At 74.0% G+C, this 47,403-nt stretch carries 46 protein-coding genes, 2 pseudogenes and 1 riboswitch (1 of these 49 running past the window's edge); of the genes and pseudogenes, 21 read left to right on the top strand and 27 right to left on the bottom strand.

Annotated elements, in window-relative coordinates; all coding sequences use genetic code 11:
• The 3 genes from pheA to amrb99_RS01730 form a co-directional block, all read right to left on the bottom strand.
• Window positions 1-498, bottom strand: the 5' portion of a protein-coding gene (gene pheA / locus amrb99_RS01720) for a prephenate dehydratase (protein WP_347256488.1). Its footprint begins 441 nt before the window's first position; 498 of the gene's 939 nt are visible here — the first part of the coding sequence; it begins with the start codon at window positions 496-498; its stop codon lies off the left edge, out of view.
• A 224-nt stretch (window positions 499-722) separates the two neighbouring features.
• The gene (locus amrb99_RS01725) at window positions 723-1,175 is read right to left on the bottom strand and encodes a DUF4446 family protein (RefSeq protein WP_190851383.1); all 453 of its coding nucleotides are present in this window, start codon (window positions 1,173-1,175) and stop codon (window positions 723-725) included.
• The gene (locus amrb99_RS01730; protein WP_190851195.1) at window positions 1,175-2,566 is read right to left on the bottom strand and encodes a glycosyltransferase 87 family protein; all 1,392 of its coding nucleotides are present in this window, start codon (window positions 2,564-2,566) and stop codon (window positions 1,175-1,177) included. The genes amrb99_RS01725 and amrb99_RS01730 overlap by 1 nt, the downstream gene beginning before the upstream one ends.
• 163 nt (window positions 2,567-2,729) lie before the next feature.
• Here amrb99_RS01730 and amrb99_RS50505 point away from each other — a divergent pair, with 163 nt between their 5' ends.
• On the top strand, window positions 2,730-5,054 hold the full coding sequence (locus amrb99_RS50505) for a hypothetical protein (RefSeq protein ID WP_241755117.1): 2,325 nt from the start codon (window positions 2,730-2,732) through the stop codon (window positions 5,052-5,054).
• Between the two features lie 514 nt (window positions 5,055-5,568).
• On the opposite strand, the pseudogene mptB reads toward amrb99_RS50505, so the two are convergent.
• The 3 genes and pseudogenes from mptB to amrb99_RS01745 all read right to left on the bottom strand — a co-directional run.
• Window positions 5,569-6,345: pseudogene (gene mptB, locus amrb99_RS50510) on the bottom strand (polyprenol phosphomannose-dependent alpha 1,6 mannosyltransferase MptB); the annotation flags it as partial.
• A gap of 110 nt (window positions 6,346-6,455) precedes the next feature.
• Entirely contained in the window at window positions 6,456-7,202 is a 747-nt protein-coding gene (locus amrb99_RS01740; RefSeq protein ID WP_190851200.1) for a glycosyltransferase family 2 protein, read from the bottom strand.
• Window positions 7,203-7,274: 72 nt separating this feature from the next.
• Entirely contained in the window at window positions 7,275-7,607 is a 333-nt protein-coding gene (locus tag amrb99_RS01745; protein ID WP_190851203.1) for an STAS domain-containing protein, read from the bottom strand.
• Window positions 7,608-7,895: 288 nt separating this feature from the next.
• On the opposite strand from amrb99_RS01745, the gene amrb99_RS01750 reads away from it, so the two are divergent.
• Window positions 7,896-8,267: a hypothetical protein gene (locus tag amrb99_RS01750; RefSeq protein ID WP_190851206.1), complete on the top strand. Its 372-nt coding sequence runs from the start codon at window positions 7,896-7,898 to the stop codon at window positions 8,265-8,267.
• A gap of 68 nt (window positions 8,268-8,335) precedes the next feature.
• Here the strand turns inward: amrb99_RS01750 and amrb99_RS01755 are convergent, their stop codons facing one another.
• Both amrb99_RS01755 and amrb99_RS01760 read right to left on the bottom strand, forming a co-directional pair.
• Window positions 8,336-9,451, bottom strand: a complete 1,116-nt coding sequence (locus tag amrb99_RS01755; RefSeq protein ID WP_347256489.1) for a HAMP domain-containing sensor histidine kinase — start codon at window positions 9,449-9,451, stop codon at window positions 8,336-8,338.
• Window positions 9,448-10,215 (bottom strand): response regulator transcription factor, encoded by a 768-nt coding sequence (locus amrb99_RS01760; RefSeq protein ID WP_190851389.1) that lies wholly within the window; start codon window positions 10,213-10,215, stop codon window positions 9,448-9,450. Before amrb99_RS01760 ends, amrb99_RS01755 begins: the two co-directional genes overlap by 4 nt.
• Before the next feature lie 102 nt (window positions 10,216-10,317).
• Here amrb99_RS01760 and amrb99_RS01765 point away from each other — a divergent pair, with 102 nt between their 5' ends.
• The 4 genes from amrb99_RS01765 to amrb99_RS01780 all read left to right on the top strand — a co-directional run bounded on the left by amrb99_RS01765 (window position 10,318) and on the right by amrb99_RS01780 (window position 13,781).
• Window positions 10,318-11,073: a hypothetical protein gene (locus tag amrb99_RS01765; RefSeq protein ID WP_190851209.1), complete on the top strand. Its 756-nt coding sequence runs from the start codon at window positions 10,318-10,320 to the stop codon at window positions 11,071-11,073.
• A 120-nt stretch (window positions 11,074-11,193) separates the two neighbouring features.
• A complete protein-coding gene (locus tag amrb99_RS01770; protein WP_173097526.1) occupies window positions 11,194-11,364 on the top strand; it encodes a hypothetical protein in 171 nt (56 codons plus the stop codon).
• 80 nt (window positions 11,365-11,444) lie between these two features.
• Entirely contained in the window at window positions 11,445-13,001 is a 1,557-nt protein-coding gene (locus tag amrb99_RS01775; protein ID WP_190851211.1) for a long-chain-fatty-acid--CoA ligase, read from the top strand.
• A 111-nt stretch (window positions 13,002-13,112) separates the two neighbouring features.
• Window positions 13,113-13,781, top strand: a complete 669-nt coding sequence (locus amrb99_RS01780; protein ID WP_190851213.1) for a hypothetical protein — start codon at window positions 13,113-13,115, stop codon at window positions 13,779-13,781.
• Window positions 13,782-13,803: 22 nt separating this feature from the next.
• On the opposite strand, the gene amrb99_RS01785 is transcribed toward amrb99_RS01780, so the two are convergent.
• A complete protein-coding gene (locus tag amrb99_RS01785; RefSeq protein ID WP_190851215.1) occupies window positions 13,804-14,706 on the bottom strand; it encodes an endonuclease/exonuclease/phosphatase family protein in 903 nt (300 codons plus the stop codon).
• A gap of 214 nt (window positions 14,707-14,920) precedes the next feature.
• The gene (gene tuf, locus amrb99_RS01790) at window positions 14,921-16,105 is read right to left on the bottom strand and encodes an elongation factor Tu (protein ID WP_190851217.1); all 1,185 of its coding nucleotides are present in this window, start codon (window positions 16,103-16,105) and stop codon (window positions 14,921-14,923) included.
• 350 nt (window positions 16,106-16,455) lie between these two features.
• Between tuf and amrb99_RS01795 the strand changes: the two genes are divergently transcribed.
• Window positions 16,456-17,358, top strand: a complete 903-nt coding sequence (locus amrb99_RS01795) for a haloalkane dehalogenase (protein ID WP_277819785.1) — start codon at window positions 16,456-16,458, stop codon at window positions 17,356-17,358.
• 7 nt (window positions 17,359-17,365) lie between these two features.
• Here the strand turns inward: amrb99_RS01795 and amrb99_RS01800 are convergent, their stop codons facing one another.
• Both amrb99_RS01800 and amrb99_RS01805 read right to left on the bottom strand, forming a co-directional pair.
• Window positions 17,366-18,235, bottom strand: a complete 870-nt coding sequence (locus amrb99_RS01800) for an LLM class flavin-dependent oxidoreductase (protein ID WP_190851221.1) — start codon at window positions 18,233-18,235, stop codon at window positions 17,366-17,368.
• A gap of 33 nt (window positions 18,236-18,268) precedes the next feature.
• Window positions 18,269-19,162 carry a chlorophyllase gene (locus amrb99_RS01805; protein WP_241755118.1) on the bottom strand — a complete coding sequence of 298 codons (894 nt, stop codon included), beginning with the start codon at window positions 19,160-19,162 and terminating at the stop codon, window positions 18,269-18,271.
• Window positions 19,163-19,348: 186 nt separating this feature from the next.
• On the opposite strand from amrb99_RS01805, the gene amrb99_RS01810 reads away from it, so the two are divergent.
• Window positions 19,349-19,930 carry a TetR/AcrR family transcriptional regulator gene (locus amrb99_RS01810; RefSeq protein ID WP_190851225.1) on the top strand — a complete coding sequence of 194 codons (582 nt, stop codon included), beginning with the start codon at window positions 19,349-19,351 and terminating at the stop codon, window positions 19,928-19,930.
• Between the two features lie 99 nt (window positions 19,931-20,029).
• On the opposite strand, the gene amrb99_RS01815 is transcribed toward amrb99_RS01810, so the two are convergent.
• Window positions 20,030-21,022: a sigma-70 family RNA polymerase sigma factor gene (locus tag amrb99_RS01815; protein WP_206699741.1), complete on the bottom strand. Its 993-nt coding sequence runs from the start codon at window positions 21,020-21,022 to the stop codon at window positions 20,030-20,032.
• 167 nt (window positions 21,023-21,189) lie between these two features.
• Here amrb99_RS01815 and amrb99_RS01820 point away from each other — a divergent pair, with 167 nt between their 5' ends.
• Window positions 21,190-21,774: a dihydrofolate reductase family protein gene (locus amrb99_RS01820; protein WP_190851228.1), complete on the top strand. Its 585-nt coding sequence runs from the start codon at window positions 21,190-21,192 to the stop codon at window positions 21,772-21,774.
• Between the two features lie 36 nt (window positions 21,775-21,810).
• Here amrb99_RS01820 and amrb99_RS01825 read toward each other — a convergent pair whose 3' ends face one another.
• From amrb99_RS01825 to amrb99_RS01835, 3 genes are read right to left on the bottom strand one after another with little or no spacing between them, the layout of a single operon-like run.
• Window positions 21,811-22,326 (bottom strand): SRPBCC family protein, encoded by a 516-nt coding sequence (locus amrb99_RS01825; RefSeq protein ID WP_190851230.1) that lies wholly within the window; start codon window positions 22,324-22,326, stop codon window positions 21,811-21,813.
• Window positions 22,323-22,703: a metalloregulator ArsR/SmtB family transcription factor gene (locus amrb99_RS01830; RefSeq protein WP_190851232.1), complete on the bottom strand. Its 381-nt coding sequence runs from the start codon at window positions 22,701-22,703 to the stop codon at window positions 22,323-22,325. Before amrb99_RS01830 ends, amrb99_RS01825 begins: the two co-directional genes overlap by 4 nt.
• Before the next feature lie 33 nt (window positions 22,704-22,736).
• Window positions 22,737-24,065 carry an MFS transporter gene (locus tag amrb99_RS01835; RefSeq protein ID WP_190851234.1) on the bottom strand — a complete coding sequence of 443 codons (1,329 nt, stop codon included), beginning with the start codon at window positions 24,063-24,065 and terminating at the stop codon, window positions 22,737-22,739.
• A 65-nt stretch (window positions 24,066-24,130) separates the two neighbouring features.
• On the opposite strand from amrb99_RS01835, the gene amrb99_RS01840 reads away from it, so the two are divergent.
• A complete protein-coding gene (locus amrb99_RS01840; RefSeq protein ID WP_347256490.1) occupies window positions 24,131-25,354 on the top strand; it encodes an arginine deiminase in 1,224 nt (407 codons plus the stop codon).
• Between the two features lie 153 nt (window positions 25,355-25,507).
• Here amrb99_RS01840 and amrb99_RS01845 read toward each other — a convergent pair whose 3' ends face one another.
• From amrb99_RS01845 to amrb99_RS01860, 4 genes are all read right to left on the bottom strand, one after another.
• Entirely contained in the window at window positions 25,508-26,053 is a 546-nt protein-coding gene (locus amrb99_RS01845; RefSeq protein WP_347256491.1) for an ATP-binding protein, read from the bottom strand.
• Window positions 26,054-26,451: 398 nt separating this feature from the next.
• Window positions 26,452-28,335, bottom strand: a complete 1,884-nt coding sequence (locus amrb99_RS01850) for a PAS domain-containing protein (protein ID WP_190851237.1) — start codon at window positions 28,333-28,335, stop codon at window positions 26,452-26,454.
• Window positions 28,336-28,511: 176 nt separating this feature from the next.
• On the bottom strand, window positions 28,512-29,882 hold the full coding sequence (locus amrb99_RS01855) for a cytosine permease (protein ID WP_190851249.1): 1,371 nt from the start codon (window positions 29,880-29,882) through the stop codon (window positions 28,512-28,514).
• Window positions 29,875-29,992, bottom strand: a riboswitch (TPP riboswitch). (Overlaps the previous gene by 8 nt.)
• 61 nt (window positions 29,993-30,053) lie before the next feature.
• Complete coding sequence (locus amrb99_RS01860; RefSeq protein WP_190851396.1) at window positions 30,054-30,389, bottom strand: rhodanese-like domain-containing protein; 336 nt, start codon at window positions 30,387-30,389, stop codon at window positions 30,054-30,056.
• A 46-nt stretch (window positions 30,390-30,435) separates the two neighbouring features.
• Between amrb99_RS01860 and amrb99_RS01865 the strand changes: the two genes are divergently transcribed.
• Window positions 30,436-30,897: an SSI family serine proteinase inhibitor gene (locus amrb99_RS01865; RefSeq protein WP_190851252.1), complete on the top strand. Its 462-nt coding sequence runs from the start codon at window positions 30,436-30,438 to the stop codon at window positions 30,895-30,897.
• Between the two features lie 75 nt (window positions 30,898-30,972).
• Here amrb99_RS01865 and amrb99_RS01870 read toward each other — a convergent pair whose 3' ends face one another.
• On the bottom strand, window positions 30,973-31,836 hold the full coding sequence (locus amrb99_RS01870) for a DNA-formamidopyrimidine glycosylase family protein (protein WP_190851254.1): 864 nt from the start codon (window positions 31,834-31,836) through the stop codon (window positions 30,973-30,975).
• 428 nt (window positions 31,837-32,264) lie between these two features.
• Here amrb99_RS01870 and amrb99_RS01875 point away from each other — a divergent pair, with 428 nt between their 5' ends.
• The 4 genes from amrb99_RS01875 (at window position 32,265) to amrb99_RS01890 (ending at window position 36,226) form a co-directional block, all read left to right on the top strand.
• The gene (locus amrb99_RS01875) at window positions 32,265-32,471 is read left to right on the top strand and encodes a heavy-metal-associated domain-containing protein (protein ID WP_190851256.1); all 207 of its coding nucleotides are present in this window, start codon (window positions 32,265-32,267) and stop codon (window positions 32,469-32,471) included.
• 48 nt (window positions 32,472-32,519) lie between these two features.
• On the top strand, window positions 32,520-33,464 hold the full coding sequence (locus amrb99_RS01880) for a hypothetical protein (RefSeq protein WP_190851260.1): 945 nt from the start codon (window positions 32,520-32,522) through the stop codon (window positions 33,462-33,464).
• 31 nt (window positions 33,465-33,495) lie between these two features.
• Complete coding sequence (locus amrb99_RS01885) at window positions 33,496-35,817, top strand: heavy metal translocating P-type ATPase (RefSeq protein ID WP_190851264.1); 2,322 nt, start codon at window positions 33,496-33,498, stop codon at window positions 35,815-35,817.
• A gap of 172 nt (window positions 35,818-35,989) precedes the next feature.
• On the top strand, window positions 35,990-36,226 hold the full coding sequence (locus tag amrb99_RS01890) for a hypothetical protein (RefSeq protein WP_190851268.1): 237 nt from the start codon (window positions 35,990-35,992) through the stop codon (window positions 36,224-36,226).
• Between the two features lie 6 nt (window positions 36,227-36,232).
• Here the strand turns inward: amrb99_RS01890 and amrb99_RS01895 are convergent, their stop codons facing one another.
• From amrb99_RS01895 to amrb99_RS01905, 3 genes are all read right to left on the bottom strand, one after another.
• Window positions 36,233-36,802, bottom strand: a complete 570-nt coding sequence (locus amrb99_RS01895; protein ID WP_206699742.1) for a TetR/AcrR family transcriptional regulator — start codon at window positions 36,800-36,802, stop codon at window positions 36,233-36,235.
• Window positions 36,803-37,020: 218 nt separating this feature from the next.
• On the bottom strand, window positions 37,021-37,659 hold the full coding sequence (locus tag amrb99_RS01900) for a response regulator transcription factor (RefSeq protein WP_347256492.1): 639 nt from the start codon (window positions 37,657-37,659) through the stop codon (window positions 37,021-37,023).
• An 8-nt stretch (window positions 37,660-37,667) separates the two neighbouring features.
• The gene (locus tag amrb99_RS01905; RefSeq protein ID WP_190851275.1) at window positions 37,668-38,972 is read right to left on the bottom strand and encodes a histidine kinase; all 1,305 of its coding nucleotides are present in this window, start codon (window positions 38,970-38,972) and stop codon (window positions 37,668-37,670) included.
• A gap of 110 nt (window positions 38,973-39,082) precedes the next feature.
• Here amrb99_RS01905 and amrb99_RS01910 point away from each other — a divergent pair, with 110 nt between their 5' ends.
• From amrb99_RS01910 to amrb99_RS01925, 4 genes are read left to right on the top strand one after another with little or no spacing between them, the layout of a single operon-like run.
• Window positions 39,083-39,640 carry a hypothetical protein gene (locus amrb99_RS01910; RefSeq protein WP_190851277.1) on the top strand — a complete coding sequence of 186 codons (558 nt, stop codon included), beginning with the start codon at window positions 39,083-39,085 and terminating at the stop codon, window positions 39,638-39,640.
• Complete coding sequence (locus tag amrb99_RS01915; protein WP_190851279.1) at window positions 39,637-40,716, top strand: peptidoglycan-binding domain-containing protein; 1,080 nt, start codon at window positions 39,637-39,639, stop codon at window positions 40,714-40,716. The genes amrb99_RS01910 and amrb99_RS01915 overlap by 4 nt, the downstream gene beginning before the upstream one ends.
• Complete coding sequence (locus amrb99_RS01920; protein WP_190851281.1) at window positions 40,713-41,408, top strand: ABC transporter ATP-binding protein; 696 nt, start codon at window positions 40,713-40,715, stop codon at window positions 41,406-41,408. Before amrb99_RS01915 ends, amrb99_RS01920 begins: the two co-directional genes overlap by 4 nt.
• Window positions 41,405-42,592, top strand: coding sequence for an ABC transporter permease (locus amrb99_RS01925; protein WP_190851283.1), 1,188 nt, complete (start codon window positions 41,405-41,407; stop codon window positions 42,590-42,592). The genes amrb99_RS01920 and amrb99_RS01925 overlap by 4 nt, the downstream gene beginning before the upstream one ends.
• A gap of 77 nt (window positions 42,593-42,669) precedes the next feature.
• On the opposite strand, the gene amrb99_RS01930 is transcribed toward amrb99_RS01925, so the two are convergent.
• The 3 genes from amrb99_RS01930 to amrb99_RS01940 form a co-directional block, all read right to left on the bottom strand.
• The gene (locus tag amrb99_RS01930; protein WP_190851285.1) at window positions 42,670-43,278 is read right to left on the bottom strand and encodes a transcriptional regulator; all 609 of its coding nucleotides are present in this window, start codon (window positions 43,276-43,278) and stop codon (window positions 42,670-42,672) included.
• Between the two features lie 266 nt (window positions 43,279-43,544).
• Window positions 43,545-45,701 carry a bifunctional polysaccharide deacetylase/glycosyltransferase family 2 protein gene (locus amrb99_RS01935; protein ID WP_190851287.1) on the bottom strand — a complete coding sequence of 719 codons (2,157 nt, stop codon included), beginning with the start codon at window positions 45,699-45,701 and terminating at the stop codon, window positions 43,545-43,547.
• A 2-nt stretch (window positions 45,702-45,703) separates the two neighbouring features.
• Window positions 45,704-46,336 carry a hypothetical protein gene (locus amrb99_RS01940; protein ID WP_190851289.1) on the bottom strand — a complete coding sequence of 211 codons (633 nt, stop codon included), beginning with the start codon at window positions 46,334-46,336 and terminating at the stop codon, window positions 45,704-45,706.
• A gap of 127 nt (window positions 46,337-46,463) precedes the next feature.
• Between amrb99_RS01940 and amrb99_RS01945 the strand changes: the two genes are divergently transcribed.
• The gene (locus tag amrb99_RS01945) at window positions 46,464-47,132 is read left to right on the top strand and encodes an RNA polymerase sigma factor (RefSeq protein ID WP_347256493.1); all 669 of its coding nucleotides are present in this window, start codon (window positions 46,464-46,466) and stop codon (window positions 47,130-47,132) included.
• Window positions 47,129-47,403 (top strand): annotated as a pseudogene (locus amrb99_RS49785) (ABC transporter ATP-binding protein); the annotation flags it as partial. The gene amrb99_RS01945 and the pseudogene amrb99_RS49785, both read left to right, overlap by 4 nt.

Below are 47,403 nucleotides of genomic sequence, written 5' to 3' on the forward strand. Positions count from 1 at the left end.
GGCGAGGCCGTAGCGGGCGGCGGCGAACGAGCCGGCGAGCGCGGCGTCGTAGTGGCCGTCGGCGACGTGCTGGGCGGCCTCGGCGTTGGACGTGGCGGCGCGCCACTCGGCGTCCGGGACGTTCTCGGCGAGCCAGCGGCGGCACTGCGGCTGCGCGATCGGGTGCGACGCGACGGTCTTGATGTCGGCGAGCGCGGTGCCGGGCCGCACCAGCAGCGCGAACGAGACCGGCAGGTGGACCTCGGCGACGATCTGGAGGGGCTCTCCGGTGGCCAGCTCGTCCAGCGTGGTGGGGACGGAGCCCTCGACGGAGTTCTCCAGCGCGACCACGGCGGAGTCGGCCTCGCCGCGGCGCAGCGCGTCCAGGACGGCGGGGACGGTGGCGAGCGGGAGCTGCTCGGCGGTGGCCGCGCCCGGCAGGGACATGAGCGCGGCCTCGGTGAACGTGCCCCGCGGACCCAGGTAGGCATAGCGTTCGGGCCTGGTTTCTGCGGTCACGAAGATCCCCCGAGGGCGCGGTTCTGCGGGGCACCTGCTTCTGCGGTGCCGAGAGAGACGAGTGTACTTGCCGCCGCGTAAAGTCCCGGCCGGGGCGGCGGGCACGGGCGGTGCCGCGCCGCCGGACCGGCCCGGGAGCGGGCTCGCGCGCCAAGAGGGCGCGGGAGCGGGTCCCGCAGCCGGTCAGGGCGCGGGCGGTAGAGGTGCGGGCGGTGGCGGCCCGGTCAGGCGCGGGCGGTGGAGGCGCGGTCGCCGAAGTCGGGCAGCGGGTCGTCCATCGACACGATGGGCCCCTTGCCCAGGCGGGCGGCGCGCAGCACCTGGTTCTCCTCGGGGGAGAGCATCTCGACCGGATGCCCTCCCTGGACGGCCTTGGCGTAGGTCCTGGTCTCGGTGCGCCCGTTGATCGAGCTGAGCACGACGCCGTCCCCGACGGCGTTGAGCACGGCGAGCGAGAAGGACCGGTGCCCCGACATCTCCTTGAGCGCGTCGTAATGCACGATGGCGAGGTCGCGCAGCGCGCGTTCGTCCACCTCGCCGGAGGCCACCTGGAGTTGGCGCCTCAGCATTTCCCCGCACTCTTCGACGACCTGGTTCACCCGATTGTGGGCCACCACCGCGATGGAGAGCCCGGCCACACCGGCGACCAGGCCGGCGACGGCCACCGCGACAAGCATCACGTGGCGAGCGTACCCACCTCGACCTGCCGTTGCGAAGGATCTTCGCGACTCGCCCGCCGGGTGACGCGGTTCGTGAGCCAGTTTCCCAGCAGGAGGATGGCGACGATCGCCGCGAGGCCGAACGAATCACGCTCCAGACTGCCCCAGAAACGGGCGATCGGAGGGTGTCCGGTGGTGGACAGGTGCGACCCCCACCACGGCAGCGGGAACAGAAAGAAGATCCAGAACGCCAGGCCGAACAGACATCTTCGCGTGTCTCGCCCGTCGCCCACCAGAGCCCCGATGACCGGGATGATCCACACAAGGTGGTGAATCCACCCGACGGGGGACAGAAGCACGGACAGCAGCCCCGTGATCGCGACCCCGGCGAGCAGCAGGCCGTACGCGCCCGGACCGGACGCCGGGTCGGCGGCGGCGAAGTGGTCGGTCCCGGCCGGCCCGGTGACGACCGGCCGGCCGCCGACCAGGGCGTCCGCCGCGTACGTCGCCCGGCGCGCCAGCTTGAAGCCCGCGTACGCCATGGCCAGCGCGAGGACGAGCCACACCGCCGTCCGGGCCGGGCCCTGGTCGAGGACCCGCGCGACGATCCCGTTGATCGCCTGGTTGGTCGTCCCGTCGACGGCGCCGGTGCGGTCGCCGCCCTGCAGCAGCGCGCCGAACCAGTAGGCGGCCGAGGCGTGCGGCAGCACCGCGAACCCGCCGAGCGTCGCCACCACCGCGGTGGCCAGCGCGTTCACGAACGCGTCCCGGCGCCCGGTGATCAGGAAGTAGAGCAGGAAGACGCCCGGCACCAGCTTGATCGCCAGCGCCAGCCCGACCAGCAGCCCGCGCGGCCAGCGCGGCGAGCGGGTGCAGCAGTCGGCCAGGCACATCGCCAGCAGGAACACCCCGACCTGGCCGAACCGGATCTGGTCGCGGACCGGGTCGAGCCAGGCCGCCCCGGCGACCAGCACCCCCATGGTCAGCGGCGCCCACCGCCCGGTGCGGCGGATCAGGTCGCGGAACGCGTACCAGACGGCCACCGCCAGCGCGGCGTAGATCAGCAGCGTCCACGCCCACTGCGCGGCCCGCCACGACAGCAGCGTGAACGGGACGGCGAGGAGCGCCGCGAACGGCGGGTAGGTGAACGGCAGCAGCTGCGGCGGCTGGGTCAGGAAGTCGTACAGCGCCGCGCCGCGCAGCACCGCCAGCCCGCCCTCGCGGTAGACCTCCAGGTCGACGAGCCGCTGGTCGGGCTGGTTGTAGAGCCACTCGGAGACGATCGGTGTGACGGCGGCCACCACGACGGCGACGCCGGCCAGCGCGATCAGCGCGTCCAGCGGCGACCGCCGGGCCCGCGCGCGTCCGGGCCCGGCGGTCGCCTCGCGCGTCCCGCTGACTGCTCGCATCCCCACATCCTGGCGTAATCGGGCCCACCGGGCCGGGGCCCGATCGGTGGCCCAGCCCGAAGGATATGCACCCGGGAAGCGCGCCGCGCGCGGCGTCCCGGAGCGCTCCTGCCCTGCGCGGAGGCCCGGCGCGCCATGGTGAAGCTCTTGTAACCTGAGCGCCATGACGCAGCGGGGGGCGAACATCGGGATTCTCGTCGCCGCCGTGGCCCTCTTGACCGCCGTGCTCGCCCCGTCGGCGGCGAGCGCCGCGACGGCGCCGGCCGCCGCCTCCGCCTCCGTCTCCGCCTCGGCCCCCGCCCCCGCCTCCGCCGCGCGGGCCGCCGCGATCAGCGGACGCGTCGTGATCATCGGGATTCCGGGCCTGATGTGGAGCGACGTCACCGCGGAGACGACCCCGGCGCTGTGGGGCCTGACCCGCGACGGCTCGGCGGGCGGGCTCAGCGTCCGCACGACGCGGACCAGCACCTGCCCCACCGACGGCTGGCTGACGCTGTCGGCGGGCCAGCGGTCCCGGCTCGCGCACGGCGACTGCGCGCTCCCCCCGAACCCGATCCTGCCGGGACAGCCGTCCCCCGCAGGCACGCCGCCCGCCGGCGGCGCGGTCGCGCCCGGCTGGCCGGCGATCAAGAGCGACAACGCGGGCACCGGCTACCACGCGCAGATCGGCCTGCTCGGCGACGCCGTCCACGCGGCGGGCGGCTGCACCCTCGCCGTCGGCCCCGGCGCGGTGTTCGCCGCGGGCGACGGCGGCGGCCGCGTCGACCGCTACGTCCCGTCCACCGACAAGGCGACCTCCGCCGACTGGGCGCGCTGCCCGCTCGCCGCCGTCGACGTGGACGAGGTGTTCCGCGCCTACCTCAACGCGGGCGTCGACCCGCACGGCGACCAGGTCCCCGTGCCCGACCGGAAGCGCGCCGCCGCCGCGTCCGCCGCCGACCGGCGCGTCGCGCAGGTGGTGAGCCAGGTCCCGGCGGGGACGACGATCCTGGTGGCGGGCCTGTCCGACACCGGCGTCAACCCGCACCTGCGGGTCGCCGTGGCCAAGGGCGGCGGCTACGGGCCCGGCCTCCTCACCTCCAGCGCGACCCGGCAGGACGGCCTGGTCACGCTCACCGACCTGACGTCCACGGTGCTCCAGCAGCTCGGGCTCAAGGAGCCGCAGCAGGCCGTCGGGTCCGCGTGGCGGTCCCAGCACTCCGGCGACTCCACGGCGACGCGCGTCGAGGACCTGGAGGACGAGGACGTCGCCGCGCAGGCCATCCGCGCCGTCCAGACCAACTTCTACTGGGTGCTGTTCGCGACGCAGCTCGTCCTCTACGGGATCGCGGCGCTGGCGCTGCGGCGGCTCGGCAACGACCCGCGCTCGCGGGCCCGGATCCTCGGCGGCACGCGGGTGATCGCGCTGCTCGGCGGAGCGGCGCCCGGCGCGTCGTTCCTGGCCGGGCTGATGCCGTGGTGGCAGGCCGCGCACCCGACGCCGGTGCTGATCTGCACGGTGCTCGGCTTCGCGGGGCTGCTGACGGGCGTCGCGCTGGCCGGCCCGTGGCGCCGGTCGACGTTCCTGCCCGGACTGGTGATCACCGCGGTCACCGCGGTGGTGCTCGCGCTGGACGTGATGACCGGCTCGTCGCTCCAGCTCAACACGCTGATGGGGTACACGGCGCTGGTCGCCGGGCGGTTCTACGGGTTCGGGAACCAGGCGTTCTCGCTGTTCGCGGTGGCCGCGATCCTGACGGCCGCGTGGGTGTGCGAGTTCCCGCTGCGCCGCCACCGCGCCGAACCGGATCCGGGCGGTCCGGCCGGGGCGACCCGCCGCGCGAAGGCCGTCTCGGTGGGGATCGTCGCGGCGGTCGGGCTGCTCACCGTCGCGGTCGACGGCCTGCCGGCCTGGGGCAGCGACTTCGGCGGCGTCATCGCGATCACCCCGGCGTTCGCGATGCTCGGGATGATGATCACCGGCAAGCGGGTGTCGCCGGTGAAGCTCGGCGCGTTCTGCGTGGCCGGGATCGCGCTGGTGCTGGCGATCTCCTGGTGGAACTCGCGGAGCGCCAACCCGACCCACATGGGCCGGTTCTGGCGCGACCTGATGGACGGCAACGCCTGGGACGTCGTCACCCGCAAGTTCGACGCGATGCTGAACAGCCTCGGGTACTGGCCGTTCACGCTGGCGCTGGCCGCCGCGCTGGTGTTCCTGCTCTTCGTGCTGGCGCGGCCGACGCGGTGGCGGGCGGTGTCCCTGCTGCACCGCGCCTACCAGCACACCCTCACGATGCGTCCGGCGCTGATCTGCGCGCTCGCCGTCGGCATCATCGGGACGCTGGTGAACGACTCGGGCGTGGTGATCCTGTCGGTGGCGTTCAGCCTGGCGACCCCGCTGATGCTGGCGGCCGGGGTGCGCTCGCTGGAGATCGACCTGGACGCAGGCACTGAACAGCCAAGGCCGCAAGAACCGCGAGCAGCGTCCACGGAATCACCGTCGGCCTGACGACGGTGAACAGCCACGACAGATCGTGCGGCATCCCGATGCGCTGCGGCGCGCGCGCGGGAAGGTAGGCGAGGCTGAGCGCGGCGGTGTGGGCCAGCAGGATCCAGTCGATGCGCGACAGGGGCAGCAGCGCCAGCAGCGCCCAGCCGAACCCGTCGTACCAGGGGAGCACGTAGGGCGCGGCCAGCAGCCACGCCATGACGAACGCCGTGGCCATCCGCCGGTTGGCGACCTGCCCCGGATGCTCCGCCAGCGGGTCGTCCTTCGGCAGGCCGCGCGCCAGCAGCAGGAACAGGACGATCCCGAGCAGCAGCGAGCCGGTCTTGATCACGTCGCGCTGCGAGCCGCGGCCCAGCATCCGGTCGAGCAGGTGCCAGGGGGTGGCGAACGACACCATGTTGCTCGCCTCCCGTACCTGGTCGAGGGCGTGCGGGCCGGCCAGCGCGTACGCGGTCGCGGCCGTCGCGGCGGCGCCGCCGGCCAGCGCGGCGAGCCCGCCGAGGGCCCGCCACCGGCGGCCCTTCCAGCCCTCGCGCACCAGCGCCCACGCCGGGCCGCCGCCCGCGAGCGCCGCGGGCATCTTGATCGCCCCGCCGACGCCCGTGAGGACCCCGGCCGCCAGCGCGCGCCCCCACATCCGCCACCGTCCGCCGGTCGCGTACGTGTCGAACACCGTCAGCGCCGCCACCATCGGCGCGATCGCCAGGACGTCGTTGTGCGCGCCGGAGATCAGGTGGAACAGCAGGAGCGGGTTGCACGTCCACAGCAGCGCGGTCCGCAGCCGCCGGTCCTCGTCGCGGGACGTCCGGTAGAGGATCAGCGCGGTCACCGCGAACGCCAGGACGTTGAACACCGACAGCACGAACACCGTCAGCCGCACCGAGCCGCCGCCGATCCACGACGCGACCGCCTGCTCCCCCGTCGCGATCGGCCCGTACACCGACGGCGTCGACCGCCACTCCTCGGGCGCCCCGGCCACCGGGTCCTTCGGCAGGTCCACCGCGCGGGTCTCGTACGGGTCGTGCCCGGTCGCCGCCATCCGCCCGTACGACGCGTAGTTCAGATGGTCGGTCGACCCGACCGGCGGCATGAACATGAACGCGACCGCCGCCAGCAGCCCCGCCGCGACCAGCGGGAACGCCCGGACGCGCCAGCCGCGCCGGACGGCGGTGAAGCACAGCGCGAGGCCCGCCGTCCCGGCCGCGACCCCCGCCACGACGAGCCCCAGCACCAGGTACGGCGACGGGTGCACGTCCAGCGAGTACGGCGGCTCCCCGAACCGCGCGTCCATCGCGGGCTGGAAGGCGGACGGCCCGAGCAGCGCGGTGGCGAGGAAGCAGGAGAGGGAGGCCCCGATGGCCCACAGCCCGGCGGTCCCCGGCCGCGCGGGACCGGGGCTGGTCACGTGCGGTGGCCGCGCAGGCGGGCGAGCCGTCCGGCCACGACGGGCTCCCGCACGGCCAGCGCCCTGGCCACGTCGCGGAACTGCCGGCCGCGGTGCAGCTGCGCGCGCCAGTCGGTGCCGGTCGCGCGGTGCGCCAGCGGCACCTCCACCTCCGCCACCCGGAAGCCCTTGCGCAGCAGGTCGATGGTGAGGCCGGTCTCCACGCCGAACCCGGCGGCGAGCGGCAGCGCGGCGTCGAACGCGGCGCGGGTCAGGCAGCGCTGGCCGTTCAGCGGCTGCGTCGCCTCCCAGCCGGTGGCGCGGCGGATGCCCTCGCGGGACAGCCGGACGACGAACCCGTGCCCGCCGAGCTTCACCGTCGAGGAGAACGCGGCGATCGTCATGTCGGCCTCGCCGGCCAGCACCGGCGCGACGAGCGGTGCCGCCTCGGCGGCCGTCTCGGCCAGGTCGGCGTCCAGGAACAGCAGGTGGCGGGGCTGGTCACGGCCGTCGTCGAGGAGCCGGACGGCCTCCGCGCCGGTCTCCATCGCGGCGCCCTTGCCCCGGTTGCGGGCGTGCCGCACGACCCGGGCCCCCGCCTGCGCGGCCACCGGCCCGGTTCGGTCGGACGAACCGTCGTCGACGACCACGATCAGGTCGGCCCCGGGCAGCTCCTGCGCGGCCTTGACGGTGGCCGCGATGCGGTCGGCCTCGTCCTTGGCCGGGATGATCACCGCTACACCCTGCGTATCCGCCTCCTGCATATCCGCGATCGTAGTCGGCGTGCGGGCATGGCGCCGTGAACAACCGGCGACGGCGGGACGACCGGCGGCCGATCAGTCCAGGGCGGGCGCCGCGTCGTCGGTCACGGTGAACACGGTGTCGAGCCCGGTGACCTGCAGGATCCGCTTCACGGCCGGGCGCGGCGCGGCGAGCTCCAGCGAGCCGCCCTGCTCCTTGATCCGCTTCATGGCCGAGAGCAGCACGTTCATGCCGGTCGAGTCGCAGAACTCGACGCCGGCCAGGTCGACCACGATCCGGTCGACATCGCCGCGCAGCAGCCCCGCGAGGGCCGCCTGCAGCCTGGGCGCGGTGTACAGGTCCAGCTCGCCGGTCGCTGTGACGACGGCGTGACCTCCCTGAGACGCGGTCGAGACATTTAGCTCCACGTCCGGCACACTATCTCGACTCCGCTCCATGAGCCAGACAGTTCGCCAAGTCGCGTGTGGCGCGGGCGTGTCCCTGGCGCGGCGCCGTCCCGTCCACCCCGTACGCTTTGAGTACTACGCACCGTGATGTCGTGATTTCGGGCTCGGACGGGGCCCGTCACCGGTTCGCGAGCGGCCCCTGAGCCGTCCCGGCGCGGTCCCAGGGGAACTCCCCGTTCCCCCTTCGCGGACGTCCCGAGTAGGGAAGGCTGGCCCCGTGCAACAGCGGCATTGGGGGGTGCGCGGCACGTGAAGGCCGACCGAACGACCGACCCGAGGCACGCGCGGCTGCGCGAGCGCCTGGACGCGATCCGCGCGCGCTCCGCGAAGTCCACCTCGTGGCGCACGTCCACGCAGTACCTGTCCCGGCTGGTGAACCGGGACGGCTTCGTCCCGGTCAAGACCCGGCTGACCCGCGAGGACCTCGCGTTCCTCACCGGCGCCCGCGAAGAGGTGATCGCGCTCGCCGAGCTGGGCACGCGGATCCTCGACCTGCACCGGCCGCAGGAGGCCGGCGGCATCACCAGCGACCCCGACAGCCCCATCCGCCGCTGCCGCGCCTGCATGTGGCGCTGGCCCTGCCCCACCTTCCGCGCGATCGACGACTCCCTTGACCGTTGAGCTGCGGCGTGTCGCCGTCATGACGCGCTCATGACGGCGACAGGCCGCAGCTCAACAGCGATGGGAGATCAGGTGGGGAGGGGGAGGCGGACCTCGAAGCGGCAGCCGGCACCGGCGTTCGCGACGCCGATCTCGCCCGCGTGGGCCTCGACGATGCCGCGCGCGATGGCGAGGCCGAGCCCGGCGCCGCCGCCCGGCGTGCGGGCCGTCTCGCCGCGGAACGCCACGTCGAACACGCGCGGCAGGTCGGCCTCCGGGATGCCGCCGCAGGCGTCCGCGACGGTCACGCGGGCCTCGCCGCCGAGCACCTCCCCGGTGATCTCGACGGCGCCGTCGCTCGGGGTGTGCCGGATCGCGTTCACCACCAGGTTCCGCAGCGCCCGCCCCAGCTCGCCCGCGTCCACGTGGACGGGCAGCCCCGCGCGGACGTCCCCGCTGATCCGCACGCCCTTGGCCCGGGCGAGCGCCTCCGCGCCCGCGACCGCCTCGGCGACCAGGTCGGCGAGGCCGACGCGCTCCCGCGACAGCCGCAGCGCGCCCGCGTGGATCCGCGACAGCTCGAACAGGTCGTCCACCATCTCGGCGAGCCGCTCGACCTCCACCCGGATGCGGCCGTGGTAGCGGCGGACGGTGCCGCCGTCGGCGACGACGCCGTCCTCCAGCGCCTCCGCCATCGCGCGCAGCCCGGCGAGCGGGGTGCGCAGGTCGTGGCTGACCCACGCGACCAGCTCGCGGCGGCTCGCCTCCAGCGCCTGCTCCCGCTCGTGCGCCGCGGCGAGCCGGTCGTAGGCGGCCTCCAGCTCCCGCGACAGCTCCGCCAGCTCGGCGGGCAGCGGGCCGGCGGGCCTCCGGAACCGGTCCGCGCGGACGGCCTCGACCAGCACCCGGTTCGCGGCCACGAGCCGCCGCCCGAGCAGCACGGACACCACCGTCGCGACCAGCCCGGCCGACACGACGACCGTCAGCACGACCGACCGGTCATGGTCGTTGATCAGCATCAGGACGGAGATCACCAGGATGCCGGAGACGGTCGCCAGCACGGTCGCCGCGGCGACGACGGCCAGCTGGATCGCCACCGACCGGGCGCGCAGCAGGCGCAGCAGGCCGAGCGCGACCGCCGTGATCACCAGCGCGGCGAGGGCCGCGGAGAAGACGACCAGGAGCAGGTCCGGGAACGGGATCACCGGCCCGCCTCTCCGGCCTCGGCCCCGGTTCCGGCCTCGGCCCTGGGCTCGGCTCCGGCCTCTGCGGGCTCGTACCGGTAGCCGACGCCCCAGACGGTGACGATCCGGCGCGGCGCCGTCGGGTCGTCCTCGATCTTCTCGCGCAGCCGCCGGACGTGCACGGTCACCGTCGAGGAGTCCCCGAACGACCAGTCCCACACGCGTTCCAGCAGCTCGTCGCGGGTGAACGCGCGGCGCGGGTGGCGCATCAGGAACGCCAGCAGGTCGAACTCGCGGGACGTCAGCGCGAGCGGCGCGCCGCGCAGCCCCGCCTCGTGCGCGCCGACGTCGACGACCAGCTCGCCGTCGCGCAGCGGGCCCGCGGGGACGGTCGGGACGAGCGCGCCGCGCGCGCGCCGCAGCACCGACCGCACGCGCAATGCCAGCTCGCGCGGGCTGAACGGCTTGGTCACGTAGTCGTCCGCGCCCGTCTCCAGGCCCACGAGCCGGTCGGTCTCCGCGCCGAGCGCGGTCAGCATGACGATCGGGACCGCGGAGGTCTCGCGCAGCCGCCGGCACACCTCCAGGCCGTCCATCCCGGGCAGCATCAGGTCCAGGACGACCAGGTCCGGCGCCTTCTCGCGGGCGCGGCGCAGCGCGGTGGGGCCGTCCGCGACGCACTCCACGTCGTGGCCGTCGCGGGCCAGGTAGCGGGCGACGACATCGGCGACGGTCGGATCGTCGTCGACCACCAGCACGCGGCCGGCGTGGTCTTTCGGCGGCATCATCCGTTCACGTTACGGGCACTCGCGCCGGGTCCACTCCAACTGTCACCACTCCGTAAGGCTTCGCCTGCGGCTGCGAACGATGACCGCTTTAATGGGCGAATGTCCCAGTCTCGTCCCGCGACGTCCACGGGCGGCGCGATCGCCATGGTCCTGGTGGGCGGTGCCGTCGCCACCGGGCTCGTCACCCTGCTGGCCGCGTTCGCCTCCTACCCGTCCCCGGAGATGCTGAGCTTCCGCGCCTCGACGGGGTTCTACCTGGTCAACTGCGCGCTCTGCGGGCTCGTCACCGCGCTCGGGCTGCTGCTGTGCCGGCCGCGCGGCCCCCTCCCGCCGATCCTCGCGGCGGTCTCCGCGTTCGTGGCGTTCGAGGTCGGCAAGCGCATCGGCGCCACGCTGGCCCTGATGATCGGGCTGGAGCGCATGCCGGACGGCATGGTGAGCGCGATCATGAAGCCGCACTTCAACAAGTACCTCGCGTACGAGCTGCTGGCCGTGGTCATCGCGGGCGGGATCGCCGCGCTGCGGGTCGGGGCGAGCGGCGGCTTCGGGCCGGGCGGGCAGCGTCCGCCCGCGTGGACGGGACCGCAGCCGGCGGTCGGCTTCGGCCAGCCGCAACCGGGCCAGCCCATGCCAGGGCAGCCGGGGCAGCCGGGGCAGCCGGGGCAGCCGCCCATGGCCTACCCCGGACAGCCTCCGACGGCGCCTCCCGGCCGGCCGTACGGCGCGCCCGCCGGGCAGCCGTCCTTCGCGCCCCCGCCCGGTGGCGCGCCCGCACCCGGCAGCCAGCCTCCGCCGCCGTCAGGGCGGCCGCTCGACGCGCCGCCGCCCGCCGACCAGCCGCCGCCCCCGAGATGACCCCGGGTGGTCCCTGGCCGGCTCTCAGGGTCGGCCTCCGCCGAACGTCCAGAGGTAGCGGGGGCGGCTTCGTACCGGAGGGTGATGCCCTGCCCGCCATGACCGCATACGGTGAGGGGCATGGGTAAGACAATCCTGACCATTGTCGGCGTGGTCCTCGCGATCTGGCTGCTGATGACGGTGATCGGCGCGATCATCTCGATGCTGAAGTTCTTCTTCTTCATCGGGTTCGTCGCGGTCATCGTCGTCCTCGCGGTGACCCTCGTGTCCAAGATGGCCCGAAGCAGGTAGCGCTTCCCCCCTTGCGGGGCTTCGCCGATGACCGCATGATGCCGGGACAACCAGGCGGTCATCGGCGAAAGGGACCTACCGTGCCGGGTCTGACGGAGATGCTGCGCGAACGGGCGCTCGCGCAGCCGGACCGCGTCGCCTACATCGCGGGCGAGACGAGCCTCACCTACCGCGAGTTCGACCGGCGCGCCGACCGGGCCGCCGCCGCCCTCGCCGCCGCCGGCGTCGCGCATGGTGACCGCGTCGCGATCCTCGACAAGAACTCGCTCGAATACGTCGAGCAGCTGTTCGGCGCGGCGCGGATCGGCGCCGTCCAGGTGCCCGTGAACTACCGGCTCGCCGCCGACGAGGTCGCCTACATCGTCAACAACGCGCAGGCGAAGGTCTTCATCGTCGGGCCCGAGTTCCTTCCGGTGCTGGACGCGATCGCCGGGAAGCTGGAGCACACCACCCACACCGTCGTCATCGGCGGCGAAGGGCACGCCCACCTCGACTACGCCGCCTGGATGGACGCCGCCGACGCCGACCCGCCCGCCTACGAGGGCGCGACGTCGGACGTCTTCGTGCAGCTCTACTCGTCGGGCACCACGGGCCTGCCCAAGGGCGTGATGCTCACCCACGACAACTTCCTCGCCGCGCTCGAGGTCACCAACGACGCCTGGGACGTCGACGACGCGACCGTCCTGATGGTCGCGATGCCGATGTACCACGTGGCCGGCAACGTGCTGACGATCTCGGTCGTCTACAACGGCATCACCGGCGTGATCAGCCGGGAGCCGGATCCGACGGAGATCGCGCGGGCGATCGAGCGGAACCGCGTCACGCACATCTTCCTGGTCCCGGTGCTGCTGCAGTTCATGCCGCTGATCCCCGAGGTGACGGCGTGCGACCTGTCGAGCCTCGAGCTGATGCTGTACGGGGCGTCGCCGATCAGCGAGGACGTGCTGCGGGGCGCGATGCGGATGCTGCCCGGCACCGACTTCATGCAGGTGTACGGGCTGACGGAGGTCACCGGCGCGATCACGATGCTGCCCGCGGAGGACCACGACCCGGACGGCCCGAACGCGCACCGGCTGCGCAGCGCCGGGCTGCCGAACGCGGGCTGCGAGCTGCGCATCGTCGATCCGGCGACGGGCGAGGACGTGCCGACCGGGCAGGTCGGCGAGATCGTCTGCCGGACCGCGCAGAACATGAAGGGCTACTGGGGGATGGCGGAGGCGACGGCGTCGGCGCTGTCGGCCGACAACTGGTTCCGCACGGGCGACGCGGGCTACCTCGACGAGGACGGCTACCTCTACATCCACGACCGGGTCAAGGACATGATCATCTCCGGGGGCGAGAACATCTACCCCGCCGAGGTCGAGAACGTCCTGATGGGGCATCCCGCCGTCACCGACTGCGCGGTCGTCGGCGTGCCCGACGAGCGGTGGGGCGAGACGCCGAAGGCCCTGGTGGTGCTCTCCGAGGACGTCCCCGAGCAGCAGATCATCGACTACTGCCGCGAGCGCCTCGCGCACTTCAAGTGCCCGACGTCGGTGGAGCGCCGCGACGAGATCCCGCGCAACCCCACCGGCAAGATCCTCAAGCGGGAGCTCCGTGCCCCCTACTGGCAGGGCCGCGACCGGGGCGTCCATTAGCGCTCTCCAAGCGCGGACGGGATCGCGGCAGCAGGATCCGACTTTACTCCCGACAATCACGGACCGTGTCAACACGGTGACAATCGGTTCCGCCGCCGCGAGACTGGCTGTGTGACGGACTGGTACGCCAACGGCATCTCGATCGCCTCCCTCGGGACGACGATCGTTCTGGGGGTGCTCCAGCTCCGCAAGGGCGGCGAGCGGCGTGCCGCCCCTCCGGAATGGCCGGACGATCCGGGCGGCCCGCTGCCGGAGGTGCCTCCCGCCGGGGGCGGGAGGCCGTTCCCGAGAGGCGGCGCCGCCTTCCCGCCCGATCGGCCGCCGCCCGGGCACGGGCCGTTCCCGTTCCCGCCTTCGCCGCCGGAGCCGCCGGGCCCGGACTCCGCCCCCTCACCGCCGCCGCCTCCGCCGCGTTCCCCCAGGTGGCCGGCCTCACCGCGGAGGGCGTTCCGCTACGCGATGAGCACCACCGCGGTGGCCGTCGCGCTGTTCCAGTTCCTGTCGATCAGCCCCGCCGTCCAGTCCGCGGTCGCGATCGGCCTGCTCGCCGCCGTGCTGGCCGTCTGGCCCGCGCGCAGGTCGCGCGGCGGGACGTCCGACCGGCTCACGGGGCTTCTCCTGCTCCTCGTCGGCCTCGCGAGCAGCATGGCGGTCCTCGCCGTGCCGCTGGACCCGATCCTGCGCCTGCCGCAGGTCGTGGTCGCGCTGATCGTTCCGTGGTTCCTGCTGAGCCGTCTCACGGACCGGGGCCCGGCGTGGCCGCCGGACGAGCGGGACTAGCGGCGGGGTCGGTGCGGCGGGGTCAGCGGAAGCGGATCATCGCCGAGACGGGACGGTGGTCGGACGACTTGTCGGCGCCGGCCGGCACCGTGCACGACACGGTGGCCGACCTGGTCATGAACAGGTAGTCGTCCTTCTCCACGGCCGTGCCCTGCCAGTTCTGCAGGGTCTTCGCGCCGGTGCGGGACGTCCCCGACTGGTCGCACTCGGCGTAGGCGCGGTACAGCGGGTCGAGCGCCGCGTTTTCGGGCGGTTCGGCGAGGTCGCCGCCCGCGACGACGCGGGTGCCGGTCCCCGCGAGCGAGGCGAAGGCGCGCCCCTGCTTGCGGCGCCACTCGCCCTGCGGGTCCTCGGCGGGCGAGCTGAACTGGGTGACGCACAGGCGCGTCCGCCACGCCCCGGCCTCACCGCACAGGGCGATGCGCGGACGGCCGGACGGCGACGGCAGCCGCGTCTGCTGGACTCCGCTGACCGCCACGCGCGCGCCGAGCGCGATCCCGAGCTTCCCTTGGCCGCCCACGCAGGACGGCCCGTCCGGGTACGCGGCGAACTGCCAGCTCCACGAGGCGAACCAGGACGCCTTCTTCAGCGCCTGCACCTGCCCCGAGCAGATCTCCTGGAGGAACGCGGCGTTCGCGTGGACCTTCCGCCCGCCGACCTCGGTGACGTGCAGCTGCGCGGCGACGCGCTTCGCGAGCTCGGCGGGCCGGGCGCCGAGCGGGCAGCCGGCCTCCGGGGCACCGCAGACGTTCCAGTCCACCGCCGTGATCGCCGCTTTGGGCGGCGGTTTGCGGACGGCGCCGTCGGCATGCGCCGGGCCGCCGCCCGGGAGTCCGTCGATGTCGGCGCCGACGCCCGCGGCCGTGACGACGGCGGCGGCTCCGCAGACCGAGAGCAGGGGAATCAGAGCGCGGGGGGCTCGCACACGTTCTCCATGAGGGGGGAAATCAGCGGGGATGTTGGGAGAGATCCCACCACATCGCGATCTTGTCCGCCAGCGATTCGCGACCGTCCGGTCATGCATGCGGCGCCCCTTTTCGGACCGCCCCGAACTCCGAACGCGACAAAGAACGATAAGTCGATAAATAGACGGGGTCCGGCGGGCCGTCACCGGCCCGCCGGACCCCTCCTCCGCCGCCCTAGCCGAGCAGCTCGACCACCGTTCCGGCGCCGACCGTCCGGCCGCCCTCCCGGATCGCGAACCCGAGCCCCTCGCTCATCGCGACGGGCCGGCCGAGCTCGACGGCCATCTCGACGGAGTCGCCCGGCATCGCCATGCCGCCCTCACCGCCGAGGTCCACGCCGCCGACCACGTCCGTCGTCCGGAAATGGAACTGCGGCCGGTACCCGTGGAAGAACGGCCTGCTCCGGCCGCCCTCCGCCGCCGTCAGCACCCGGACCCGCGCGCGGAACCGGGTGTGCGGCCGGATCGCGCCCGGCGCCGCGACCACCTGGCCGCGCCGCACCTGGTCGCGCCGCACGCCGCGGAGCAGCATCGCGGTGTTGTCGCCCGCCTCGGCGTGGTCCATCGACTGGCCGAACGTCTCCAGCCCCGTCGCGACCGAGCCGAACGACGCGCCGAGCCCGACGACCTCCACCGCGTTCCCGACCCGGACCGAGCCCTGCGCCACCACGCCGGTCACGACGGTGCCGCGCCCGGTGATGGTGAGCACGCTCTCCACCGGCATGAGGAACGGCCTGTCGAGCACCCGGTCCGGCACCGGCACGTACGCGTCGATCGCGTCGAGCAGGTCGCCGATCCGGGCCGTCCAGTACGGGTCGCCCTCCAGCGCCTTCAGCCCGGACACCCGGACCACGGGCACCTCCTCGCCGGGGAACCCGTACTCGGTGAGCAGCTCGCGCACCTCCAGCTCGACGAGGTCGAGCAGCTCGGTGTCCTCGACCATGTCGGCCTTGTTGAGCGCGACGACGATGTGCCGCACGCCGACCTGGCGCGCCAGCACGATGTGCTCGCGCGTCTGCGGCATCGCGCCGTCCTGCGCCGAGACGACCAGCACCGCCCCGTCCACCTGCGCCGCACCGGTGATCATGTTCTTCACGTAGTCGGCGTGACCGGGCATGTCGACGTGGGCGTAGTGCCGGGTCGCGGTGGAGTACTGGACGTGGGCGACGTTGATGGTGATGCCGCGGTCGCGCTCCTCGGGGGCGCGGTCGATGCCCTCGAACGGCACGGCGGACGCCAGCCCGCGCTCGGCCAGCACCTTCGTGATCGCCGCGGTGAGCGTCGTCTTGCCGTGGTCGACGTGGCCCATCGTGCCGATGTTCAGGTGCGGCTTGTCCCGCTCGTACAGCTTCTTCGCCATGTTCTCTTCGTCCTCACGATGATCCGAACGTGAGAACCCGCGCGCGCCCCTGCGGGCGCGCAGCGTTCGCTTGGCCAACCCCCCTCCGCTGGTTCTCCGGAGGCGGGACGGAGAGGGGTCAGCGTCGGACGCCGTCGTCGGCGATCGCCGCTGCCGCTGCCACGAGGAAGGCAGCCGGCACCGCGCTCAGCAGGCAGTCGCCTGCGAGCGTCCGGGTGCCGGCTGCGAAGAACATGCTCCGCACACTACGAAGCGCTCCGGAAGAAGTCGATCGATTTTTCGCGGGGAGGCGTTGCGTTGGTTCGACCAACAATGTAACTTCATTGGTGACGCCAACGTTGGCGCCACCAATGAAACGGGAGGCTTCCATGCCGATGATCGACGTGCTCGACTCGACGATGTACTACGAGGAGACCGGGGACGGCGCGCCCGTCGTCTTCCTGCACGGGAACCCCGGCTCGTCGCGCCTGTGGCGGCGGGTGCTGCCCGCGATGGGCGGAGCCGGGCGGCTGCTCGCCCCCGACCTCATCGGCATGGGCCGCTCGGGCAAGCCGGACGTCCCCTACCGCTTCGACGACCACGCCCGCTACCTGGACGCCTGGTTCGACGCGCTGGGCCTGGAGGACGTCGTGCTGGTCGGCCACGACTGGGGCGGCTCGCTGGCCTTCGACTGGGCGGCCCGCCACCCGGGGCGGGCGCGCGGCGTCGCGTTCTTCGAGACGATCGTCAAGCCCGTGTCCTGGGACGAGCTGGGCGACGCGCCGCGCGCCCGCGCCGAGATGATCCGCGGCCCCGAGGGCGAGAAGCTGGTCCTCGGGACGAACTTCTTCGTGGAGACGGCGTTCACCGGCGGCGTCCTCACCCCGCTGGGCGAGGAGGAGCTCCGCCCGTACCTGGAGCCCTACCCGACGCCGGAGAGCCGCCGCCCGATCCTGCAGTGGGCGCGCTCGCTGCCGATCGACGGCGAGCCCGCCGACGTGCACGCGCGGGTCGAGCGGTACGACGCGTGGCTGGCCGCCAGCCGCGACGTCCCCAAGCTGCTGATCACCTTCGACGGTTCGCCCACCCTGGCGATCACCCCGGAGATCGCCGCGTGGTGCGCGGAGCACATCGCGAACCTGGAGATCGAGCACGGCGGCGCGTCCGGCCACCACGCCGCCGAGGACCGCCCGGACACCATCGCCGCCGCGGTCACCGCCTGGGGGCACCGCCACGGCCTGCTCGCCGCCCGGCCCGCGGAGGCCGCCCGGTGAGGTCCGGTCAGCCGGACGGCTTGATCACTTCGTCGGCGAGCCACCGCGCGGCGCCGTCCGGGTAGGGCGCGGGCAGAGAGAGGACGAAATGCCGGAAACCGGCGTCGAGCGCCTCACCGATCGCGGCCCTGGCGGCGCCGGGCTCGTCGTAGGAGACGGGCAGGTGGATGGAGCGGGTGATCGAGGCGGGGTCGCGGCCGATATCGGCGCAGTAGCGGTCGAGCAGCGCGCTGCGGGCGGTGACGTCCGCGATGTCCCCGCCGGGGATGTTCCACAGGTCGGCGTGTTCGGCGACCACACGCAGCGTCGCGGACGAGCGGCCGCCGATGAGGATCGGCGGGTGCGGGCGCTGCACGGGCTTGGGGTTGCCGAACGCGCCGGTCAGCCGATGGTGGGCGCCGGCGAAGTCGAACGGCTCAGGCTCCGTCCACAGCCGCCGGATGATCGTGCACGCCTCGGCGAGGCTCTCCACGGAGTGCTCGAAGCCGTGGAAGGGCAGGCCGTGCGCCTCGTACTCCCGGCGGGCGAGCGGGTGGCCGGGGCGCGAGCCCGCACCGATGCCGAAGTCGAGCCGCCCGCCGGAGACGATGTCGACGGTGGTGGCGATCTTGGCGAGCATCGCGGGCGGGCGGAACCGGTTGCTGGTCACCAGCAGGCCGAGGCGCAGCCGCCGGGTCCGCGCCGCGAGCGCGGACAGCAGCGTCCAGCCCTCGAAGGCCGGGCCGTCCGGGTCGCCGCCGATCGGCATGAGGTGGTCGAACAGCCAGGCGTGGCCGATCTCGGGGATCGCGTCGGCCTCGCGCCAGACCCGCAGGATGTCGTCGTAGCCGACCTGCATCGGCGCGGTCATGATCCCGAAACCGGGTGATCGCGGCATGGGCCGTGGCTCCTTTCGATGGACGGGATTCGCCTACTTGCTTTCGAGGCGTCCGAGCGGGCGGGGGTCGTTCTCCAGCGCGGAGCGCGCCTCCTGCCAGGCGGTGCCGTCCGGGTGGAGGACGCCGCGCAGGTAGGCGGTGGTGAGCCGCTGGACGAGGGCGACGCGTTCGGGGTTCTCGTCCGTCGTCTCCGCGACCTCGTATCCCGCGACCCCGCCGAGCGAGTGCTCCGCTCCGAACAGCGTGAGCAGGGTCTTGTCCTTCGGGCTGAGGACGTAGGGGTCGGTGAACCAGTCCGGCCCCCGGGTGGTCAGGGGCGACCGGTCGTGGTCGCCCGCGACGATGAGCGCGGGCGCGGTCATGCCGTCGAACGACGGGTTCATGAAGGGGAAGTGCTCGGCGGCGAACGCCGACAGGTCCGTTCCGCCCCGGCCGGTCAGGGCGAGCAGCACGCCCGCCTTCACGCGGGGGTCGGACAGGTCCTCACCGGGGACGCCGCCGGAGTCCAGGACACGCGCGCCCAGCAGCATGCTGGCCGTCTGCGCTCCCCAGGAGTGCCCGGCCACCGCGATGCGGTCGCGGTCGAGCCGTCCGGCGAGGCCGGGAACGGCGGCCTCCAGGGCGTCGAGCCCGTCGATCACGCGCTTCAGGTCGTCGACGCGCAGGCGCCAGATCCGCGGCGTGCGGGGGTCGTCGGCCGGGAGGCCGAGCCGCCTGGAGTCGAGGTGGGTGGGCCGGACGACCGCGAAGCCGTGCGCGGCCCAGTGGTCGGCGAGCGGCGCGTAGCCGTCCATCGACCAGCCGAAACCGTGCGAGAAGACGATGACGGGCAGGGCACCGCCGGTCGCGGGCGCGGACACGCTGACCTGGAGGTCCTCGCCGCGGTCCGGGGCGGGCAGCACCACGGGCCTCGCGGTGGTGGTCATGGTTGGAGCGTTCGACATGGCACGGCTTTCGTTAGGGAGATCGAGGAGGGCCGGCGGCGCAGGGGAAGCGCGGCGCAGGGGGAATTGGTGGCCCGGCTCGCGCTCTGGCATCATGGTTAAGCGGGACGATGTCCCATTTAGACGATACGGAACGATGTCCCGTTTAGCAACCCACCCGTCGGAGGCATGGTGAAGGACGGCCAGCGCGCGGCCCGGCCCAGGCGGGCGGACGCCCGGCGCAACGAGGAGGCCCTGCTCGACGCGGCCGCCGAGATCTTCGTGACGTCGGGCGTGGAGGCGCCCGTGCGCGACATCGCGGCGAAGGCGGGCGTCGGGACGGCCACGATCTACCGCCACTTCCCGACGCGGGCGGACCTCATCGTGGCCGTCTACCGGCACCAGGTCGAGTCCTGCGCCGAGGCCGGACCCGCCCTGCTGGAGGAGAGTCCGACGCCGTACGCGGCGCTGGGGCGATGGATCGACCTGTTCGTGGACTTCCTGGTCACCAAGCACGGGCTCGCGGCCGTCCTGCGGTCCGACACCGCCGGGTTCGAGACGCTGCACGCCTACTTCCTCGAACGCCTCGTCCCCGTGTGCGCACGGCTGCTCGACGCCGCGGCCGACGCCGGCGAGATCCGGTCCGGCATCGGCGCGTACGAGCTCATGCGGGGCATCGGCAACCTCTGCATCGGCGCCGAGAGCGACGACCGCTACGACGCGCGCCGCCTCGTCGGCCTGCTGATCGCCGGCCTGCGCCCGCCCCGGTGACCCCCCCGGTCCCGGCGACCACCCGCCTCGATGACCGCCCGCTCCGGTGGCCGCCCGCCCGGTGATCGCCGGGCGCGGTGATCGCCGGGCGCGGTGCGGCTAGCGGCTCGGAAGGGAGCGCGGCAGGCCGAACGACGGGAGCACGCTGTTCTCGAAGCGGGTCATGGCGCTGATCCGGCCGCCCGCGAGGGTGAGGACGTACAGGCCGGTCCCGTGGCCGACGCCGGTGGGGGCGCGCAGGTAGCTCCCGAACGCCGGCTGGCCGTTGGCGCGCGTCGGCACGAGGTCGAACCGCCGGCCCGCGCCGAACAGGCCGGCGCAGAAGCCCGCCACGACGCCCCGCCCCTCGTACTCGAAGGGCAGCGGCGGCATGGACACGAAGGCGTCGTCGGTCAGCAGCGCCACCAGCGCGTCGACGTCGGCGGCCTCCCAGGCGCGGACGAAGCCCGCCACGACGGCGTTCTCGGCGGGCGACCCGGCGGCGGGCGGCGGTTCCGCGCCGGCCTGCGCCGCCTGCCGCCGCCGCAGGCCGGTACGCGCCCGCTTCAAGGCGCTCTTCACCGAGTCGACGGTCGTGTCCAGCATCCCGGCGACCTCGTCCGCGTGGAATCCGAGCACGTCGCGGAGGATGAGGACGGCGATCTGGCGCGGCGGCAGCGCCTGGAGCGCGGTCACGAACGCCAGCGAGACCGACTCGGTCCGCTCGTAGCGCGCCTCGGGACCGAGCGGCACCGGCGGCGCGCCTTCGAGGAGGGCGTCGGGGAACGGCTCCAGCCACACGACCTCGCCGAGCCGGGTCGGTTCGGGCGGCTCGACGCCGGGGATGTCCCACGCCTTGGCCGGGCGCCGCGCCGCCGAGCGCAGCGTGCTGAGGCACCGGTTCGTGGCGATCCGGTAGAGCCAGGTGCGGATGGAGGAGCGGCCGTCGAACCCGCCGAGGCCCCGCCAGGCGTCCAGCAGCGTGTCCTGGAGGGCGTCCTCCGCGTCCTGGAACGAGCCGAGCATCCGGTAGCAGTGCACCTGCAGCTCCCGGCGGTGCGGCTCGGTCAGCGCGCGGAACGCCTCGCCGTCCCCGGCCCGCGCCCTTGTCATCAGGTCGGCTCCCATCGGTCCTCGCCACCCCTCGTCCGCGGCCGTTCGCCTTCCATCCTGTACGGACGCCGGCCGGGGCCCGAAAGGGGCGGCCCGCGGCCGCCCCCTTTCCGCGACACGCGGCATCTGCATCGGTGACGGCAACGACACCGGATGGGAGAAGCACCATGGGAAGGATCGTCATCAGCGAGAACGTCTCGCTCGACGGGGTCATCCAGATCGCGGACGACGGCGCGGACGGCACCAGGTTCGGCGGCTGGTTCGACTGGATGCGGGACGAGGACCGCGCCGCGTGGGCCGAGACCGAGGCCGCGGAGGCGATGGGCGCCGAGGCCCTGCTCATGGGCCGGCGCAGCTACGAGTACTTCATCGCGCGCGGCTGGCCGACACGGGGCGGCGCGTGGGCGGACCGGCTGCGGAGCCTGCCCAAGCACGTCGTGTCCTCGACCCTGGAGGACCTCGGCTGGGAGAACACCACCGTCCTCGGCGGCGACCCCGTCCACGAGATCTCGACGCTGAAGCAGAAGGTGGACGGGGACATCGTCGTCTACGCCAGTAGCCGGCTCGTGCACGCGCTGATCGAGCACGACCTCGCCGACGAGCTGAGGCTGCTGGTCTTCCCGTTCGTGCTCGGGGCCGGCGAGCGGCTCTTCGGCGGCACGAGCGGCAAGAAGCCGATGCGGCTGGTGGGCACCCGCATGGTCGGCGACGGGATGCCCCTGCTCACCTACCGGACCGTCCGGGAGCCCTAGCCGCCGCCCTTCGCGCCCCGGTCCCCGGCCCCGGGTTCAGCCCTGGCCGGGGATCGGGGCGCCGGACGGCAGGCCCGCCGCCACGTACGCGTCGTACTTCGGCTGCCAGGCGGGCTGCTCGGCGGCGCGGTCCTCGGCGAGGGCGTCGAGCGCGGCCAGGCACACGTCCCAGCCGGCCGCGTTGCGCGCCGCCGTGTCGCGGGCTTCGAGGATGTTGGTGAGGACGAACCGGGTCCGGCCGCCGTCGAGCGGTTCGAGGTCGAAATGCAGCTCGTCGCCGCCCCAGCTGAACGCGAGCCGGCGCGGCGGGTCGAAGTCGATGATCCGGCCGCTCGACGTCGCCTCCGGCATGTTCGGGTCGCCGGAGAAGGTGATCGCGCCGCCCGGGACCGGATCGATGGTGATCTTCGGGGCCGGGAACCAGTGCGCCAGCTCGGCGGGGTCGGCGACCATGCGCCAGACCCGCTCCACCGGGTGGTCGTAGATCCGCTCGAAGCGGACGGCCGGGCGGCCGCCGATCTCGAGGTAGCCGCCGGGATTCGTGATGATCATGGTTCGCCTCTCTCGGTGGCGCCGGTGCCGGGCCGGTCGCCGGACGGATCGCCCGGGGCGCCGGGCGGGTCGTCCGGCGCGTCCAGCCGGTCGCCCAGCGCGTCCAGGCTCGCGTTCCACAACCGCCGGTAGGGCGCCAGCCAGGCGTCCAGCTCCGCCATCGGGGCGGGCCGGATCGCGTACAGCCGGCGCTGCGCGTCCCGCTCGACATCCACCAGCCCAGCCTCGCGCAGCACGCGCAGGTGCTTGGACGTGCCGGGCTGGCTCAGGCCGCAGGCGCGGGCCAGGTCGCCGACCGGGCGCGGCCCCTGCAGCAGCCGGTCGAGGATGGCACGCCGGCCGGGGTCGGCGAGCGCATGCCAGACCGCGGTTGCCATGTCGTTCAATATGCCTCACCTGGAATATAACCGTCAAGGAATAGAGCGAGGTCGGCGCGGTCGCAGCAGGATCCAGCCGGACAGCGCGCCGGCGAACTGGAGCGACGCGATCGCCAGCACCAGCCCGACCGGGCCGACCGCGTCCGCGCACGCGGCGGTGAGCGCCGCGCCGAGCGCGGACGCGCCGATCTTCAGGCTGCCGCCGGTGGTGTTGACCTGGCCGAGCCGGTCCGGCGGCGACTCGCGCTGGCGGAGCATCAGCGTCGCGGCGAACACCGGCCCCTCGGCGAGCCCCGCCGCGCAGAACGCGGCCATCGCCCACGGCACCGACGGGACGACCGCGAGCGCCGCCAGCGCGGCGCCGAACGCGACGAGCCCGCCGACCAGGACCGGCTCGGCGTGCCGGGGCGTCAGCCAGCGGCTCGACGCCAGCGAGCCGAGCAGCGACCCGACGGCCATCGCCACCAGCAGCCGCCCGCCCGCGCTGGGCGCGGCGCCGATGTGCCCGGCGAGCAGCACCGCCGTCACCGCGACGCCGCCGAACCCGAGCCACGCGAGCGTCGTCGCGACGGTCAGCGCGCGCAGCACCCGGCCCCGGACCAGCACGAACAGCCCGCCCACGAGCACGTCGGCGAGGCCGGACCGGGCGTCCTCGGCGACCTCGCCGATGTCCCGCTCGGCGACCGCGCCCTTGCCTACTTCCGCGACCCGTCCCGCCTCGGCGGGCCTTCCGGGCTCCGCGGGACCGCTCGGCTCCGCAGGACCGCCGGGCTCGGCGGGACTGCCGGGCTCGGCGGACGCGGGGGCCGGTCCGGCGAAGGGCAGCAGGGGGAGGACGCAGAGCCCGAGGACGGCGCTCGCCACGATGCCCGCCCCCGCGTACCGGCCGCCCGCGAACGAGGCGACGCCCGCCGCGAGACCGGGGCCGACGATCGCGGCGACGTTGTAGCTCGACGCCTCCAGCCCGTACGCGCGCGACAGCCGGTCGGCCGGCACGAACCGCGGCAGCAGGCTGGTCAGCGCCACGACGATCGGCTCGGCGCAGCCGATCACGGCCGCGACGCACAGCGCGGCGACCAGCGGCGAGCCGCCCGCCATCGCCAGCAGCAGACCGGTCGCGGCGACGTAGGCGAGGGCCAGCGGGACGACGGCGCGGCGCGGGCGCGCCATCCGGTCCAGCGCGTTCCCGATCACCGGCCCGCTGACGACGTACGGCAGCGTCATCGCGGTCTGCAGGTAGCCGGCGGTGGCGGCGTGCCCCGTCCGGGCCTGGACGGTCAGGACGAGCGCGGTCGCGACGCCCTCGGCGGACACCCGCAGCAGCGTCGCGGCGGTCAAATGCAGTGAAAGCCCCCGGATCACCCTCGGATCGTGGCACAGGAACGGGCCGGAGGCTCCGGCGGAACGGGCCGACTTAGACTTCTGGTGTGACGCAGACAACGGGGACGACGGCACCGGACGTGCACGAGCACCGGGTGACCAGCGAGGTCGGGCGGCTGCGGACGGTCCTGCTGCACCGTCCGGGCGCGGAGCTGAAGCGGCTGACGCCGCGCAACAGCGACAAGCTGCTGTTCGACGCGATCCCGTGGGCGAGCCGCGCGCAGGAGGAGCACGACGCGTTCGCGGAGGCGCTGCGGGAGCGCGGCGTCGAGGTGCTGTACGTCACCGAGCTGCTGCAGGACGCGCTGGAGTACGAGGCGGCGCGGGAGCAGGCGATCGCGGACGCGATCGTCGACCTGCGGCTCGGCGACCAGCTGCGCCGCGTCGTGGAGGGGTACCTGCGCGACCTCGACCCGGAGGACCTGTCGCAGACGCTGGTCGCGGGGCTGGCGCACGAGGAGCTGAAGTCCGGGCACGGCCTGGTGTACCGGCTGATGGACCGGCTCGACTTCATCGTGGACCCGCTGCCCGGCCTGCTGTTCACCCGCGACAACAGCGCGTGGATCGGCGACCGGGTGGCGGTGACGAGCCTGGCGATGGAGGCGCGGCGCCGGGAGGCGCAGCTCACCGGGCTGATCTACGCGCACCACCCGCGGTTCGACGGGGTGGAGCCGGTGTACTCGCCGGCGCTGGAGCATCTGGAGGGCGGCGACGTCCTGCTGCTGTGCCCGGGGGTGATCGCGGTCGGGACGGGCGAGCGGACGACCCCGGCGGGCGTGGAGCGGCTGGCCCGGCAGGTGATCGGGGCGGGGCTGGCGCACACGGTGCTGGCGGTGCCGATCGCGCAGGAGCGGGCGACCATGCACCTGGACACGGTGTGCACCATGGTCGACGTCGACACCGTGGTCATGTACCCGCCGGTCGCGCACTCGCTGACCGCGTACACGGTGACGCTGGACGACGGCGACCTGCGGGTGGCGGAGCCGCGCCCGTTCCTGGAGGCGGCGGCGGACGCGATGGGCCTGGACCGGCTGAAGGTGATCGACACCGGTCTGGACCCGGTGACCGCCGAGCGGGAGCAGTGGGACGACGGGAACAACACGCTCGCGGTCGCGCCCCGGCTGTGCGTGGCGTACGAACGCAACATCGAGACGAACGCGCAGCTGGAGGCGTCGGGGATCGAGGTCATCCGGATCAGCGGCAGCGAGCTCGGCACCGGGCGGGGCGGCCCGCGCTGCATGTCCTGCCCGATCCTCCGCGACGCCCCCTGACGACGGAGCCCCCGTGACGGGGGGCTCCTCCGGACGACGAAAGGCCCCGGCGATGCCGGGGCCTTTCCCACGTTGGACGCTCGGGCGGTGTCGACGGGGGCACGACAGCGCCCGAGCTTGTTGAGGACCATACAAGGTGCGGCAGTGGTCCTTCTAGGCGGGGTATGCCCTACTTGGGGCCACCTCATTCCTCGTTCCGTTGTAGAAGCCTTCGTCTGGTTCGTCCATGAGGTCCGGAAAGTCGGCGAGGTCGGGCACGACGGTGTCGGAGTGCGCGGGCGAGACCGCGTCCTCACCGCCGTTCGAGCGCGGCGTGCGCAGCACGGCCCACACGGTGGTGGCGCCGTCCTCGTGCCGGACGCCCCAGCCCTCCGACAGGGCCTCGACGATGCCGAGCCCGCGGCCGCCGAGCGAGGACAGCGTGCCCGGGCCGCGGCGCGGCTCGGTCATCGCGCCCCCGTCGCTGACCTCCAGTTCCAGGACGTCGCCCCGGCACAGCCAGCAGACCCGGACCTGCCCGGAGGGCAGCGGCCTGGCGTGCCGCAGGGCGTTGCTGATCAGCTCGCTGACGATGACGCTGGCATCGTCGACGACCGACTCGTAGACCCCCGAGGCGGCCAGCTCGGAGCTGAGGCGCTTGCGGGCGACCGCGACGCTGGACGGCGCGTGTGGCAGCAGTACGACGCTCGACGCCCTCACCTCCCCGTGGTTCCGCTGTCTCGGACCAGTCCCGTCGCCGCTCTTCCGGTACGACCGAAATGCCCTGATGGCCTGGGCCGGAAACCTGAGCGATTCAGTTTGCCACCTGCACAACGAGTCACCGGCCGTTCGGTCACGGTGATCACCCCCGTACGCGGCGTCGGAGCCCGGTGCGGGACGGCGATCCCGTCACCTACGGCGACCATCCATGGATCTATCCAGCCGGAGGACGGGTTACTCCTCGCGCGCGCGTTTCGTCCGTCACACCCGGTGGCCACCGTACTTTCCCGCACGGGGCAACACTGCCACCGGCCAAGATCGCTCAAACCGCGGGCCACATCGGACTCACCCGGCCGCAGCCGGAGCGCTGTCCTCACGGTAAGTGACCGACCGGGCGGTCATTCGGCCGGCAGGACCAGCCGCATGCAGGTGCCCGGCTTGTCGCCCGTGCCGGGGTGCGCCGAGATCGTCCCGCCCTGCGCCTCGGTCAGCCGCTTCACGATGTAGAGCCCGAGGCCGATGCCGCCGAACCGGCGCCGGTCCCCCGCCTCGCCCTGCACGAACCGCTCGAAGATCCGCTCGTGGTCGCCCGGCCGGATGCCGATCCCCTCGTCCTCGACCGCCACCGCGATCCCCGCCGGGCTAGCCTTCGCGCGGACCCGGACCGTCCCGCCGTCCGGGCTGTACTTGAACGCGTTCTCCAGCAGCTGCCCGAGCACGATGTCGGTCGCCATCGCGTCGCCCCGGCAGCGCGGCAGGCCCGGCTCGATCTCCAGCTCCACCCGGTGCAGCGGCGACAGCGACCGGAACCCCGCGACGACGCCCTCCAGGACCCGGGTCAGGTCGAACGGCTCGACCGTCACGGCCAGCTCGTCGGCGCCCGCGCGGGAGCCGAGCAGCAGGTGCTCCACCAGCCGGCCGAGCGACTGGGCGCGCTCGGCGATCGTCGCGACGGCGGCGCGGCGGTCGGCGTCGGTCAGCTCGTCCCACCGGTTGACCAGCGTCGACGCGAACCCCTGCACGACCGTGATCGGGGTGCGCAGCTCGTGGCTGGTGGTGGCGAGGAACAGGTCCTTCGCCTCCTCCAGGGCCTTGGCCTCCGTCACGTCGCGGAAGTCGACGACCAGCTCGCCGGTCTCCTCGATCTCCGCGGCCAGCACGTTCAGCCAGACGCCCGACTCCAGCGGGAACGTCAGCATCTCGCCGAGCGCGGGCATGTCGAACGGCAGCGGCCGGCCGATCGCGTCCTCCGGCGGGACCCCGGTGAGGGCGTGCGCGGCCGGGTTCCACTGCCGGACGACGAGGTCGTGGTCGAGCACCGCGATGCCGTCCGCGCTGGAGTCGATCACCGCGCGCTCGTGCGCCCGCTGCCGGACGACCTCCGCGTACGCGACGGCGTTGCCGACCGCCACGCCGGCGTGCCCGGCGAGCAGCTCCAGCAGCTCCAGCTCGGTGTGCCCGATCTTGCGTCCGGAGAACAGCGCGTACAGCGCCCCGTACGGGCGGTTCTGCAGGTAGGACAGGCCGAGCGCGACGGTGTGCAGGCCGGGCAGCTCGGACCAGACCAGGTCGCCGAGCCGCTGCTCGCCGGTCGCGAGCTTGACCGTCTTGCCGGACCGCAGCAGCTCCCCGACCAGGCTCGGGCGCAGCTCGGCGGTCGTCCCGCGCAGGTGCTCGGGCAGGCCCGACGTGCTGACCAGCCGCAGCCGCTGCCCCTCGATCCGGACGAACCCGCCCGCGTCCGCGCCGGTCAGCTCGATCAGCGCGGTCGTGATCCGGTCGAGCACGACGGCGAGGTCCAGTTCGGCGTTCAGGTCGGCGACGATGTCGTTCAGCCGCCGGACGAGCCGGGCCCGCTCCGTCATGTGGTGCTGGACGATCTCGTCGTCCTCCGCCGGGTGGTACACCCCGACCCAGCCGAGCGGGGTGCCGGCCGGGTCCTTCAGCAGGCTCGTGTCGATCCGCACGTCGATCAGCCGGCCGTCCCGGTGGAACCGGCGGGTCGCGATCGAGATCTGCCCGCCCTCCTTCTCGGACTCGCCCTCGCCGGCGCGCCGGGTGAGCAGCCGCTCCTGGACGGCGTTGTGCTCGGCCTTCAGCTCGTCCGGGACGATCGGCGGGACGCGCCCGACCATCTCCTCGGCGCTCCAGCCGAACATCCGCTCGGCGGCCGGGTTCCACACGGTGACGCGGTGCTTCTGGTCGACGGCCACGATCGCGTCGGCGGCGCTCTCGATGACGGCGCGCGCGATCGGGTCGTGGACGTGCTGCACGCCTGTCATCGTGCCACCGGAGCCCGGTGCGGCGCCGGGCAACCGGCGCCGAAAAGTTCCCACCAGGCGACCCCCGCGAAGGGAGGAACGCCACTTCAGGGGCCCGGGGACCTCGGGATCGGCCATCTCCGTCGTGCCTTTCCGGCGGGGCGCGGCGCATCCGTCGGCGCGCGGCTCCGGCAACCCTACCGCCGGGTAATACCGGGCCGGCGGGCGGCGCCCGTCCGGCCGATCAGGAGCGTCGCGGCGGCCGCGACGAGGAAGGAGAGCAGCGACGCGCTCATCCAGCTCTGCGGGGTGAAGTGCAGCGCGTCCCGCACGTGCTGCCACAGGTCCGTCCACCAGCCGATCGTCCCGGAGTTGATCAGCTGGTAGGCGACGATGCCGACCACCCAGGCCGCGATCATGCTCCACCGGGACGGCGCGGCGCGGCTCGCGTCCCAGCCGCCGGCGCGGCCCCGGCCCAGGAAGAAGTCCGCCGCGAGCACGCCCAGCATCGGCACGAACACCGACCCGATCAGCGACAGGAAGCCCGCGTAGTCGTTGATGTCCAGCACCAGCGCCAGCACGGTGATCCCCGCGCCGAGCGCGACCGACAGGACGCGGCGGTCGGCGCGCGGCACCAGGTTCTGGATCGACACGGCGGTGGAGTACACGTTCGCGAACGACTGGTCGGCCTCCCGGAGCACGAACACCGCGAAGAACACCGCGCCCAGCGCGACGTGCAGGAACGGGTCGAACACCTTGCCCGTGTCGCCGCCCACGAGCGCCAGGGCCAGCAGCCCCAGCACGTACGCGACGATCTGCGTGACCGAGTACCCGACCGACGCCGCGCCGAACGCCCCGCGCGCGCTCTTCGCGTGCCGGGTGTAGTCGGCGGCGACCGGCACCCACGAGATCGACACCGCCAGCGCCGCGTCCGCGCCGATCCAGAACCCGTGCCACGACCCGTGGTTCAGGTCCGGCAGCGGCTGCCGGACGAGCTGCACGTAGAAGTAGGCGAGCGCGACGATCACCGCGACCGTCACGTACCGGCGCAGCAGCCGCACCGACCCGAGCGGCCAGATCGTCAGCACGGTCGTGAGCACCCCGGCCGCGACGACGTACCCCCAGCGGGGCACCCCGTCCCACAGCTCGCGCGCCGCGTCCGCGATCACGATCAGCTCGAACGTGCCCCAGCCGATCAGCTGCGCGATGTTCAGCACCGTCGGCACGTACGACAGCCGCGCGCCGAACAGGCCGCGCAGCAGCACCATCGCCGGCTGGCCCGTCCGCGCGCCCGGCGCGGCGGCCAGGCCGAGCATCAGCCCGCCCAGCACGGTGCCGACGATCATCGCGACGATGCCCGCCGCGATCGCCAGCGTCGGCGTCCCGGCGGCATCGGGCGCGAGGACGGTGTAGGCGCCGGAGAAGGCCAGCAGGCTGACCCCGAGGTTCGCCCAGAACGCGCTCTGGTCCCAGAAGCCGAGCACCTTCGGGGCGGGCTCGTCGAGGGTGTACGGGACCTCGTTGCGCGGGCTCTCGTGCGCGAGGGTCTTCTCGACGTCGGACGTCACGGGACACGCTCCCTACGCCGGCATTACCCGGACAGGTTCATGCGGTCGGCGACGCCAGGAAGGCCGCCCTCTCAGCCCGGCTCATGGCCCGAGCTCCCGCGGTTATCGGTCGGCACCGATCGTACAACCGCCCGCAACCCCTACAAAGGGGGCGTATTTCCCGGAGGGCGGTCAGGCCACGTAGGGCTCGCCGTCCCCGCCGTTCTCCATCGGGCGGCCCGCCTCGGCCCAGCCCTTCATCCCGCCGTCCACGTTCTTCGCCAGCCAGCCCGCCTGGTTCAGCGCCACCGTCACCTGCGCCGACCGCGCCCCCGACCGGCAGATCACGAAGATCTCGCGGTCCCGCGGGATCTCCCCGGCCCGGTCGCCCAGCTGCCCCATCGGAATGTGGACGGCGTCGGGCGCGTGCCCCGCGTCCCACTCGCTCTGTTCGCGCACGTCGAGCAGGTAACCGCCCTGCGGAACGTCGGCGGCGACCACCGCCGGAACCTCGTCCCCGAAAATCATCACACCCCCATGGAACCGCGCGAAGCCCCCCCGCGTCGAATCACGCATGCGGTATCGGACGCTCATCCTCGCCTCGTCCGGGCTCGCCATGATCTTCTCACTGGCCGCCTGCGGCGACGAACACGTCAAGACCCTTCCCGCCGAGCGGCCCTCGGGCACCACCACGGTACGGCCCTCGGGCCCCTCGGCCGACAGCCTCACCATCCAGGTCAAGGCGTCGGCCCAGGCTCCCGCCACGACCTACAGGCTGACCTGCGACCCGGCCGGCGGCGACCACCCGAAGGCCGCCGACGCCTGCGCCGCCCTCACCAAGGTCAAGGACCCGTTCGCGCCCGTCCCCAAGGACCGGATGTGCACCGACATCTACGGCGGCCCGGAGGTCGCCACGGTGAAGGGCACCTGGCGGGGCAAGCCCGTCGACACGACCTTCAAGCGCAACGACGGCTGCCAGCTGCACCGCTGGAGCGAGATCGCCCCCGTCTTCGGCCCCGTCCCCAAGGTCCGCTGAGCCCCCGAAGCCGGCCGGGTTTCCGAGCTTCCGAGGTCGGCCGAGTCCAAGACCGGCCGCCCCGCCCGCCGCGGGCTACTTGAGGAGGCGGGAGAGGCGGCGGTCGGCCAGGGGCTTGCCGCCGGTCTGGCAGGTGGGGCAGTACTGGAGGGCCGAGTCGGCGAACGACACCTCGCGGATCGTGTCGCCGCACACCGGGCATTTCTCGCCCTTGCGGCCGTGCACGCGCAGGCCGGTCTTCTTCTCGCCCTTGAGGTCCTGCGCTTCGAGGCCGCGCGAGCGCTCCACCGCGTCGCGGAGGGTCGTCACGATCGCCTCGTGCAGGACCGCGATGTCGTCGTCGGTGAGCGTCGCGGCGATCTTGAACGGGGACATCTTCGCCACGTGCAGCACCTCGTCGGAGTAGGCGTTGCCGATGCCGGCGATGACGCTCTGGTCGCGGAGCAGCCCCTTGATCTGCGTGCGCTTGCCCGCGACGATCTCGCGCAGCCGGCCGGCGGTGAACGACTCGTCCAGCGGGTCGGGGCCGAGGCCCGCCACGCCGGGCACGTCGGCGGGGTCGCGGACGACGTAGACCGCGAGGCCCTTCTTCGTCCCGGCCTCGGTGAGGTCGAAGCCGGAGCCGTCGTCGAGGTGGACGCGGAGCGCGAGCGGGTTCTTCCCGCCGGGACGGGCGGGTCTCGTCGGCACCTCGTCGCGCCACCGCAGCCAGCCGGCGCGGGCCAGGTGGATCACCAGGTGGATGCCGTCGACGTCCAGGTCGAGGAACTTGCCGTGCCGGGCGGCGCCGGTGACGGTCAGCCCGCCCAGCGCGGTGACCGGCGGGTCATAGGTCTTCAGCGCGGAGATCGCGAGGACGTCGACGCGCGCGACGGCATGGCCGACGACGCGCTCCCGCAGGAACGCCGCCAGCGCCTCCACCTCGGGCAACTCGGGCATCGGACCTCCACTCGCCGATCGTGACCCCTCCAAGGTAAACGCTCCGGCAGCCGTGCGGCGGACCTGCGCAAGCGGGCCCTCCGGGGGCGCGGAACGCGAGACCATCGACGGGAGCGGCGCCCCGCGCCCGGCGACGCGGCGGAGTTGCCCACAGGGCTGGGGAAGGTTGTGGAAAACCTTGTGCATGGCGCGTGATTCGGCGCGCCGGCGGGGCGATCCGCGGTGAATACCTCGACGAATATCGACAAATCGCCGCGCCCCGCCCCGCGAGGCCCCCGGGACAGGGTGTGGATAACTCCGCGCGGCGCGCTGTGACCCGGATCTCGAAATAACCCCTAGGGGGTACGGGTTGTGCGGGGCATCGGCGTTGTGGCACCATGAGGCCACCGAGATACCCCCAGGGGGTACACGATGAGGGAGGACGAGAGATGAGCACCGCCACCTACACCGTCACCGGGATGACCTGCGGCCACTGCGTCGCCTCCGTGACCGAGGAGGTCGAGCAGGTCGCCGGCGTCACCGCCGTCGACGTCGACCTCAAGACCGGCCAGGTGACCGTCACCAGCGAGGCCCCCGTCGACGACGCCCTGATCAAGAGCGCCGTCGAGGAGGCGGGATACGCCCTGCAGGCCTGACGCCTGCCGCCCTGCGCACCAGGGCCGAGACGAGTGGAGTGAAGGACGATGAACACCGCGACCAAGCTGGGCGCCTACGTGGCGGCGCTGGCCGTCGTCTTCGGCGGGGCCGCCGCGATCGGCACCGCGGCCGGCCCGGTCGGCAAGGCCGACGAGGGCGGGCACGGCGGGCACGGCTCGCACGGGTCCCACGGCGGGACGGCGGCGGCCGCGGCCGTCCCCGGCGGGCTACAGGTCAGCCAGGGCGGCTACACCCTGCACCCGCGGACGACCGACGTGCGGCCGGGCGTGCGGACCGACTTCCGGTTCACCATCGACGGCCCGGACGGCCGGCCCGTGACCAGGTTCACGCCGCTGCACGGCAAGCGGCTGCACCTGATCATCGCGCGCCGCGACCTGTCCGGCTTCCAGCACCTGCACCCGACCGAGGTCGGCGGCGGCGTGTGGGAGGTCGCGGTCGTCCTGCCCAAGGCCGGCGCGTACCGGTTCTTCACCGACGTCCAGCCGGAGGGCGCCGAGGAGGCGCTGACGCTGGGCGTCGACGTCGCCGCCGCGGGCGACTTCCAGCCCGTCCCGCTGCCGGGGCCCGAGCAGGTCGCGAAGGTGGACGGCTACGAGGTGCGGCTCGCCGGCGCGCTGGCCCCGGGCAGGTCGAGCAAGCTGACGCTGTCGGTGAGCAAGGACGGCAAGCCGGTCACGGACCTGGAGCCGTACCTGGAGGCGTACGGGCACCTGGTCGCGCTGCGCCAGGGCGACCTCGCCTACCTGCACGTCCACCCGGACGGCGAGCCGGGCGACGGCAAGACGAAGCCGGGACCCGACATCACCTTCTACGCCGAGGCGCCCAGCGCGGGCACGTACCGGCTCTACCTGGACTTCCAGCACGGCGGCAAGGTCCGCACGGCGGAGTTCACCGCGACGGCGGGGCCGTCGCCCGCGCCCGTCCAGCAGGGCGAGCCGCAGGGCGAGGGCCACGGCGAGCACACCCACTGACATCCCGTACGGTCGAAGCGAAGGAGGAGCGATGACCACCGGCGCCGTGCCAGAAGCGGAATCCGGGCGGATCGAGCTGGCGATCGGCGGGATGACGTGCGCGTCGTGCGCCAACCGCATCGAACGCAAGCTGAACAAGCTCGAGGGCGTCACCGCCACGGTCAACTACGCCACCGAGAAGGCCCGGGTCGAGTACCCCGCCGGGGTGTCCCCGGAGGACCTGGTCGCCACCGTCGAGGCGGCGGGCTACACCGCCGAGCTGCCGGCCCCGCCCAAGGGCGAGGACGCGCGGGGCGAGCAGGACGAGCCCGACGACGGGCTCACCACGCTGCGGCAGCGGCTGATCATGTCGGTCGTGCTCGCGGTCCCGGTGATCGCGATGGCGATGGTCCCGGCGCTGCAGTTCGACAACTGGCAGTGGCTGTCGCTGACGCTGGCGTCGCCGGTCGTCGTCTACGCGGGGTGGCCGTTCCACAAGGCCGCGTGGACGAACCTGCGGCACGGCGCCGCGACGATGGACACGCTGGTGTCGGTCGGCACCCTCGCCGCGTTCGGCTGGTCGCTGTGGGCGCTGTTCTTCGGCACCGCGGGCGAGACCGGCCTCAAGCACGGGTTCGAGTTCTCCATGACCCGCTCGGACGGGTCGATGAACATCTACCTGGAGGCCGCGTCCGGCGTCATCGCGTTCATCCTCGCGGGCCGCTACTTCGAGGCGCGCTCCAAGCGCCGCGCGGGCGCCGCCCTCAAGGCGCTGCTGGAGCTCGGCGCCAAGGAGGTCTCGGTCGTCCGCGACGGACGCGAGGAGCGCATCCCGGTCGAGCGGCTCGCGGTGGACGACGTGTTCGTGGTCCGTCCCGGCGAGAAGATCGCGACGGACGGCGTGGTGACCGAGGGGTCGTCGGCGGTGGACGCGTCGCTGCTGACCGGCGAGTCCGTCCCGGTGGAGGTCGCGCCGGGCGACGCGGTGGTCGGCGCGACGGTGAACGCGGGCGGGCGGCTGCTGGTCCGCGCGACGCGGGTCGGCGCCGACACCCAGCTCGCGCAGATGGCGCGGCTGGTGGAGGACGCGCAGACCGGCAAGGCGCAGGTGCAGCGGCTCGCCGACCGGATCTCCGGGATCTTCGTCCCGGTGGTGATCGCTCTGGCCGTCGCGACGCTGGGCTTCTGGATCGGCACCGGCTCCGGCCTCGCCGGGGCGTTCACCGCGGCGGTCGCGGTGCTGATCATCGCCTGCCCGTGCGCGCTCGGCCTGGCCACCCCGACCGCCCTCATGGTCGGGACGGGGCGCGGCGCGCAGCTCGGCATCCTGATCAAGGGCCCGGAGGTGCTGGAGTCGACCCGCCGGATCGACACGGTCGTGCTGGACAAGACCGGCACCGTCACCACCGGCCGGATGGCGCTGGTGGACGTCCACACCGCCGGCGGCGCGGACGAGGCGGAGGTGCTGCGGCTGGCGGGGGCGCTGGAGAACGCGTCCGAGCACCCGATCGCGCAGGCCATCGCCAAGGGCGCGACGGAGCGCGTGGGAACGCTGGGAACGGTCGAGGACTTCGCCAACGTCGAGGGCCTGGGCGTGCAGGGGGTCGTCGACGGGCACGGGGTCCTTGTCGGCCGGCCGCAACTGCTCGCCGAGTGGTCGCAGCACCTGACCGCCGCCCTGGAGCGGGCCATGGCGGAGGCGCAGGCCCTCGGCCGGACCGCCGTCGCGGTCGGCTGGGACGGCGAGGCACGCGCGGTGATCACCGTCGCGGACCAGGTCAAGCCGACCTCGGCGGAGGCGATCGCGCAGCTGCGGGCGCTCGGGCTGCGGCCCGTCCTGCTCACCGGCGACAGCGAGACCGTCGCCCGCACGGTGGCCGACGCGGTCGGGATCGAGGAGGTCATCGCCGAGGTCCTGCCGCAGGACAAGGTCGACGTCGTCAAGCGCCTGCAGGGCGAGGGGCGGACGGTCGCGATGGTCGGCGACGGCGTCAACGACGCCGCCGCGCTCGCCCAGGCCGACCTCGGCCTGGCGATGGGCACCGGCACGGACGTGGCGATCGAGGCGTCCGACCTCACCCTGGTCCGCGGCGACCTGCGGGCCGCGGCGGACGCGATCCGGCTGTCCCGGCGCACGCTCCGCACGATCAAGGGCAACCTGTTCTGGGCGTTCGCCTACAACGTGGCGGCGCTGCCGCTGGCGGCGACCGGGCTGCTCAACCCGATGATCGCGGGCGGCGCGATGGCGTTCTCCTCGGTCTTCGTGGTGAGCAACAGCCTGCGGCTCCGCCGGTTCAAGGCGCTGAACGGCGACCCGGCGGCGTCCCCGGCGGCCGCCGTCCCGGCCCGCCGGGAGGTCCGGGCGGCCCACTGACACCGCCGATGAGCGCGCGGTCCCCCGCCGGGGGCCGCGCGCTCGCTGTTTCATGTGAAACCCGCACGGTCGCAGGGGATCCGCGGACGACGCCGCGCTCCAGGCGCTCGGCCGCGCCGCCGCCGACCGCTTCGCGCTCGGGGCGCTCGGCCTCCGCGAGACGCTGCGCTGGATGTCGGGCCTGGAACCGGGTGTGGGCGCCAGCGTCATCAAGGGCGGCGGCGCGCTGGCCGACCGGGAGCGGACCACCGCCGCACTCGGCCTGCTCGGGCCGGAGGGGACGCTGGGCAACGGTCCCGGCGGCCTGGTGCGGGACGAGCTGGGCCTGCCCGGCCTGCTCCTCGGCGGCGGGACCGTGGAGATCCGGCTCAACGTGATCTCCGGGCGCATCCTCGGGCTGCCGCGCTGACCGCGGTCAGCCGGCCGCCTCGGCCTTCTCCATGACGAGCCGGGTGACGCCCTCCATGCGCCGGGTGGCCTCCTCCAGGCCGGCCCGGCCCGTGACCAGGTCGGTCACGCACGTCGTCAGGACCGAGTCGAGCGTGATCTGCACGTAGGGCGCCTGCTCGGGGGCCACGGCGGCCAGCAGCCGCTCCAGGACCGCGCTGCTCGCGGAGCCCATCTGGTCGAGCACCCCGATCACGTCGGGATCGGTGGAGGCGATCATCTGGATCATCGTCTCGGCCGTCCGCGGGCTGCGGTAGAAGACCCGCAGCGCGCGCCGGTAGTAGTCGATCGCCATGCTGGAGGGGTCCTCGTCGGCGGCGTGGCTGCGTCCGAGGACCCGGCGGGTCAGCTCCTCCTGCCACTCGGCGAGAGCGGCGGCCATCAGATGCTCGCGGGAGCGGAAGTAACGGTAGGCGGTGCCGACGCCCGACCGTTCCGCGACCTCGCGCATCTGCAGGTTCTGCGGGCCGACCTCCTGCACGATCTCGGTCACGGCCTCGATGAGCCGGGCCCGCCGCACCAGTTGCCGGCTGGTCATGCTCTCCACACGCATCGCCGACGGCCCGGTCCCCGTCGTCGTTCGGTCCGGCTAGGCGGCCCCTTCCCGCTCACGCCCCCGGGCGGATGGAGCATGGAGATCCACGGGAATTCCAGAACAGCGTTTCTGTCGCAGCAAGCGGCCGGACGCCCGGAGTCGCAGGTCACGGCCGTCGGCGAGTTCGACGATCCGCACGTGGTCCTCCCGCAGCCGGCGCGCTAGACGACGCCGTTCTGGTGGGCGTAGATGACGGCGTGGATGCGGTCGCGCAGGCCGAGCTTGGTGAGGATCCGGCTGACATGGGTCTTCGTGGTGCCCTCGGTGATGAGGAGGGCCTCGGCGATCTCGGCGTTGGACATCCCCCGGGCGATGAGGACGAGGACCTCGCCCTCGCGCGGGGTCAGCATCGCCAGGCCAGGGGCGTGCGCCGCGCGCGGGGCGGTGTCGACGAAATGGCGGATCAGCCGGCGGGTGACGGTCGGGGCGGCGACGTTCTGGCCGGACGCGACCGTGCGGACCGCCGTGACGAGGTCGGCGGCGAGGGTGTCCTTGAGGAGGAACCCGGCGGCGCCCGCGCGCAGTCCGGCGTAGACGTACTCGTCCAGGTCGAAGGTGGTCAGGATGATCACGTGCGGCGGGCCGTCCGGCGCGGCGCGCCCGCGCAGCCGCCGGGTCGCCTCGATGCCGTCGATGCCGGGCATCCGCACGTCCATCAGGATCACGTGCGGGGACGTCGCGGCGGCGGTGGCGAGGACCTCCAGCCCGTCGGCGGCCTCGCCCACCACGCCGATGTCGCCGGTCTCGTCCAGGATCATGCGGAAGCCGGTGCGGACCAGGGACTGGTCGTCGGCGATCACCACCCGGATCATGCCGGGGCCGCCAGCGGCAGGACCGTGGTGACCTCGAAGCCGCCCCGGTCGGCCGGCCCGGCGTGGACGGTGCCGCCGAGGGCGGTGACCCGTTCGGCGATGCCGCGCAGGCCGTTGCCGAACACCGGTGGCCGCCCCGTGCCGCCGGTGTCGTGCACCCGGATGGTGAGTTCGCCGCCGGTGAAGTCGAGGCCGACGCTGCACGAGCAGCCCGGGTCGGCGTGCTTGAGCGTGTTGGTCAGCGCCTCCTGGACGATCCGGTACGCCGACAGCTCGATGCCCGCCGGCAGCGTCGCCGGCTCGCCCGTGATCTCGAACGCGACCGGCCGCCCGCTGGCGCGGACCCGGTCGATCAGCTCGGGCAGCGCGGCGAGGCTCGGCTGCGGGGCCAGTTCGGCCTGCGTGCGGACCAGGCCGAGCAGCCGGCGCATCTCGGCGAGCGAGGCGCGGCCCGTCGTGATCACGTTGTGCAGGGCGGCCTCGCTGCGTTCGGGGTGGCGGCGCAGCGCCGCCTGCGCCCCCTGCGCCTGGACGACCATCACCGACAGGCCGTGCGCGACGACGTCGTGCAGCTCGCGGGTGATCCGCCCGCGTTCGGTCGCGACGGCGAGGGCGGTGCGCTGCTCCTGCTCGCGTTCCAGGTCGGCGGCCCGCGCCTCGATGACGGCCAGGTGCGCCCGCCGCGTCCGGGCGTTGTCGCCGGCCGCCCAGGCGATGCCGAGCAGCAGCGCCGGGACGGCCGCGTCCGACAGGGCCTGGAGCACCGCGCCCCACGCGGAGGGAAGGAAGTCCCCCTTGCGCGGGCCGAGGCGGCCCAGGCGGATCGCCTCCAGCGGCTCCACCAGCGCGAGCAGGCCCAGTCCCGTCTCAAGGGCGATCAGTAACGCCACCGACGCCCTGCGGGTCGCGGCGGCGCCGGCCAGCCCGTACACCGTGACCAGGACGCTCAGGTCGAGCGGCAGCAGCGGGAGATCGTGGCCGAGCCCCGATCCCGGTCTCAACGGTTTGGCGAACACCACGGCGGGCCAGCCGGTGAGGTGCGAGGCGACGCCCGCCGCGGCGAGGACCACGGCGGCCACCGGCAGGCGGCGCCGGACCAGGAGCGCCGCGACCAGCAGCCCGCCCGCCAGCCACCAGAAGGCGATGTGCACCCGCCAGCCTGCCTCGGAGCCGTAGACCATCGTCATCTTGGCCTGGGTCGGGGTGTGCAGGCCCGGGTCGGCGCCGAGCAGCGCGCTCGCCAGGGCGAGGACGGCCGCCGCCGCGGAGTCGAGCAGGAGGGGGCCGGCCCGGGGACGCATGGCTGAAGGGTATGACGCCGCGGTCGCGAGCGGATCTGTCGGAAGATGTACGCGGGGGTCCGCCTCGCGCCAGACGCGGACGGGCGGCGCGGACGCCCACCCTGGCGGACATGAACAGACTCGCCCCCGCGGCGCTGGCCGCAGCGTCGGTGCTGGCCCTGGCAGGGTGCGCCTCCGGTCACGGCGCGGCGTCCGCGTCCCCCTCGTCCAGCGCCAGCAACATGCAGCAGGTGCTCGCGCTGGGCAGGAGCATGTCGCAGTGCGCCCGGGCGCACGGCTACCCGACCTTCCCCGACCCGAAAGTGAACGCCACCGGGGACGACATCACCTTCTCCCCGGCCGGCGGGCCCGACCAGACGAAGACGATCTTCCAGGCGCTGGAGAGCGTCCCGGAATGCAAGGCGATCCTCGACCGGATGAACTCCACCGCCAAGAAGCGGTCCGGGAGGGACAACCGGCAGGAGCCCAAACCGAAGGACGTCCCGGCCCTCAAACGGTTCGCCCAATGCGTCCGCGAACACGGCATCCCGGAATGGCCCGACCCCAAGGCCGACGGGTCCTTCCCGCTCCACGGGACGGCGATCGAGGCGGAAGGCAAGTCGCAGCGCCTCCTCCAGGCCACACAGCCCTGCCAGCGGTACTGGTCGGGAAGGATCGCCGTCTCATGAGGGCCGTCGTGATCGCGGCGACCGGGGTCGCGGTCGTCGCCGCGTCCGGCGGGATCTGGGCGGCGAGCCGGGGGGAACCGGCGCGCGGGGCGGGCAAGGCGCCGGTGGCGGTGACCGCGGTCCCGGTGCGGCGCGGCGACATCGTCTCGCGGGTGCCGCTGTCGGGGACGCTCGGCTACGACGGGACCGTCTCGGTCGTGAACCAGCTGGCCCCCGGGGTGGTGACGGCCGCGCCCGCGGCCGGCTCGTTGATCGGGCGCGGGTCACGGCTGTTCGCCGTCGCGGGCACCGACGCCGTCCTGCTCTACGGACACGTCCCGGCCTACCGCCCCTTCACCTGGGGCATGACGGCCGGCGCCGACGTGCTGGAGCTCGAACGCAATCTCGACGCCCTCGGATACGCGCCCGGCACCGTCGACCGGCACTTCTCGGCCGCGACGGCGGCGGCCGTGCGCCGGTGGCAGAAGGCGCGCGGGCTGCCGCCGGCCGCCCGGACCGGGGAGCTCGCGCTCGGCGAGGTCGTGTTCCTCCGCGGGCCCGTCCGCGTCTCCCATGTGGACACCGGCGCCGGGGCGTCGGCCGGGCCGGGGACGCGGATGCTGTCCGGCACGTCGACCGTCAAGGTCGTCCGGGTGTCGGTGACGGCGGACCGGCGGGCGCAGCTGCACGCCGGCGACCCGGTGCAGATCACGATGGTCGGCTCGGACGGCGTCGTCCAGGGCCGGGTCAGGACGCTCGGGAAGGTCGCCGCGGCGCCCGAGGCGCCGCAGGGCGCGCCCCCGGGGCCCGCCACGGTGACCGTGACCATCACGCTGGTCAGGCCACCGCGGGTGTTCGCCGACCTCGACCAGGTGCCCGTGCAGGTCGCGATCGAGAGCGAGCGGCGGCGCGACGTGCTGACGGTTCCCGTCACGGCGCTGCTGGCGCGTCCCGGGGGCGGCTACCAGGTGGCCGTCCGGGACGGGGCCGCGCGGCGCCTCGTCCCCGTCACACCCGGGCTGTTCGACGACACGACCGGGACCGTCGAGGTGACCGGCGTCGGCGAGGGCACGCGGGTGGAGGTGCCCGTCTCATGAGCGACATCGTGTTGAGCTTCACCGAGGTCGTGAAGACCTATCCCGGGACGCCGCCGGTGGAATCGCTGCGCGGAGTGGACCTGGCCGTGCGGTCCGGAGAGATGACCGCGGTGGTCGGGCCGTCCGGGTCGGGCAAGACGACGCTGCTCAACCTGGCCGCGGGACTGGACCGTCCGACGGGCGGATCGGTGTCGCTGGGCGGCGAACGCATCGAGACGCTGCCGGACCGGCGGCTCTCGGGGCTGCGCGCGCACGCGGTCGGCGTCGTCTTCCAGCGGTTCTTCCTGCTCGACCACCAGACGGCGGTGGCGAACGTCGCGGACGGACTGCTCTACCGGGGCGTTCCGCCGCGCCGCCGCAAGGCCGCCGCGCTGGAGGCGCTGGACCGGGTCGGCCTCTCCGGCAGGGCCGGCCATCCGGCCCGCGTGCTGTCGGGAGGCGAGCGCCAGCGGGTCGCGATCGCCCGCGCCCTCGTCGGCCGCCCCGCCCTCGTGCTGGCCGACGAGCCGACCGGCAACCTGGACTCGGCCACCGGCGACCGGATCCTCGCACTGCTGCACGACCTCAACGCCGGCGGCGTCACCCTGCTGGTCATCACGCACGACGCCCATGTCGCGGACGCCTGCGGCCGCCGCGTCGAACTGCGCGACGGCCGGATCACCGCCGACGAACCGGCCGGGGGCCGGGCATGAGCGCGTCGCGGTTGCGGGCGGGCGACCTGCTGCCCCTGGCCACCGTGGGCCTGCGGAGCAGGCGGCTGCGGACGGCGCTGTCGACGCTCGGCGTCGCGATCGGGATCGCGGCGATCATCGCGGTGCTGGGCATCACCCGCTCCAGCCAGTCGCAGCTGCTGGCCCGCGTCGACCGGCTCGGCACGAACCTGCTGACGGTGGCGACCGGCACCGACCGCGGCGGCGCCGAGGTGCCGCTGCCGCCGACCGCGACCGCGAGCGTCGCGCGCACCGACGGGGTCACCCGGGTCACGGCCACCGCCGACCTCCCCGACCTCGCCGTGTTCCGCACCGACCGCGTCCCGGGCGGCCGCACCGGCGGGCTCGACGTGCGCGCGACCGAGCCGTCCCTGCTCGCCACCCTGGACGGCCGCCTGGCCGCGGGCGCGTTCCTCACCGAGGCCACCGGACGCTATCCGGTGGTCGTACTCGGCCACGACGCCGCCGAGGGGCTCGGCATCGACCGGGTCGACACCGCGACGCGGGTCTGGCTCGGCGGACGCTGGTTCACCGTCGCCGGCATCCTGCAGCCGCTGGAGCTCGCGCCCGAGATCGACCGGGCGGCGCTGATCGGCACCGCGGCCGCCGCCGGGTTCGGCTACACCGGGCACCCGACGAGGCTCTATCTGCGGGCGGACACCGGCCGGGTCGACGCGACCTCCGGGCTGCTGGCCCGCGCCGTCGACCCGGAGGCCCCCGACACCGTGGCCGTCACCCGGCCGTCCGACGTGCTGGAGTCACGGCTGCTCATCGCCGGTTCGACGACGGCGCTGCTGCTGGGGCTCGGCGCCGTCGCGCTGCTCGTCGGCGGGATCGGGATCGCGAACGTCATGGTCATCTCCGTCCTGGAGCGCCGCGGCGAGATCGGGCTGCGCCGCGCGCTGGGCGCCACCCGCCCGCACATCGCGGCCCAGTTCCTGCTGGAATCCCTGCTGCTGTCGGCGCTGGGCGGCGTCGCCGGCGTCCTGCTGGGCACGCTGATCACGTTCGCGACCGCCGCGCAGCGTCACTGGCACCCCGAGATACCGGCGGCCGCGGTCGGCGCCGGCCTCGCGGCGGCCGTCCTCATCGGTGCCCTGGCCGGCCTCTATCCCGCCGCCCGCGCCGCCCGGCTGCCCCCGACCGAGGCCCTCCGCGCGGCCTAGTTCCGCACGCCCGGCCCAGGGCCCTCGACCGGCGGCCCGGACCCGGTAAACCTCGGCGGTCACCGATCTAGAGGGGGTTAGCGGGGGACGTCCCAGAAGGCGAGCTCGTGGCGCATGCCCTCCAGGAACAGGCGCTCCGCGCGGGCGGGATCGGCGCCGGACTCGTCGATCATCTGGGCGATGCGGCGGGTCAGCTCCGCGAAACCGGGGTCGGAGTAGGTGTCGACCCAGCGGCGGTAGCGCGGCTCCGCCGGCGGGTCCTCGGCGAGGCGGGCGCCCAGCGTCGAGTAGCCCCACATGCAGGGGTAGAGGGCGGCGAGCCCGTCGCCGTAGGCGGCGGCGCTGTCCAGCAGGAACGCGGTGTAGGCGGCGCAGGGCGGCCCCTTCCGGGCGCCGTCCAGGTCGGCGCCGAACTCCGCGGACAGCGACCGGTGCAGGTCCAGCTCGTCGTGGTAGGTCGCGTGCGCCAGGTCGACGAGATCGCCGAGGTGCGCGGACGGCGCCTGCCAGGCGAGCCGGGAGAACACGCGGACGTAGTCGTGCAGGAACAGGTAGTCCTGTTCGAGCCAGGAGCGGAAGACCGCCTCGTCCAGGTCGCCGTTCGCGATGCCGGCGACGGTCGGGTGCTTCAGCTGCTCCTCGACCAGCGGACGGCCGAGCTCCTCCAGATGCGCCGCGAGGCTCATGCGGGCCAGTCTGGCATCCCCCGGACGCGGGCGGATCCGGCGTCTTCCCCCGGACACGACCAGGCCCCGCCGGGTCTTGCGGCCCGGCGGGGCCCTGGTCAAGCACCGGTGTGCGGGTCGCCTCTCGGCGAAAGGCTCAACACGGCTCCAGCCGGACGGTATTCCGTGAAGGCGATAGGTGAGGCCCGGGGACACCAGGCACACCGGCTGTCATGTGTAACCCCTGGGGCCCCCGGGATTGTTCCCGCCCGCCGGATCGGATTCCGTCAGCGGGCGGACGCGGGCTGCGGAGGGACGTCGGAGAACGTGCCGGTGCGGCGGATCGTGTGCCAGCCGAGCCGGGACCCCAGCAGCGCCGTGACCACCGACTGGACGACGACCAGGTACATGAGCTGCCGGTACACGAACTGCTGGAGGGGCAGCGCCCACAGCGGGCGGACGCGCTCCCCGTCCAGCCAGAGCGCGTACGCGCCCGCGGCCGTCTGCGCCGCGACGAACCCGGCCCACAGCAGGATCGGCTCCACCGGGTTCAGGAAGACCAGCCCGAACAGTGCGAACAGGTCGACGGCGGGCGCGAACAGCGGCAGCAGCACCTGGAACACCGCCAGGTAGGTGAGGCAGCGGCGGCCGAACCGGCCGGACGGGCCGCGCTCCACCAGCGACCGGCGGTGCTTCCACATCGCCTGCATCGTCCCGTAGCACCAGCGGTACCGCTGCCGCCACAGCTGCCGCAGCGACGACGGCGCCTCCGTCCAGGCGATCGCCTTCTCCTCGTACACGACGCGGTACCCGGACCGGCAGATCGCCATGGTGAGGTCGGTGTCCTCGGCGAGGGTCTCGGCGGGGACGCCGCCGACGCGCGCCAGCACCGAGCGGCGGAACGCGCCGATCGCGCCCGGGACGGTCGGCATGCACTGCAGCACGTCGAACATCCGGCGGTCGAGGTTGAAGCCGATCACGTACTCGATGTGCTGCCAGCGGCCGAGGAGCCCGCCCCGGTTGGCGACCTTGGTGTTGCCGCTCACCGCGCCGACGCGCGGGTCGGCGAGCGGCCCGACGATGTGCCGGAGGGTGTCGCGCTGGAACACGGTGTCGCCGTCGACCAGCACGAGGATCTCCGCGCGCGCCACGGCCGCGCCCGCGTTCAGGGCGCTGGGCTTGCCGCCGTTGGGCTTGCGGACGAGCCGGACGCCCGGCAGGGCGAGCCCCTCGACGATCGCGGCGGTGCGGTCGGACGACCCGTCGTCCACCACGATCACCTCGAACGCGCCCGGATAGTCGGTGTCGAGCAGCGAGCGGACCGTCGCCGCGATCCCGGCCTCCTCGTTGTAGGCGGGCACGATGACGGAGATGTCCGGGTACGGTCCAGGCGGCGCCGGCCCCGCCCGCGGCCCCCGGCGGGACGCCCCTCGGCGGGACGGCCGCCGGACGCGCCGGACGTGCACGTGCGCGAACACCAGCAGCAGCACGAGCCTCAGCACGTACAGGGCCCCGGCCACGCCGAACAGCGCGCCCAGCCAGCCGGTGAGCGCGGACGCGGTCCGCTGCGCGGCGACCAGCGTCCAGCCGATCGCCTTCTCCCGGCCCGAGACGGCGATGTCGGCGGCGGGCATCCGCATCGCCTGCGACAGCGTGGTGAAGCGGTAGCCCTGCGGCTGGAGCCGGTCGATGATCTGCTCGACGGCGGCGACGGTCTGCGCGCGGTCGCCGCCCGAGTCGTGCAGCATGACGACGGCGCCCTGGCCGCGCCGCTCGGCCGCGAGCGCGGTCTTGACGATCTCGGCGGTGCCGGGCCGCCGCCAGTCCTCGGTGTCGCGGTCGGTGAGCACGACGACGTAGCCGTCGGCGCCCGCGCGGCGGGCCGCCCCCCACTCCGGCGCGGTCAGGCCGTCCGGGACGGAGGAGTACGGCATCCGCATTAGCCGCGTGTGGACCCCGGCCGCTCCCGCGAGCGCGCGCTGCGTGAGGTCGAGTTCCAGGCGCGCGCGCCAGGCGGGGGCGGTGGCGAGGTCGACATGGGTGTAGGTGTGCGAGCCGATCTCGTTGCCCTCGCGCAGGATGCGGCGCGTCAGCCCCGGGTTCTCGGCGATGTGCGCGCCGACGGCGAAGAAGGTGCCGTGCGCGCCGTGGCGGCGCAGGACGTCGAGGATCCGCGGCGTCCAGGTCGGGTCAGGGCCGTCGTCGAAGGTCAGCGCGATCGTCTTGGCCGGAGTCCGCAGCGAGTGCGGCGTTCCGCCCGCCATGTTGAGCACCGGTCCGCCGGAGGTGATCGCGGACGGCGCGGGAACGGGGTGTGCGGGGTCCTTGCGCGGTGCCTCCCCGACCGCGCCGTGCGCGTAGCCGTCCAGCAGCAGCAGGACGGTCAGCGCCAGGCCACCGAGGAGCAGCAGGACCCAGTGGCCCCGCGGTTCGCCTCGCCGCATGCTCAGGCCGGCTTCTTGGTGTGCCCCCACGCGGGCGGGGTCGCGTGGGAGTTGCCCGGCCGGCTCGTGGACGTGGTGGCCGAGGGCTTGGCGCTGGGCGCGGACGACGCGGACGGCGCGGCCGTCGTCACCGGCTTCGACGTCGCGGAGGGCGCCTTGGGCGACGCCCCCGACGGGACGGTGCGCGGACGCCGGCTCGGCGACGCCCCACCAGGCTCAGCCACCACGCCCTGCTTTCCGGCACGCGCGCTGGCCGGCTGGTGCCCGCCCACGCCGGGATGCGCGGACGGCGCGTTCCACGGCGTCCCCGGCACGGCGGCGCCCGTCGCCGCCCCGATGCCCAGCGCGCCGAGGAAGACCACGAGCAGCGCGCCCGCCAGCAGCCCGATCCGCCGGGCCAGCCGGTGCCGCCGCCCGGTCGCGTCCACGAACACCGGCGCTCCGTCCGGCGCGGTGGCCCCGGGACCGCCCGGGCGCACGCCGTCTGGGGGTGGGGCGCCCGTCGTGGACACGGCCTGCGTCAGGGGCACGGTGTGCAAGGGGTGCGCGGCATGGTCCGGGAATCCGGCGCCGCCCGGCGCGGCGCCGGATTCCTCGTCCGGGCCGTGCCGGTGTGCAGGCAAATCACGGATCATGTCGTCCATCACTTCGCATCAGGGGACGAACGCCGCGCGCGCTTTGGCGAGCGGCCGTTCAGAACGGTCAGCGCCGAGCACCTCGTACATGTCACACCACTCCTGAATTGCCTGCACAATGACGCACGTGACGCGAGCGCGGCAGGAGGGTGCGGGCGGCGAGGACGACCTCGACCGCGCTCTTCGCGCGGCCCAGGAAGGGGACGAGGAGTCCTTCCGGGTGCTCTACCGCGACGTCCAGCCCCGGCTGATCCGCTTCGCCGGCGCGCTCGTCGGCGCGGACGCCGAGGACGTGACGTCCGAGGCGTGGCTGCAGATCGCCCGCGACCTGCCCGCCTTCCGCGGCGACATCGACGGGTTCCGCGGCTGGACCGCCACGATCACCCGGCACCGCGCGCTGGACCACCTGCGCCGCCGGTCCCGCCGCCCGGCCGCCGACGCGCCGGCCGAGGAGCTGCTCACGCTCGCGGCGCCCGCCGACACCGAGGCGCTGGCCCTCGACGGCATCGCCACCGAGGACGCGCTGCGGCTGATCGCCGGGCTGCCGCGCGACCAGGCCGAGGCGGTGCTGCTGCGCGTGGTGGTGGGGCTGGACGCCAAGTCCGCGGGGAAGGTGCTCGGGAAGCGGCCGGGCGCGGTCCGCACCGCCGCCCACCGGGGCCTGCGCCGCCTGTCCGAGCGGCTCGCGGGGTCCGCCGCCGCGGTCTCCGGGACCGTTCCGGCGCCGCAGGCGGGCTCGCTGCCCGCCGCCCGAAGTGACAAAAGCGGCGGTACGGGCGCTGAAGGGGTGAGATGAGCGACCATCAGCGAGCCCGACGGCTCGATCAGCGCACCGCCGAGCGGCTGCTCGGCGGGGCTCCGGCGCGCCCCGCGAACGGCTCCGCGGGCGGCTCCGCGGGCGACACCGCCGACGGGCATGACGCGCTGCGCGCGCTGCTGTCGGCCGCCGCCGCCACCGACGCCGAGATCCGCGACGCCCTGCGCCGCGCCCGCCTCCTCGACTGGATCGAGTCGCTGCCCCGCGGCCTCGACACCCGCGTCGGCGAGCACGGCGCCCAGGTGTCCGG

The sequence above is a fragment of the Actinomadura sp. RB99 genome, from assembly GCF_014706005.1.
Classification (GTDB): domain Bacteria; phylum Actinomycetota; class Actinomycetes; order Streptosporangiales; family Streptosporangiaceae; genus Spirillospora.

Excerpts from the sequence above, each read along its gene's own strand:
- amrb99_RS01725 (WP_190851383.1), bottom strand. The coding sequence starts at position 1,175 with ATGCTTGTCGCGGTGGCCGTCGCCGGCCTGGTCGCCGGTGTGGCCGGG.
- amrb99_RS01730 (WP_190851195.1), bottom strand. The coding sequence starts at position 2,566 with ATGCGAGCAGTCAGCGGGACGCGCGAGGCGACCGCCGGGCCCGGACGC.
- amrb99_RS50505 (WP_241755117.1), top strand. The coding sequence starts at position 2,730 with ATGACGCAGCGGGGGGCGAACATCGGGATTCTCGTCGCCGCCGTGGCC.
- amrb99_RS01740 (WP_190851200.1), bottom strand. The coding sequence starts at position 7,202 with ATGCAGGAGGCGGATACGCAGGGTGTAGCGGTGATCATCCCGGCCAAG.
- amrb99_RS01760 (WP_190851389.1), bottom strand. The coding sequence starts at position 10,215 with ATGCCGCCGAAAGACCACGCCGGCCGCGTGCTGGTGGTCGACGACGAT.
- amrb99_RS01765 (WP_190851209.1), top strand. The coding sequence starts at position 10,318 with ATGTCCCAGTCTCGTCCCGCGACGTCCACGGGCGGCGCGATCGCCATG.
- amrb99_RS01770 (WP_173097526.1), top strand. The coding sequence starts at position 11,194 with ATGGGTAAGACAATCCTGACCATTGTCGGCGTGGTCCTCGCGATCTGG.
- tuf (WP_190851217.1), bottom strand. The coding sequence starts at position 16,105 with ATGGCGAAGAAGCTGTACGAGCGGGACAAGCCGCACCTGAACATCGGC.
- amrb99_RS01795 (WP_277819785.1), top strand. The coding sequence starts at position 16,456 with ATGAAACGGGAGGCTTCCATGCCGATGATCGACGTGCTCGACTCGACG.
- amrb99_RS01800 (WP_190851221.1), bottom strand. The coding sequence starts at position 18,235 with ATGCCGCGATCACCCGGTTTCGGGATCATGACCGCGCCGATGCAGGTC.
- amrb99_RS01805 (WP_241755118.1), bottom strand. The coding sequence starts at position 19,162 with ATGACCACCACCGCGAGGCCCGTGGTGCTGCCCGCCCCGGACCGCGGC.
- amrb99_RS01810 (WP_190851225.1), top strand. The coding sequence starts at position 19,349 with ATGGTGAAGGACGGCCAGCGCGCGGCCCGGCCCAGGCGGGCGGACGCC.
- amrb99_RS01815 (WP_206699741.1), bottom strand. The coding sequence starts at position 21,022 with ATGACAAGGGCGCGGGCCGGGGACGGCGAGGCGTTCCGCGCGCTGACC.
- amrb99_RS01820 (WP_190851228.1), top strand. The coding sequence starts at position 21,190 with ATGGGAAGGATCGTCATCAGCGAGAACGTCTCGCTCGACGGGGTCATC.
- amrb99_RS01825 (WP_190851230.1), bottom strand. The coding sequence starts at position 22,326 with ATGATCATCACGAATCCCGGCGGCTACCTCGAGATCGGCGGCCGCCCG.
- amrb99_RS01830 (WP_190851232.1), bottom strand. The coding sequence starts at position 22,703 with ATGGCAACCGCGGTCTGGCATGCGCTCGCCGACCCCGGCCGGCGTGCC.
- amrb99_RS01850 (WP_190851237.1), bottom strand. The coding sequence starts at position 28,335 with ATGACAGGCGTGCAGCACGTCCACGACCCGATCGCGCGCGCCGTCATC.
- amrb99_RS01860 (WP_190851396.1), bottom strand. The coding sequence starts at position 30,389 with ATGATTTTCGGGGACGAGGTTCCGGCGGTGGTCGCCGCCGACGTTCCG.
- amrb99_RS01865 (WP_190851252.1), top strand. The coding sequence starts at position 30,436 with ATGCGGTATCGGACGCTCATCCTCGCCTCGTCCGGGCTCGCCATGATC.
- amrb99_RS01870 (WP_190851254.1), bottom strand. The coding sequence starts at position 31,836 with ATGCCCGAGTTGCCCGAGGTGGAGGCGCTGGCGGCGTTCCTGCGGGAG.
- amrb99_RS01875 (WP_190851256.1), top strand. The coding sequence starts at position 32,265 with ATGAGCACCGCCACCTACACCGTCACCGGGATGACCTGCGGCCACTGC.
- amrb99_RS01880 (WP_190851260.1), top strand. The coding sequence starts at position 32,520 with ATGAACACCGCGACCAAGCTGGGCGCCTACGTGGCGGCGCTGGCCGTC.
- amrb99_RS01885 (WP_190851264.1), top strand. The coding sequence starts at position 33,496 with ATGACCACCGGCGCCGTGCCAGAAGCGGAATCCGGGCGGATCGAGCTG.
- amrb99_RS01890 (WP_190851268.1), top strand. The coding sequence starts at position 35,990 with ATGTCGGGCCTGGAACCGGGTGTGGGCGCCAGCGTCATCAAGGGCGGC.
- amrb99_RS01895 (WP_206699742.1), bottom strand. The coding sequence starts at position 36,802 with ATGACCAGCCGGCAACTGGTGCGGCGGGCCCGGCTCATCGAGGCCGTG.
- amrb99_RS01905 (WP_190851275.1), bottom strand. The coding sequence starts at position 38,972 with ATGCGTCCCCGGGCCGGCCCCCTCCTGCTCGACTCCGCGGCGGCGGCC.
- amrb99_RS01910 (WP_190851277.1), top strand. The coding sequence starts at position 39,083 with ATGAACAGACTCGCCCCCGCGGCGCTGGCCGCAGCGTCGGTGCTGGCC.
- amrb99_RS01915 (WP_190851279.1), top strand. The coding sequence starts at position 39,637 with ATGAGGGCCGTCGTGATCGCGGCGACCGGGGTCGCGGTCGTCGCCGCG.
- amrb99_RS01920 (WP_190851281.1), top strand. The coding sequence starts at position 40,713 with ATGAGCGACATCGTGTTGAGCTTCACCGAGGTCGTGAAGACCTATCCC.
- amrb99_RS01925 (WP_190851283.1), top strand. The coding sequence starts at position 41,405 with ATGAGCGCGTCGCGGTTGCGGGCGGGCGACCTGCTGCCCCTGGCCACC.
- amrb99_RS01930 (WP_190851285.1), bottom strand. The coding sequence starts at position 43,278 with ATGAGCCTCGCGGCGCATCTGGAGGAGCTCGGCCGTCCGCTGGTCGAG.
- amrb99_RS01935 (WP_190851287.1), bottom strand. The coding sequence starts at position 45,701 with ATGCGGCGAGGCGAACCGCGGGGCCACTGGGTCCTGCTGCTCCTCGGT.
- amrb99_RS01940 (WP_190851289.1), bottom strand. The coding sequence starts at position 46,336 with ATGATCCGTGATTTGCCTGCACACCGGCACGGCCCGGACGAGGAATCC.